Consider the following 55,994-nt stretch of genomic DNA (forward strand, 5'->3'; position numbering starts at 1 on the left):
ACACACCAGCGGCCCGCGACAACGCCCGCAAACCCTCGACCACATCAGCCGGAACGACGAAGTCCAGCACCGCACCCGCCGACGACCGCACCGGCGGCCTGGGCCGGTCGGTCGGCAACGCCAACACCGGCGCGCCATCCAGCCGCGCCCGCCAATAGTCCAGCTGTGCCTCGAGCACCTCGCCGGTCAACCACTGGCGCTGCCATGCGGCGAAGTCGGCGTACTGGACGGGTAGGGCCGGCAGCCGGTCGCCTCGATGGAGGGCTTCGAGCTCCCGCTGCAGGATCGGGCTGGACCACTGGTCGGACACGAGGTGGTGTTTGGCGATCGCGAGCAGGTGGCGTTCGGGGGCGAGCCGCAGCAGCGTCGCCCGGAAGAGCGGGCCGGCGGCCAGGTCGAACGGCACGGCCAGGTCGGCGGCCAGCCACGCCTCCGCGGCCGCGGCCGGGTCGGGTCGCCCGGCGAGGTCCACGACCGGCAGGTCGAAGGGCGACGGCGGGTCGATCACCTGGTGCGGGACCCCTTCGACGTCGGCGACCAGCCGGGTCCGCAGCACCTCGTGCCGGGCGACGAGCCGGCTCAGCGCCACGGTGAGCGCCTCGACCGACAGGGCGCCCTCGAGCGGGATGGGCGTCTGCATGTTGTACTCGACCGAGCCCGGCTCCAGCTGCGCCAGGAACCACAGCCGCTGCTGCGCGAACGACAGCGGCAGCGGGTGTGCACGGTCGGCGGGCGCGATGCGCGCTTGGCGCCGGCCGTCCCGGTCGCGCAGATGGGCGATCAGCTCCTCGCGATGCCGCTCGATGAGCTGCCGGACCTCGCCCGTCATGGCGTTCTTCGCGGTGAGCGCGAGCAGCTGTCCGTCGTCGAAGTACAGATGGACGCCGCGCCCGTCGAGCTCTTGCAACACTTCGGAGGCGGCGATCGTCATCGCGGGATCCGTCCTCGTCGGCTGGACGTGCACAGAGGGAACCGAGACGACACCGTCGCACGCCGGCCGGGTCTGGTGAAGGCGTCACCAGATCCGCGCGATCGGGTCTCCAGCGGGGCGACGGGCACGGGCGGAGCACGACACATGAACGGCGTCGGCCGGGTGTTGGGCGTCAGGCTGGCGGCCCCGGTCGTCACAGCGCGGCTCCTGCTCCGACGCGACGTCCGCACCTACGGCGGAAGGCCGACGGCCGCGCCGATCTGCCGAATGTGGGTTACCCCTCCCCCGGATCACGCACGTCGGCGGGCCATGACGGCCAGGCCTGTCACGGCGAGCAGCGCGGCCACCGCCGGGATCAGGAACACCGCAGGGAGTCCGAAGATGGCGGCGCCGATGCCTCCGGCGGCGCCGCCGAGCGCGGAGCTGACGGCGGTGGAGCTCAGGAAGACGGCCGAGGCGGTGGCCACGGCGGTGGGCAGCAGATCCTGGGCGACGACGATGCCCAGCCCGGCGAAGATGCCCCACACGCCGCCCATGAGGACCTGCCCGGCGAACAACCCGGCGGCTGTGCCGGTCGTGGCGAAGCAGACGTTGGCGGCGACGCCGAACGCCGCGCCGATCACCATCAGGCGCATCATCCCGATGCGGCGGGCCACGAGCACCGCCACGGGCATCAGGATCAGTTCGACCAGCGGTTGGATGCCGATGACGGCGCCGCTGAGCGCGGCGGGGTAGTGCAGCTGGTCGGTCATGTAGATCGGCAGGTATGCGTATTTGATCGACTCGCCGGCGTACACCAGGACGTACAGTCCCGTGAACGCGAGCAGCGGCAGCATCGCGCGCAGGCGTGGGCCGGGTGCTGACGCCGCGACCGCGGGGGCCGCGGCCGGCGAGGTCTTGAGGTTGCCGAGCGGGATGATCTGGGTGAGGGTGGCGACGGCGGTCGCGAGCAGCATGGTGCGCAGCGAGGTGTGCGCGGCCAGGAAGGCGCCGGCGGCCGGGCCGACGACCCAGCCGGCGGTCAGCGCCATCCGCACAATGGAGACCACGCCGTCGGTGTTCGGGTTCGGGTGCGCCTTCGTCTCGTCGTGGATCGCGGCGAACAGCTGCGACGTCGCGGCGCCGCCGAACCCGCCGATCACGGCGCTGAGCACGAACGGCATCCACAGCTGGGTCGAGTACGCGATGGCCGCCCAGCTGACGAACCCGGCCACGGCACAGACGCGGAACAACCCCAGGCGACGGCCGGTGCGGTCGGACCGCGCACCGACCAGGTAGCCGGCCACCGGCGCCGTCAGGTTGGTCAAGTAGAACAGCCCGGCGGCGGTCAGCGAGCCGCCCAGATCGTTGACCAGGAACCTGGCGATCTGCGGGGCCGCAGCGGAGAACCCGAGCCCGGACAGGAGCATCGCGATGGTCGCCCCGCGGTACAGCGGTGTGGCGAGCACCAGTCGGACCGCCGACCGGTGCACCGCGGGCTCGGTCAGCGGCACGTCTGTGGGAGGCGCTGTTTCGGGGAGTGCCATGGCTGTGCCCTTCCGTTCGCGTAAGGGCGCACGGTAGGGGCGAGAGCGCTCTCATGACCAGGGTCAGCCTGGTGCCGTGCTCTCCCGCACGATCAGCTCGACCGGGAAACGTTGCCGGTAGCCGGTCGGGACGGGGCCGTCCAGCAGGAGCCGCACCGCGGCGGCGGCCATGTCCTCGACCGGCATCCGCATGGTGCTCAGCGGCGGGTTCGCGCACACCGCGGCGATACTGTCGTCGAACCCGACCACGCTGACGTCCTGCGGGACGCGCCGGCCGGTCGCGGTGATCGCCTGGACGGCGCCGGCGGCCGTCAGATCGCACGCCACGAACATCGCATCGACGTCCGGGTGCCGGGCGAGCAGGTCCCGCGCGGCACTGAGGCCGACCTCCCGCCGGAAGGCGCCGCCGGTGCCCAGATCCGGCAGCCCCAGCTCCGCGACGGCCCGCATGTATCCGGCCCGGCGGCTGGTCCCGCAGGTGTCGTCGGCACCGTGGATCGCCGCGATGCGCCGCCTGCCGAGCTGATACAGGTACTGCACGGCGGCGTACGCACCGCCGACGTTGTCCGCCTCGACGGCCGGAACCGACGGCGCCGTCGCCACCAGCGATACCACCCGCCGACATTGCCGGTGCAGCCGCGACGCGAGGGCCGGCGAACCGTCGGCCAGCACCACACCGACCGACGCCCGGCGCGCGATCACGTCGACGGTGTCGGCATCCTCCGCGGCTGCGACCGAATGGATGCGCAGCTGCACGTCCCGGCCGGCGAGCACGGTCATGATCCCGGCCAGGACCCGGCTGTAGTACGGGTGCGAACCGATCCACCCCACCGCGGGCACGGGCGCGGCCACCACGACGTCGATCGCCGGCTGCTGCCGCGACGCGAGCGCCCGCGCCGTCTGGTCAGGCACGTATCCCAGCTCGGCGATGACGTCCTTGACGTGCTGCCGGACCGCCTCGGTGGCACCGGGCACGCCGTTCATCACCCGCGACACGGTCGACCGCGACACGCCGGCCGCACGCGCGACGTCCTCGATCGTCAGTTTGGAACCAGCCATCTTCGGCACCCTTCACGGACCTGTAGCGTGCTGCCAGGCCCAATGCAAACATATTCAGCCCCGTTGCCCCGATGCCGCGAGGCTCCCACCGTCATCCGCCGATCTTCGCGATCGGGGGTGTTCGCCGTGACCAGCCGGCCGATCGCACCTTTGGCGCCGCCAATCACCGCGAGCGGCCAACCCTCAGGCATTGGCGGGGCCGCAGCGGCTGCAGAGCACTCGCCGAGCCCTGGCCGACACCAGGCCGAATCGCCGCGACGACCGGCGATGACCCAGTCCTGGACAGCCTGCTGCTGCGACTGAACACGGAGACAGCGCGCCCTGCCGCCCACCTTCGCGTGCCGCTTGACAAACCACCACCAGCCGCTTCACCCTTTAACTATGATAATAGATAAGCGGCCGTCGACAGGAGGGTCCGCTATCGAGTTCCGGCTGGACCCGGGGTCCGGGGTGCCGACTTATCTGCAACTCGTCCACCAGGTCGAACACGCACTACGGCTGGGCTACCTGAACGTCGGGGACAGGCTGCCGAAGGTGAAGGACGTCGTGGCCCTGTTGGCCATCAACCCGAACACGGTCCTGAAGGCGTACCGGGACCTCGAGCACAAAGGGCTGGCCGTCGGCCGGCCCGGACAGGGCACGTTCATCCGCAGCACCCTGGGCGAGCAGCCGCAGGAGAGCGATCAGAACCGGCTGCGCACACAGCTGAGCACCTGGATGCACTCCGCCCAGGAGGCGGGCCTGGACCCTGACGCGATGGTCGCGCTGTTCACCAGCACGCTGCACGAGTTTCGCACCGGAAGGACTGGAGTGAAGACCCCATGACCGCGATCACCGAACCGGGCCTCGCGTTGCAGGCCAGTGGCCTGGGCAAGCGCTATGGTTCGACGTGGGCGCTGCGCGACGTGGAGCTGGCCGTGCCGGAAGGGCGGGTCATCGCCCTCGTCGGCCCCAACGGCGCCGGCAAAACAACGCTGCTGCACCTGGCGATGGGCCTGACCGTGCCCACCGCCGGGGAGGTCCGCGTCCAGGGCGGTCTGGCCGCGGGCAGCCTGGCCGCCCTGAGCACCGTCGGCTTCGTCGCCCAGGATGCGGCGCTGTACCCCAACCTCAGTGTGGCCGACACCATTCACCTGGCGCACAACCTCAATACCGGCTTCGACGTGAGTCGTGCGCACGAACGCATCGCCGAGCTCGACGTTCCGCTCGGCTGCAAGGTCGGCAAGCTGTCCGGCGGCCAGCGCGCCCAGGTCGCGCTGACCCTGGCGCTGGCCAAGCGTCCGCGGCTGCTGATCCTGGACGAGCCACTGTCCAGCCTGGACCCGCTCGCCCGGCACGACTTCATGGCCGCGTTGATGGCCGCGGTCGCCGAGGACGGGATCAGCGTCCTGTACTCATCCCATGTCGTCTCCGAACTCGAGCGCGTATCGGACTATCTGGTCGTGCTGTCCGGCGGCCGGGTGCAGCTCGCCGATGAGGTCGACGACGTGTTGGGCACGCACTGGCTCTACACCGGCCCGGTCGCCGAGGCCGACCGGATCGCTGCCGACCTGCCGGTGCTCCGCGACCGCCGCACCGACGTGCTGGCCTACCTGCTGGTCCGCTCCACCGGACCGCAGGCCCAGCCGCCGCACGGCTGGGAGGCGACCCGCGTCGGGCTGGAGGAGCTGGTCCTGGCGTACCTACGCAAGCCGCGTACGACGGTGACGCACGGCGCGCTCGAATTGACCGCGAAGGGGACCGCACTGTGAGCACCATGACGACCCACCGCACGGCCGGTCCGACGCCCGTAGCCCGACCCGGCCTGTCCAAGCTCGTCTGGGTGACCTGGCGTCAGCATCGAACCGCGCTGCTCGGGATGCTGTCGGTCATGGGCCTCGGCGCCTTGGTCCTGTTGCTCGACGGGCGCTCGATGCATTCCGCCTTCACGTCCAGCGGCATGATCAACTGCCTGCCCGGCCACGAGGCCGGCTACTGCGGTGCCGCCCTGGACGCGTTCCGTCCCGCGCAGGACCGGGTCAGTCAGCTGACCGGACTCTGCCTGGCGCTACCGGTGCTCTACGGACTCTTCCTCGGCGCTCCCTTGCTGGCGCGGGAGTACGAATCGGGCACCTACCGCTTCGCGTTCACGCAGGGGGCCGGACGCGTCCGATGGCTGATCGCGAAGATCGTCCTGCTGTCCTCGTTCACCATCGCGACCACCACCGCCTTCACCGCTGTGGTGATGTGGTGGTACTCGCCGCTGGTCCCACTGACCGGCCGCCTCGGCAACACCATCTTCGAGAGCTACGGTGCGGTGTTCGTGGCCCGGGCGCTGTTCGCCTTCGCCGTCGGCATCGCCGTCGGCGCGCTGCTGCGCCGGACCGTCCCGGCGATCGGTGTGACGCTGGGTGTGTGGCTCGTGGTGGTCATCTCGACCACCGTCAGCCTGCGGCAGAACTTCCTGACTCCGCTCAACACACTCAACGGCACGGTCCCGTCGACCGCCTGGACCGTCAGCAGCCAGTGGACCGGCCCCGACGGGCATGCCCTGACCGGCAACCAGGTCGCGGACCTGCAATATCGAGCCGCCGAAGGTGGCCACAAGCTGGACCTGGGGCAGTACCTGGCCGACCAGGGCTACCGGCACCTGGCCAGCTACCATCCCGAAAGCCGGTTCTGGTCCTTCCAGGCGATCGAGGCCGGCGGCCTGGCTGCGGTCTCGGTGGCGCTGCTCATCCTGGCCATCTGGCTGGTGCGCCGCCGCGCCGCCTGATCGACCGGGCGGTAAGGACACCGGCAAGTGAGTGCCCGGCCGCGAACGAGTCTGGCCGTGGACGTGCTGGGGCTGATCATCGCGGTGGTCGTGACGGCGGCGTCGGTGACCGACAACCTGATCCACCTCCAGCTGGTTCGGATCGCGTGGTGCCGGAGACCCCTACCCTGCGCGGGCGTCTCGGCTGCGAGGGCCTGCGAGCCCATCACCAAGCGGCTCGGCAGTGACCGCGATCATCAGGACGATCGGATAGTGCTTGTCGAGCTGGCCGAGGACCACGCACACCGTTCGCCTGGACCGACGCCAAACGTTGGCGTGATGCTCAGATGCAAACAGGGTGATGTCCTCAACCACCGGCCGAACCGCTTGACCTGCGATAATCCGATCGAAGTCGGGGGCGAACGAGTGGAGCTGCGAAGAACCCCAGGCCGATGTCAGTGCCTGGACCACCGCCAAGCGCCTGCGCTCGAGCCGGTCCTGGGCCTCCGTCCAGCGCTCGGCCGGCGCGTCCGCCAGAACCTCACTCGCAGCGACCGGTGCGAAATGACGGTCAGGCCCGCTCGTTGCCCGGCCGATGATCCAATCGTCAGCTGCGGTCACCGCTGGCGGAAAGGGCAGGGCCACGAGGCGTTCGGCCAGCGCGACGCAGTCGGCCGGCTCCACCGGCGGGTCCGGGAACACGGCTGGAAGGTAGCAGACCATGCAGCGCGCATTCGGTCATGCCGCGAACCGGTACCCGTAGTCGACGGGGTTGGGTGCGACGGTCAGCCGGTGTCGTCGGCACGGGCGGCCGTCTCGCGGAAGTCGAACGCTCCGGTCAGGGACGCGGCGGGCGGCGTGGATGTCGCGGTAGTACCGCTGCATCGTGATGGATAGGCCCGCTCGCGACCCCGGTGGGTAAGCTTCTTGATTCCCTACGGGCATACCTTGAGCAGCACGGAAGTAAAAGCCGGCCCGGCAGTCTGGATCTGGGCAATAGTGCCCGCCTCATCAGTGCTGTACTGCTTGAGCTGCCCCACGAAACGCGTCACCGCTGGCTTCAGCTCCGCGTCGGCGACCTGGGCCGCCAGCGGCTCGAGTTTGCCGGCCCATTCGGCGGCGAGTTTCTTGGCGTCCGCGAGCGCCGCAACGCCGCCGGCCGAGTCACCGCCTTGACTTGCCTGCACGGCCTTCTGCAGGCCGGCGATGATCTTGTCGAAGTACTGCACCTGCAATGCCTTGATCGAGTCGCATGCCGGGTCTCCGCCCGCTGCGGACGGCGACGCGGCCGCGCTCGTGCCGGCCGCGGACGCCGCAGCGTCCGTTGCCCCGCCCTCGTCCGCACACCCGGCGCCCAGCGCGAGCACCATCGCGGCAACCCCGGCAACCATGAAGACCCGCATCGTCCTGACCTCCCCGTGATGATCCAAGCGACGCGAGTATACGGGTCACAATCCAGGACGACCCAGGCGTCACGTGCACGGCCGCGACCCGACCCGCCGAACTCACCATCCCGGACGGCTGGCCACCGTCGTGGAGTGAGTGGCTCAAGATTGACGACTGGTGCCGACCACTCGACATCGCCGCCTACGTGCGTCAGCAGATCGCCTTCTATCGATGCGCGACCGGACGCCCACGGTTCAAGGAAGACGCGGACTCAATCGGCACGCCAGGACTCGCCGGGGACCAGAGCACGCAGAGCGACCAGCGGAGCCTCGAGCTCCAATTCGCCGTCACTGGCCGAAGCCGCCCGCATGTCGACGGTCCCAACAACACTTCGCCCCGGAGGTCTGCGGACCGAGCTCCACCGGCGGCAGGTCACAGGCCGAGGATCGGCGGTTGCTGGTTGGCCTCGACCGTGCCGACGTCCGCAGCTCGACTGCGCAGCTCCGCTGCGTGCTCCGTGGCGCCGCGGGCGTCGTAGATTCTGGCGGCGTACTCCATGGCATAGGGATCTCCGCGCCCGATGGCGGCATGAAACAGTCGCAACGCCGTCGACACGTCTCCGGCGTCGCGAAACGCCACACCCAATGCTGTGACCGGGTATCCGTCGTCCTAGCCGAGCACCGGCTCGATCCAGCGAGCCGCCTCCTGCCGATCGCCACGCTCCAATGCCAGCCGGGCCAGCCCCAGCATCGCATCCGCGCTGCCCCGGGCTGCGGTGTCAGCCACCTTCCGCCACACGTCCTCGGCACGATCGCTGTTGCCCTGCAGATTCGCGAACGTGCCCAGATTGAACCCGGCATCCACGTCACCCGCTGCCCAGGCGCGCTCCAACAACGGGATCCCCTCGGCGTGCCGGCCTGCCTGACACAAGGCCGCCCCCAAGATCCCCGCAGCTCCCACATGCCCGGCCGCCGCCGCCCGGCGTACCGAAGCCATCGAGGCACCACTCAGCCGACCATGCGCGTCGAACTCCACAAGCGGATCCGCTACAGCACGGCGACGGCGGTTGAACAGACCCACAACGCAGACCGTACGCGACGACCTTGCTCCAAGAGGCAGCAGCTGACCGAGTTCCGGTACTCGGCCTGCCCTGGACCGGCGCTCAACGGGTCAGGGGGTAGGACGGCACCGCTTATCATCGGTCGGTGTTCATCGAGGTCATCGGCAGACGGTTGCTCCCCGACAACGTTGACCGCGACGACGTCGAGGACCTTCTCACGGCGGTGCTTGGCGCGGACGGTGAAGTGACCGGGGCCGGGGTCGGCATGGGCGGTTGGAACCTCGATGTCGAACTGACGGTCGACGATGGTGCTGCCGCAGGCGTGGTATCGCGGTTGGCGGTCGCACTGGTGGAGCAGGGGCTCGGTTGGGTAGAGCTTCGCCCGGAGGGCGAGGGCGCTGGGATGCCGGCTCTGAGCTTCGTCGAGTGACCCGACTGCGGCGCGGCTCAGGTGTGCGCGCCTGGCTTGCGTCGGTCGGAGGATGCTGGCTGGGATCACGGTCGGTCGTCGGCGGGACTCACCCGCTTGGCGGAGGAGTGAACCCGGTCGGGGGTCCGGGCGATCGCGTCGGCCGCGTCGCCGGTGTGATTGGCACAACGGACGCCCATGGTTCCAGCGGGAGCATCGATCGCGGCGACGCGGGCAGCTGGGCTCCTCCGTGCTCGCCGCCCTCGACGGGCCGCACAGAGGCTCCCTGTCGCATGTTCTGCGGCATGGAGGGCGGCCCCGCGGCTGGAGTACGGCGCGGGTCCGGCGGGTCGTCGTAGTCCGGCATGGCCAGCATCAGCGCCGCGATACCGCCTACCAGGACGCCGACTTCACCACGCGGCGTAGTCGGCTAGGACAACTTGAACCTGGCGCAGCGGCGTCGCTGGCGACTCGACCGCCATGCCATCCACATGGGTGGGTCCTGAACTCCACCACGCCGCCGGCGGCGGAAACGACCGCGCCCGGCGTGACGACGGCGGCGGAATGAGTGCCGACACCGGGCCGATGCGGTCGGCGTCACTGGGCCTTGGTGTCGTACTGCATGGCGCCGACCACGTTGCCGGACGGGTCAGCCAGCCAGATCAGATGACCGACGCCGGCGATGGTCGTCGTCTGCATGAGCAACCGGCCGCCCGCGGCGAGCGCGGCCTGCTCGACGTGACGGACGTCGTCCACGGCGACGGTGCACTCGAAGCCGGTGGTCGGCTGGTCGGCCAGCAGCTGGCGGCGCTGCTGGAGTGCGGCGGTGACACCTGGACCGTGGGGATCCTCCGCCTCCACGCGGTAGAAGCCAGGCGGCCCCCAGGCGGAGAACTGCCAGCCGAACGCCGCCCGGTAGAAGGCACGGCTGGCGGGGATGTCGTCGGCGTTGATCGCGATGTGGGACAGCGTGTTCATGAACAGGACGGTAGGCGCGCCGAGCTGGTGCGCACTACCGATACCACGGCGTAACCTGTCGAAAATGCGTCATCCCGACGAGTCGGAGCCGGATGTCCGCTCATACGCGGTGTCCCACCCTGGCGGCCCGCTCGACCTGCCCCAACACCCGGCGTGGAGTCAGCTGGTCTACGCCGTCCACGGCGTCCTGACCGTGCACACCCCGGACGGGTCCTGGGTCGTCCCGCCGCACCGGGCGGCGTGGGTGCCGGCCGGCGTCCGCCATCGACTCGCGCTGTCCGGCCCGACCGCGCTCCGCACGCTGTACCTCGCCCGTGGGCTGGACCTGCTTCCCAGCACCTGCCGCGTCCTCGACGTGCCGCCGCTGCTGCTGCGAGCTCATCCTGCACGCCGTGCGCCTGGCGCCACTGCGCATGGCCGACCCGGTGCACCGGCGACTTATCGGCGTCCTGGCCGACCAGGTCGTCGCACTCCCCGACGCGCCACTGCAGCTTCCCGCGCCACTCGACCCACGCGCGGTCGCCCTCGCCACGATCCTGCAGGACGACCCCGGCGACACATCCTCCGTCTCCGTCCTCGCCCATCGGGTGGGCGCCAGCCGCCGCAGCCTGGAGCGCGTGTTTCGCACCGACACCGGCATGACCGTCGGGCAGTGGCGGCGCCGGCTCCGCATGCTCGAGGCGCTCCGCCTCCTCGCCGCCGGCATGACCGCCACCGCCGCCGGAGCCCGGGTCGGATATGCAACGCCCAGTGCGTTCGGTGCCGCATTCCGCGCCGAGCTCGGCGCCACCCCCGCGCACTGGTTCAGCCAGTGAACACCTGAGTTCATCGACTGCTGGCGTTGTCGCCGGTGGTCGTACCGATCCGTGGAGCTTGCCAACCGGAGAGCATCCGCGAGTCGGCCATGCGATTTTGACGTCCTCCGGTGTCGGAACTGCCGGCACCGCCTCAGTCGGCGCCGCCCGTACCGCCGTCGGTGCCGCCGTCGGTGCGGCGCCGAACGGGTGACCCCATCCGTGCCGACGTTCAGCGGAATTTCAGGTAGGTCGGCCTACGTTCCCACCGATTTCTGCGGAGTCGACGTCTGCGTCCGGTCGTGAGGGAGAGTTGTGTCCGTTACCACCAACAGGCCGGTGAGTGCGCGCGGGTGGCTGACCAAGGTGCCCGCGATCACCGCCACCTTCTGGGTCATCAAGGTCCTGTCCACCACGATCGGGGAGACGTTCGCGGACTACCTCGCCGTGAACGTCGGTCTCGGTCCGATCGTGACCGACGCGATCATGTTCGTCCTGCTGGCGACCGCGCTGGTCGTGCAGTTGCGCACCCGCCGCTACACGCCCTGGATCTACTGGCTCTGCGTGGTGCTGGTGAGCATCTTCGGCACCCAGGTCACCGACCTGTTCACCGACACCCTGGGCGTACCGCTCGCCGTCAGCACTCTCGTGTTCTCGGTCCTGCTCGCCGTGGTGTTCGCGATCTGGTACCGGCAGGAGCGCACCCTCGCTATCACCTCAATCAACACGCCGCGCCGCGAAGGCTTCTACTGGGCGGCGATCCTGACCACGTTCGCCCTCGGGACCGCCGCCGGTGACTTCGCCACCGAGGCGCTGAACCTCGGCTTCCGCAACGGTGCGCTGATCTTCGGCAGTCTGCTCGTGGCCACGTGGATCGCGTTCCGCCTCGGCGCCGGCCAGGTGCTGACGTTCTGGATCGCCTACGTCATCACCCGGCCGCTCGGCGCGTCACTCGGCGACCTGCTCACCCAGGACAAGGACCTCGGCGGTCTCGCGCTGGGCGCGAGCACCACCAGCCTGCTGTTCCTGGTTGCCATCGTGGTGCTCGTCGTCCGCGAACAGATGCTGGTCAGCCGGCACGGCGTCGTCGACAAGGGCGCCGGGCCGCACGGTGGCCACCGCCAGGACCGTGCGTGGGCCGGCGCAGCCGCTCTCGCCGTTGCCGTCGCCGGTTTCGGGCTGAGCATGGCGCACGGCTCCCGGTCGGCGACCGACACCCAGGCCGACGTCACGCAGAACACGGTCACGGCTGGCGCGTCGGGCCCGGCGGCGGCGCGTGCGGTGCACCCGACGACCAAGCTGGGCAATCTCAGCAGGTTCGCGGTCATCGTGACCGACGTCAAGACCAAGGTCACCGCCAACGACCTCGTGGCCGCCAAGACCCGCGTCAAGGACCTCGAGGTCGCCTGGGACGACGCGGAAGCGGGGCTCAAGCCGCGCGACGCCACCAGATGGCATCAGCTCGACGACGAGATCGACGCCGTGCTCACCGCCCTGCGAGCGGCGCATCCCGTCCAGGCGGACTGCGCGTCCGCTGTCGCCGGCCTGATGACAACGCTGAACACGTTCGACGGGGTGTGACACCGCGGCTGCGGCCCCGGCGGCCGGTGGGCCGGCGGCCATGACGGCCAGCGGGAGGACCGTCATGGCCGGGGCCGACCGCGGGGTGATGCCGTCGAGCGGTGGGGCTACTTGCCGCCGCCGTGGCCGGCGTTGAGGGTGAAGGTCGTGAGGTCGGCGCTGACGTCGTACATGACGTTGGCGCCGTCCTTCGTGCCCAGCACGTCGTAGGAACCGTCAGGGTCCTTCCGGACACCGGTCACCGTGACCGTGGAGTCCTTGGCCTTCATCGCGGCGGTCACCTTCGCGAGCTCGTCACCGGTCACGGCGGTGTCGTTCGAGCCACCGCCGCCGTGGCCCTTGCCACCGCCGCCGTGGCCGGCGTTGAGGGTGAAGGTCTTGAGGTCGGCGCTGACGTCGTACATGACGTTGGCGCCGTCCTTCGTACCCAGCACGTCGTAGGAACCGTCAGGATCCTTCCGGACACCGGTCACCGTGACCGTGGAGTCCTTGGCCTTCATCGCGGCGGTCACCTTCGCCAGCTCGTCACCGGTCACGGCGGTGTCGTTCGAGCCACCCTTGGCGCCGTGGTCCGAGCCCGCGCCGGCGCTGGTCGAGGCGCCCGGTGTCGGCGACGCGGTTTCGGCGCTGGCCAGCGACGCGGCTCCGAAGATCATGATGCCGGTGGCCGTGAGGCCCGCCGCTGCCAGGCCGATCCGCTTGATGTGCTTCGTCGACATGCTCATCGCTCCCGTTGCCCAGGGCGCGGGCTCTCTGCCTGCGCCTTCGGATCTACAGCGTCGGGAGCGAACCTGGGTGAATGCTGTCAAGGACCTGCCGTGGGCCTGGCACACCAGGTTCTTAGACGGCCCATACAACAGCTCTTACGGGACTCTTAACCGCCGCCTCCCGGCCCGGGTCGGCACCTACTCGAACCGCACCCGCTCCGGGACGGTGACCCGGCTCAGGATCGGCATCGTCCCGACGATGACCGCGAGAGACACCAGCAGCCCGGCGGCAAGGGTGAGGTAGTACGTGCCCCCGGGCAGGTGCACGATCTTCGCCGCCCCCGGCGGTGCGGCGGCGAACTCCGTCGGCACCGCCACCGCCAGCCCCGTGACGATCGCGACCGCCACGGCCGCGAGCAGCGGCACCAGCGACTCGATGAGCACCACGCGGCGCAGTGTCGTCACGGCCGCGCCGCTCACGCGCAACAGCGTGAACGGGCGTTTCCGCTCGACCACCCCGCCGCCCACCGCGATGGCCAGGCTCGTGCCGGCGACCAGCAGGGTGGTCGCGACCACCAGCAGGACCACGGTGCCGACCTCGGTGTAGATCGCGGCGCGTTCCTGTGCCACCTCGCCGAACGTCCTGGGCCCGTTGCCCATGCTGCTCGCCAGTTCCGGGTGCGACACGGCGAGGAACGTGCGCACGCGTTCCAGCTCGTCGGTGTCGTCGAAGCTGACGAGGAGCGCGTTCGCGCTGAGCCGGTCGAGGTCGACCGCGACCGGCGCGTTCCGCTCGGTGACGATCGGCAGCACCTTGTTCAACGCCGCCAGGTTGTCGGTGAACACCATGCCGCCGCCGTCGTTCACCTGTACCGCGGCCACGCCGGGCGCGCATCGACCGAGCGGAACGACGTACGCGAGCCGCGCGCAGCTGACCAGGTCGGGCTTCGGCTCCGGCGCGGCGGGCGGACCGCCGGGCGGACCGTTCACCTCGTCGGCCCGGTTGGCCGGATTGTCGTACAGCGGCAGCACGTGGACGCCGGCGGAACGCTCCAGCTCGCCGACCAGGCGGACCGTCGCGTCGGGGCTCAACCCGTGCGGTGAAAGGTCGCCGCGCAGCAGGACCCGCAGGACGGGATCGAGCGCACGGTCGGTCTCGGTGTGCTGGGCCGCGAGCGCCGCGGGCAGGACCGCGCCGACGAGCGTACCCACGAAGACGGCGAGCACGAGACCGCTGACGGAACGGAACGCCGTCCTCGGGTCGTCCGCCATCCACCGGGCGGCCAGCAGCGACGCCGGTCCGGTCACGTACCGGCCGAGCAGCCGCGACGCCCGCATGGTCAGCCAGGTGCCGCCGATGACCAGCCCGAGCATGATGAGGATCAGGCCGAAGACGGCGAACGTGTCGCCCGGCGGGTCCATCCCCACGGCCGAGACCGGAACGATGTAGATCGCCAGGCCGACCAGCAGCGGCACGACCCGCCAGGCCCGCGGCGGTGGCGGGGTGACCCGGCGGGACACCCCGAGCGGGGTGATCGACACCCGGCGCAGCGACAGCACCGCGGCGGCGGCCGCGGCGAGCGGCACACCGACGAGGACGGCGGCGTAGCCGAGCGCGGTCGGTGTGACGTATCCGGGGAAGAACCGGTCCCCGGTGATGGTGACCCGGGCGGCGAACGGCCGCACCAGCAGCCAGATTCCCGCTCCGAGCACGGTCCCGAGCAGCGCGCCGAGCAGCGAGTCGACGGATGCGATGACGCCGATCTGCCGGGGCGTCGCCCCGACCAGCCGCATCGCCGCATACCGCTCCTCGCGCCGGGCCGCGGCGAGCCGGGTCGCGTTGCCGATCAGGACCAGCATCGGCAGCAGCAGCGAGACTGCGCCGAGGCCGAAGCCGAACCGGTAGATGCTGGTGTCGCCGCGGCGCTGCGGGGTCAGTCGCACTTCGGTGATCCGCGTGGTGCCGGCCACGGCGGCCAGCGTCGCCGGCTCGTATCCGACGACGATCGCGAGGTCGTCGGGCCCGGACAGGCCGGGCGCCCCGATGAGCCCCGCGCGCGTGCCGGGGAACCGGTCGCCCAGCCGGTCGTGCGGCGTCGCGGCGATGAGCCGGGCCAGGGCGGGCGACAGATAGTATTCGCCGGCGTTCGGCAGCCGGGTCAGCCCGGGCACGAGGGGCGCGTGCGACCCGAGTGCCGCGACGTCGAGCCGTTCGATGACGTGGCCCCGGAAATGGTCCTCGGCGTAGTGCCACAGCGCGGCGTCGTCCTGCGGCGCCGCCGACACGGGCTGCGTCAGGTCCTCGATCGGCGGCGGGACACTGTCGGACCCCGGCAGGCCGGTGCACGGCCAGCAGGCACGGGCCACCGTCTGCTCGTATCCGTGATAGATCGCGAGGACGCTGAGCAGCAGTGCGACACCGACCGCGACGGCGGCGGCGGTGACCGCGATCCGGGCGGCAGCCTCGCGACCGCCGCGCCGGAACAGGTGGACGCCGACGCGGACCGCGACGCCCATCACCGCGCCGCCGCCCGGAAGTCGCTGACCAGGCCGTCGCGGACGACGACCTCCCGGTCCGCGTAGGCCGCGACCCGCGCATCGTGCGTCACGATGATCACGGTGGCGCCTTCCTCCCGCGCGACGTCGACCAGCAGATCCATCACCTGCTCACCGGTGAGCGTGTCGAGGGAGCCGGTCGGCTCGTCCGCGAAGATCACCTTTGGCCGGACGGCGAGCGCCCGGGCGAGCGCGACGCGCTGGGCCTGACCGCCGGACAGCTCGCCCGTGCGCCGGTGCTCCAGCTCGCTCAGGCCGAGCCGCGGGAACCAGTTCGCGGCCTGCGCGTATGCCTCGCCGCGCCGGACGCCGCCGAGCAGCAACGGCAGGGCGACGTTGTCCAGCGCGTCGAGCTCCGGCACCAACTGGCCGAACTGGAACACGAAGCCGAACGCGGTGCGCCGCAGCGCCGTGCGCCCCGCCTCGCTGAGCCGGTCGACGCGGTTGCCGTCGAACCACACCTCGCCCTCGTCGGGCGGGAAGATCCCGGCCAGGCAGTGCAGGAGGGTCGACTTGCCGGAGCCGCTCGGCCCCATCACCGCGAGGATCTCGCCGTCTCGGACCTCGAGGTCGGCACCGCGCAGGGCGTCGGTCGTGCCGAACGCCTTCCGCACGCCGCGGGCCGCCAGCAGCACGCTCATCGGACGACCTCCGCCCGCAGGTCGTTCAACCGGGCCATGGTCACTTCCATCCACCGCAGGTCGGCTTCCAGGTGGAACAGGCCGAAGTCGGCGAGCAGCGACCGGCGCAGCGGCCCCGCCTTGCGCATCGCGGTCAGCTCGCGCATCCGGTCGAGGTGCGCCGTCCGCTGCGCGTCGAGGTACGCAGAGGCCGGCCGGTCGGACAGCAACGCCAGCACCACCTTGACGTACAGGACGGCCTGCAGGTGCGGCTCGGGCTGCTCAGGTGCGGCGAGCCACTGCTCGAGCCGGGTCACCCCATCCGACGTGATCACGTATCGCCGGCGCTCCGGGCCGCCGCCGGGCGCCGAATCGTGCATCACGATCTGACCGTCGCGCTCCAGCCTGGACAGCGTGCCGTACACCTGGCCGAACGAGAGCGGCTTCCCGATGCCGAACAGCGTGTCGTACTCGTGCTTCAGCTCGTACCCGTGGCTGGGCTGCGGCTCCAGCAGACCCAGCAAGGTCGTTGAGACGTTCATGAACCCCACTATTCCCTCGACGCATACTCGCAGAGAATAGTTCGCAGCCCTGGTCTCTCTCAGGGTTTTCCACTACGGCCAGCGTCGAATTCAGGCGAACGCACCGTCACGGCCGGCGAACGGCAACACAGGCGCCGGCCGAAGGACCCGTCAGCCGAAGCGGCCGCGCACGTAGTCGGCGGTGCGTGGGTCGCGGGGGGAGCCGAACATCGCCGGGGTGGGGCCGAACTCAACGACGCCGCCGGGCTGGTTCTCCTCGGCGAGGAAGAACACGGCCTGCTGCGAGACGCGGGCCGCCTGCTGCATGTTGTGGGTGACGATCACGATCGTGACGTCCTCGACCAGCTCGGCGATGGTCTCCTCGATCACGCGCGTCGACGTGGGGTCGAGAGCCGAGCACGGCTCGTCCATCAGCAGGACCTTGGGTCGGATCGCCAGCGACCGGGCGATGCACAACCGCTGCTGCTGGCCGCCGGACAGCGCGCCACCGGGCTGGCGCAGGCGGTCCCGGACCTCCCGCCACAGCCCCGCCCGCACCAGGCACTCCTCGACGATGTCGTCCTTGACGGAGCGGCTGACCCGCTGGCCGGTCAGCTTGAGTCCGGCGACCACGTTGTCGTAGATGGACATGGCCGGAAACGGGTTGGGCTTCTGGAAGACCATGCCGATCTGCTTGCGCGCCTCGGTCAGCCGCCAGCCCGGGCCGTAGATGTCCTCGCCGTTGAGCAGCACCTCGCCGCCCATCGAGGCCGATGGGATCATCTCGTGCATCCGGTTGAGGATGCGCAGGAACGTGGACTTCCCGCAGCCGGACGGGCCGATGAGCGCGGTCACCTCGCCGGCGCGCATGTGCAGCGACACCCGGTCGAGCACCATCCGGGTGCCGAACCACGCGGTCACCTCGACCGCCTGCAGGCCCCACACCTCCCGGTGGCCGTGGTACGAGTCGGGCACGAAGACGTCCTGCGCGGTGGTGTCCATCGTTTGTCCTTGCTGTCGGCAAAGGCTGTCGGAGAAAGCTGTCAGAGGAAGTTGTCAGAGGAAGCCGTCAGAGCAGGTTGGGCAGGAGGCGCACGACGTGCTCGGCTACCAGGAGCCCGAAGACCGAGATCAGCGGCGCGAACACGATCCAGGTGCGCGCCGCGCCCCAGCGGCGCCGTGACCACGTCGCCCCGGCCGCGGCGGCGAGCAGACCCTGCAGGCCCAGGACCAGGACCCACATCGTGTTGATGGACGCGTCGACGGCCAGCGCCGTCTCGGACACGTCGATGGAGCCGGCCGGCAGCGCCCGCGGCGGGTTGGGGTACGCGGTGGAGACCAGTTCGGCGTCGACCCGCAGCACCCCGGTAGGCAGGAACGGCGTGCCCGCGGCCGTGACGAGCGTCAGCCGGCCCGATCCAGGCTCGACCGGCGGGGGGACGGCGTCGCCGGCCCGGCGGCTGCCGGTGACCCGGTAGGTCGACTCGCCCTGACCGGTCAGCACGGTGATGCGGTCCTCGGGCATGAGCCGGTCCAGGCGGCCGAAGGGCCCGCCGTATGCGGCGGCCCGGCCCTGGATGATGGCGGTGCCGGCCTGTCCGGGCAGGGCCGTGTCGCGCTGGTGCCCGGGGCCGGACATGAGGACGCCGCCCGTGGTGCCCTCGAACACCACCTCGTCCAGGCCGATGGCCGGGATTCGCAGCACCGCGACGGGCGTGCCGAGCGGCAGCAGTTTGCCGCCGCTGAGCTGGCCGACGGGCGCCGTGGCGCGGGCCAGGTCGACCCGCAACGCGTCCAGGCCCGCCTTCTGGGCCGAGCGGTGCACCGCCCAGCTGATGCCGGTGACGTTCAGCGTCAGGCCGAGCAGGATCGCGGCGACGGTGATCAGGGCCGGGCTGACGAAGTACCGCCAGGCGGCCGGCGGCACGGCACTGGCCACGACGACGGGCGTGTGGATCGGCTCGAACTCCGGCGGTTCCTGGCGTACCGGCAACAGGGCGGTCACTGCGTTGCCTCCTGGCGTTGAGGAACCGATGTGGTGTTGAAGGAACCGATGTGGTGCTGAGGAAACGGTGTGGTGTTGAAGGAACCGATGTGGTGCAGAGGAACCAATGTGGTGCTGAGGAACCGGTGCCGGAGCGACGAAACGCCTCCGGCACCGTTTGGTGCGTTGGTTTCCGTCAGGCGACGACGCGGATGGTCACCGGGGCGGACGTCCCCGGGCGGACGTTCGCGTCACCGGAGTAGACGGCGGTCAGGATGTGGTTGCCGGCCGGGTTCAGACCGCGGACGAGCGCGACGCCGACACCGGCGACGAGCGTCGCGGTGGCGACCACGGTCGAGCCGTCCTTGATCTGGACGGTTCCGGTCGGGGTCGTGCCGGAGGCCGTCACCTGGACGAGCGCGACGAGCGGCTTGTTCACCTTGACGGTGGTCGGGAAGGCGACGAAGCCGGTGTTGGAGGTGGCGCGGCCGTCCCAGCGCCACTGCAGGTTGTCGTAGAAGGTGTCGGCCGGCCAGGAGGCGGGCTTCGGGGCGCGGGTCGAGGCCGAGATGTCGACCGGCGTCACGTAGGAGCTGATGATCGCGAGGTTGGCGTCGAGGCAGGCGCCGACGATGCTGAACGCGCCGGTGGCGATGACGGTGCCCACCGGCCGCGCGGCGTCCTCCGGGGAGAGCTCGAAGTCCGAGGTGCCGGCCGGAAGGATCGTGCTGACCAGGAGCTGGGTGTTGCCGCCGGTGAAGGAGCCGGCCTGCACCGGGATGGCCCGGTCGGCGCCGAGCTCGATGGTGTCGGTGAGCAGCGCGCCGGACTCGGCCGCGGTGGCCTCGCTGCCCTGCGCGGTGAGGGCGTTGATGTAGTAGCTGGAGCCTGCGGGGCAGGAGGCGACCGGCGCGGCGAGCGTGACGGTGTCGGCGGGGTTGCCGTCGCCGAACTGCCAGCTGCCGGCCAGCGGCTTCACGCTCACGGTGCTCGCGGTGGTCGCCGCGGATGCCGGAGCGCTCAGCACGCTCACGAGCAGTGACGACGCGACGGCCGCCGTCAGTAACGCCCGCTTGGACAGGTTCACAGGGGTTGTTCCTTTCTGCCTGGCCGCACGGCGGCGGCCGGAGGGTGGTGTGGGGAATTGCGCGACCGCCGGCTCAGGGCGACGAGCCCCGCGCCGACGACGATCAAGGTGGCGGCCACGCCGAGGATCAGCGCGATCGGCTGGCCCGTCCGGGGAAGGTCGCCGGTGGAACCTTCAGGGGGCGGCGACGGGCTCGTGCTGGGCACGGAGACGGTGACCGTCACGGCGCCCTCGTCGGCGGACGCGGCGGCGGCGACCCCGACGCCGAGCAACGCGGCGAGGAACACCAGGACGATGGCGATGCCTGCACGGCGGTTCACAGCGTCTCCTCCACTCGTTCGGCGGCCGCGGTGGCGTCCGCCGCTGTCACGTGTGCGGCGTTCGCGCGGCCGGTGGCGGCGCGGCGCTCCTCCAGCCGGGCCTGCTCGACGGCCTCGGTCAGCGCGCGGGCCGTGTTGCGCCGGCGCCGGCGCAGCTCGACGATCGCCAGCCAGACGGCGGCGGTGAGCAGGAGCAGCGTCAGCAGCAGGCTCCAGGGCACGGCGAAGAGGTCGGCGCTGCGCTGGCCGGTGCCGAGCGTGGCCGCCGACAGGGACTCGGTGTACTTGTCGCCCTTCACGGCGGTGGGCGCGACGACGACCTTCGCGTTGAGCGGGCCGAAGGGGGCGACGCCCTCGACCGTGACGGTGTAGCTCAGCGACTGGCCGGGCAGGAGCTCGGCGACGCCCGGCGGCTGGGCACCCGCGAGCCGCCCCCCGGTCGCGCCGGTGACGTCGACGACCTGACCGGCCGCGAGCCTGATGTTGCCGGTGTTGCGGACCGTGTACGCGACGGTGACAGCGCCACCGGAGAACGGGTTCCACGAGTCGTGGTAGGCGGCGTCGAGTTTGGTGACGGCCAGCGACGGCACCAGTTTGCCGCGCACCCGTAGGTAGATCCGGGTGCCGATGCGGTTCTCCACGACGACCTGGCCGCCGCCCTGGGTCAGGGTGGCGACGATGCCGCCGACGTGGTCGCCGGGGGTGCCGTTGGCCGGGATGGTCAGGGTGAACGGGACGTTCAGGGTCGCCTTCGCCGGGATCGTGACGTCCCGCTGGGCCAGGGCGATCCACGCGCCGACGTCATTGGGCTTCTTGTCGGCCGCGAGCAGGTCGAAGCCGCCGGTCGGGGTGTTGACCGCGTCGCTGGCGTAGACCTTCAGCGTCACCGGGCCGGAGCTGAAGTTGGTGACCGCCACGGTGTCCTTCAGGACCTGACCTGGGTCGCCCTCGTAGGCGAACGCCGAGCGCCCGTCCGGCCCGCCCTGCGCGCCGGCGGGCGCGATCGACCAGGTGACCGACGCCTTCGGCGCGGACCCGGCGGGTGCGCCGGGGGTCGGGGTGGGCGCGGCGACGGCGGGCGCGGTCGCGAGCAGCGTCGCGACGGCGGCGGCGCAGGCGACGGCCGTCCGCGGCCCGCGGGATTGCCTCATGACAGCTTCACGTCCGTTCCGGGTCTGTGCTGGTCCGCGATGGTCGGTGCCGGGTCCGTCGCTCGCGTTCGCTTTCGGCCGAGCGACCGGGAGGGCGGCTGGCCGCCGCCCTCCCGGCTGTCGCGCGTGGTCAGATCACGGTGATCGTGACGGTGGCGCTGTAGGTGTCGGCCGCGGTCGTGGCCGGGAACGCGAGGTCCAGGTCAGCGCCGAGCTTCGCGGTGCCGACGCCGCTGCCCTCGGGGGCAGCGGCGAGCAGCGCGCCGCCGGTCAGACCGGGGCTCGTGCCCGGTGTCACGACCTGGCCGGCCGTGACGCCCTGACCGCTGGTCTGGTCGAGGATCAGCGGCTTCCAGCCGAGCGCGGTGCCGGCGAACGTGTTGGCCGGGGTGCCGCCGACGAAGTTGTCGGAGACCTTGCCGTTCACGTCCCAGCCCGGCTTGTCACCTGCGCGGGTGTCGGTGACGGTGACCAGGTTGACGCCGTCCTTGCCGGTGACCCAGTTGTCACCCTCGCGGACGGCCTCGGGCAGCGAGACCGCTCCCGTCTGGTCGACGGTGAGCGTCAGCGCCTGCGTGCCACTGGTCGGCACGGTGGTCTGCAGGGTGACGGCGCCGGACGTACCGCCGCCACCGCCCTCCTGCGTGATCGAGTAGGAGATGGTCCCGGTCGAGCCGTTGTAGGCCTCGGCGTCGTCCGGCGTGAAGACGGCCCGCACCGAGTGCGTGCCGACCGTGAGGGTGTTCGTGGCGAACGAGGCCGAGCCCGCGGTGACCGCCTCGGTGCCGAGGGAGGTCGCGCCGTCGAAGAACTCGATCTCGCCCGCCGCCGTCGACGGGGTGACGGTCGCGGTGAGGTTGACCGGGGCACCGACCGCCGCCGAACCGGCCGGGGACGCGGTCAGCGACACGCTGGTCGCCGCCGGGCCCTCGCCGCCGCCGCCGTCGAACGAGTAGTCCCACAGCAGCACGGCGTAGACGAGCCTCGGGTCCCAGGTGGCGGGCTTCGGCTCGCGCTTGCGGGCGGTGAGCGTCACCGTGGCGATGTCCGTCTGGGCCACGATCACGCCGTCGCCGTTGAAGCACAGGCCCACGACGCTGTAGTCGCCGGTGGCGATCAGCGCGCCGGTCTCCTTCGCCGCGTCGGCCGCGTTGAGCTCGACATCGCTGGTGCCCGCCGGCAGGATCGGCCTGGTCAGCTCGGACGCGCTGCCGCTCTGGAACCTGGCCTCGTGCTGGCCGACGGTCAGCACGGGGTCCGCAGGGTCCCGGAAGATCGCACCGTCGGAGATCAGCCCGGCGCCCTCGCCCGTGAGCTCGCTGCCCTGCTCGGTCAGCATGTCCTGGTAGAACTCGGCCCCGGCCGGGCAGGTGCCGGCCGGCGGCGTGATCTGCAAGGTGCCGGTGGGATCACCGTCGCCGTGGTTGAACTGGCCGGTCGCCGGCGTGATGGTGAGCGCGCCGGTGCTCGGGGCTGCCATCGCCGGGGTAGCGAGGACACCGGTGAGCACAACCGCACCCACCGACGCCGCGACAAGGCGATGGGAAAGCTTCACGATATGGATCTCCTTCCACTGCTGGGCCGCCGGACAGGGCGGCCGGCACAAACGGACGGACCGCGAACTTCGTGTGCGGGCGCGCGGCCCCCGCGACCGGGCGTGGGCACGACGAAGCGCGGCGGGCCGGGTGGCCGTGCGCACGGCACGGCCACCCGGGTCTCACCGGGAGTGCTTGGTGCGGATGACTTACCGCTTGCCCTTGAGGGTGGTGCTGCCGCAGTTCGCGGTGACCTTGAAGCCGTACTGCTTGATGGTCGTCGCCGACGCGCACACCTTCGAGCCGGTGCCGACGAACAGCTTCTCGAGGTGCTTGTCGAGGGCCGCGCCGGTGACCTTGGTGGTGCGGAACACGTTGTAGACCTCGCGGGTGTAGCCGCTGTTGGTCGTGGTCCACGTGGTGTTGATCTCCGCCGACAGGCCGGAGCCCGTGATCGGCGTGACGCTGTCGAGCACGCCCAGCTCGGCCGAGCCGCGACGGTCCGGCTGGCCGGTGACCGCGGTGTTGGTCTGGCCGATGTACTGCGCGATCGAGAACGGGATGATCTCGACGTAGTTGGTGGCGCCGACCACCGGGTCGGTCAGGACGGTGCCGTCGTGCTCCTGGACCGAAGCGCTGTTGCTGACCTTGGTGTCCCGCAGGCAGGTCGTGTTGACCCGGGAATCCGCGATGTTCAGCGCGGAGGTGCCGAGGAAGAACTTCCGGGTGCCCGAGTTGGCCTGCGGCACGTAGGGCTGGAACGTGTACGTGGTGCCGCCGATCGTGAACGTGCGCCACGCCGCGTCACAGTTGAAGATCGAGCGCAGGTCGGCCTTGCTCAGACCCGTCGGGTACTTCTGGTCGATCGGGCCGTTGGTCTTGAACGCGAAGTCCACGGCGTCCGTGCCGAACGGGATCCAGGTCAGATCCGTGTTCGACGTGTCGGACGGCTTGCTCGACGAACGCGCGAAGCTGAGCGCGTTGGCCGGCACCGAGCCGCCCGCGTCGAGGCCCAGCGAGAAACGCAGCGCGTTGATGCCCGCACCGGAGCCGTTCGGCCGGGCGAACGAGCCGGCGGCGCAGTTGGTCGTGATGTTCGCCGAGCCGGTCGCGTTCCACGACTCGAACTTGCGGTTGGCGGGCGTCGGCGTCGCCAGGCCCGAGTCCAGGGTGCCGGCGAGCTTCTGCACGACCTCCTGGGTCGTGTCCGACCCGGAGCCGCAGTAGCTGGCACCGGTGGGCGGCGGCGGGTCGGCGGCCGCGGGACCGGCGACCAGCGCGACGGCGACCAGCGAGGTCGCCATCGGGACCGCGGCGAGCGCCGCGATCGTCTTCTTGACGTTGAACACTGCGGTTTCCTCCTCGGGAACCGCCTACCGGACGTTCCGGTAGACTTCGGTCTTCCGGTCTGCCCCTCCCTCTCTGAGGGGCAGGCCGGTCGAACCACCGCCCGGTCGTGCCGGGCGGAGCTGCGGTAGCCGCCGTCGCGTGCGGCCCGATGTGCTGCCGGCTAGGGATCGATCGATCTCCGCCGGGGTCGGACGAATGGTGCGGCCACCGCCGACAGCAGACCGGCGGCGAGCCCCACGAGCAGCACCCATGGGGGCAGCACGCCCGGGTCGTCCGGGGTGCGTCCGGACTGGACGACGGCGACCGGCTCCGGCCCGCGGCTGGACCGCTGCGCGCTCGGGCCGGCCGAGGGGACGGAGCCGCGGTCCGGCACGGCCGCCGCGGTGGTGGCCGCCGCGGTGGTCGCGGGGGCGGTGGTGGTGTCGTCGTCGTCCGGCGCCTGCGTGTAGCCGGCGACGGCGCCCGACCTGATCTCCTTGGACGCGTTCCGGGCAGCCGCGCGCATCTCGACGGGCAGCGGCGCGTAGCCCGGCGGGAGCTGACCGAAGGCCAGGCCGCGGGTCTGCCCGGCGCCCGAGACGAAGTCGACGAAGTCGGCGATCTGGGTCCGGGCGGTCGGGTCGGCGGTGGTGTCGATGTCCTTCACGGCCACGGCCGCGTAGGTGACCATGGACAGCGGATAGGCGTTCGCGGTCTTCGCTGCCGGGTTGAGGACCTTGAACCGGCTGTCGTCGGTGCTGCCGGTCATCGCCTGCGCGCCCGCCTGCAGGCTGCTCTCGGTGGGGACCACGAAGTTGCCCGCCGCGTTGCGCAGGCCGGCGGTCTGCAGCCCGAACCGGGCGGCCTCAGCGGTCGACGTCACGCTGATCACGAAGCGGCGCAGGGCCGGCTGCGGCTTGTTCTTCTGCCAGCGCGCGACCGTCGGCAGGCCGGTGAGTGGGTCGCGGTTCTCCAGGTCGTCGGCCTTCATCCACCGTCCGCCGATGCCGCCGGGCCGGCCGTTGAGGGTGTTGCGGGCCGCGTCCTCGAGGTTCTCCATGTACGGCGCCCGGTCCACGACGCAGAGCGGCACGGCGTTGTTCTGCTGCTGCTCGGCGGTCAGCGCGGTGCACGTCGGGTCGGACTTCGGGAACGTCTCCAGCGGCAGCGTGAGGTTCCGGTACGCGGGGTTGACCACCGCGCCCCACGGGTCGGGCTTGCCGTCCAGGAAGTCCCGCGCCTCCTTGTCGGCGTTCAGCCATGTCCACACCGCGGCGGTGGCGTCGGAGTTCTCCAGGCTCACCAGCGCGGAGGCTCCCTCCGGCTCGTAGCCCGGCGACGTCAGCCACTTGGCCTCGGGGTTGACCGCCAGGAACTCCGGGTCCGCGAAGAGGTTCCGCGGGTTCGCGGCCAGGTAGGCCGGCATCGTTTCGACGTCGGCCGGGTCGGGCGGCGGGATCGCCCGCTGGTAGGACTCGGTCAGGAGCTTCGCGGCGAGCCGGGGCGTGAGGTTCATCCGCGGCAACCGGCTGCCGTTGGTGTCCAGTTCGGCCTGCGGCGTGCTGCCGGTCGCGACGGTCCGCTCGATGTGGAAGCCGAACACCACCCCGGACAGGGCGACCGGTGCGTAGGCGATCGGATGGTCCGGGTCGCGCACCAGCGGCCGGTTGACCAGCGCGGCGCGGCTGCTGGTGGGGATCTCGCTGGTGATCGAGCTGCGGGCGGTGGACTCCGGCATCGTGTTCAGCACGTACGGCACCCGGCCGCTCGAGCACAGGGTGGGCGCCCAGTTGGTGAAGGCGACCCGGGCGAGCTCGCTGCCGATGATCCGCCGCTGCGCCGTCCCGAGCGCGCAGTCCTCGCGGACCGGCCGGAAGTCCAGCCGGAAGGCGATCCGGTGCTGCCAGTTGGACAGGCTGAGCGGCGAGGACGTGACGTGCGAGATGAACCCGTCACCGACCTCCGCGCCGGTGCGGTACCCGTCGTCCTTCACGCCCCGCGGCACCACCACGAGCCAGCACGCACGCCCCGGCGCGTCGCTCGCGGTGCTGACCGGCGCGCCGCAGCCCAGCGAGGGCGACTCCAGCAGGGTCTGCATCTCGATCGTCGCCTCGCCGGACCCGTCCACCCGGGTCAGGTTGTAGGTCAGCTCGTTGGTGTCGGCGAAGCCGTACACCCCGCCGCCGGCCTGGTCGATCGGCTGGTTGAACGGCGCGAGGACGCCCTTGTTGCCCGCGGCGACGTTCGGCCAGTTGCTGGCGACCGGGAAGAACGGCACGGAGCCGCCGAGGCTGCTGTTGACGTTGCGGTCGTAGCCGAGCGGTTTGCCGTCCTTGCCGAGTGCCGTGCGCTCCTGTGCGTCGCCGCGCAGGACCGTGCGGCTGCGGACGTAGTTCACGCCACCGAGGCCGCCGGGGTCGTTGTCCGGGTAGTTGTTGTTGTAGGCGCCGTACTGGCAGGTCTCCCGGGCCGGGGCCGGCGTGGCCGCGGGCGCGGAAGTGTCGTCGCCCCAGCACTGCATGACCTGCAGATAGTTCGCCTTGAACGGCAGGGTCGGATCGCCCGGCGGCATCCCCTTCCAGCTGACGGTGACCGCCTGGTTGGTCAGGCCCTTCGTCTGCGCCACCGTGACCTTCAGCGCGGGGAACGCGCTGTCCCCGCTGAGTGTCACGGCGGAGTCGGTCATCGGCGTCCCGGTGTATTCGACCTTGCCGATGCTCGGGTCGTCGGCCGCGCCCGCGACCGCGATGTATCCGACCTCGGCCAGCAGGGTGGCCACCAGTCCCGCGACGACCCCGGCGGTCGCCCGTCGGCGCCATGACATGCCTTGCGCGCCTCGCGTGCCGTGCGTGATCCACAGGTGCAGGTTCATTGCCGCCTCCGCAGCATCCACGAGACGATGCCCGGGCCCAGCACCAGCGCGAGGGTGATGAGACCGGCGATGAGCATCAACGTCTGGCTGCCGCTCCAGCCGGTGCCGCTGGGCATGGCGATCGGCACCGCCGCCACGTTCGGGTCGCCGCCGCCGCGGCCGTTGCCGGCGCCGACGTACTGGTCGGTGAGTGGGTCATAGCTCAGCGATGGTGCCGGTCCGGCGCTCGCGCCGCCCGAGGGGTTGGCGGTTCCGGTCCCGGCGCCGGAGTTGTTGGCGGCGGCCGCGGCCTGATTCACCGGGGTGTCCTGGTTCTGTTTGCCGCCGGTGCCCTTCGTGCACTGCGCCGGGCCCTTCTTGTCGCAGGCCTGAGGCTGCGGCGCGATGTCGGCGAGCCGGTTGTGCCCGTCCGCGGTGAAGGTCGGGTTGTTGCAGCTCTCCAGCGGCGGCCTACCGCCCTTCGGCGCGCCGGGGATCTTCTCGATCTGCTTGAAGCTCGCCTCGACGAGGTTCCTCGGCAGCGGCGAATACCCGAGGTCGGGCGCCTGCTGCTGGCCCTCGCACTCGAAGTAGGTGCTGAACGCGGCGAGTGTCGCGCCCTTGGCCTCGGAGAAGTTTCCGCTGACGACCGTGGGCAGGATGAAGTACGAGTACGACGACATGGGGTACACCCGCGGGTCGGTGTACGTGTACACGTTGCGCAGGTTCTGCGTGAGGTACACCGCCGGGTCGGGGTTGCTCTCGATCTCCGCCTTCTGCAGCGCGACCGCGACGTTCAGCGGCGTCGGCTCGACGTAGTAGCCGGCCGCGTTGAGCATCTTGACGACCGGGAAGCTCGCGTTCTTGGCGTAGGAGTACTGGACGTAGCCGATGGCGCCCTCGGAATAGGTCTGCGCCACGTGGCTGGCCACGCCGAGGTCGCCCGACTTGGAGATGGCGCCGCTGAAGCTCGGCCAGAACGAGGCGGCGCCGTTGCCGCAGCCACGCGAGGAGCAGAAGGAGCTCCAGATCTGCGGGTACGCCGCCTGCATCCACAGGCTGAACTGCGCGCTGCTGCCCGATCCGTCGGAGCGGATGACCGGCACGACCTTGACGGCCGGCATGGTGAGGCCGGGGTTGTCGGCCTTGATCGCCGCGTCGTCCCAGCGGGTGATGCCCCCGGTGAAGATCTTCGCGAGGACCTCGCCGGAGAGCCGCAGGTTCGTCACCTGCCGGCCGGCGATCTTCAGGTTGTACATGAAGCTGGTGCCGCCGGCGACGATCGGCATGTAGGCGTAGCTGCCCGGTGCCGGGTTCTCCGGCGAGCTGCCGTCGGTGGGCCGTTGCTGGAACGGGATGTCGGACGCCGCGAAGTCGACGGTCTTCTGCAGGAACCGCTGCCGGCCGTCGGAGGAGCCGCCGGCGCTGTAGTCCACGCGGATGCTGTTCTGGTGCACGGCGCTGATCCACTGGTTGATCGCGTTGGCGGCCCAGGTGGAGCCGGCCCCGTTGATCGGCACGTAGTTCGGCGCGTAGACCGCCATCGCCGGCGCGGGCAGTCCGAGGGCGATCAGCAGGCTGCTCATCGCGAGCAGTGCGCGACGCCAGGGCGACAGCTTCATGGCAGGTCTCCAAGGTGTACCGATTGCTGGTCGGGTTGCTGGTCACGGCCGGGCGCCGGGCCGGGCAGCCCGTACCGGCCGCCGCGGCGCATGCGTTCCTCGTCGCGCGCCGACTGGCGGGCGAGGCGCCGGGCCTGCCTGGCGGTGACCCGGCCGGGCGCGCGGCCGGCGAAGATCCGCGCCAGCACGAACAGCGCCAGGACGATGGCCATCAGCAGCGCCGCGGCGCCGAAACCCCGCTGGATGTAGGCCGGCTGACCGGATCGCACGAGCATGAACGTCAGCAGTGGGAGCGAGACCTGGTTGCCGTCGATCGGGTTGGCGTTGAGGTAGGTGGTGTAGCCGGCGGTGAGCAGCACCGGGCTCGTCTCGCCGATGCCCCTGGCGGCGCCGAGGATGACGCTGGTGACCAGCCCGGAGCGTGCGGTCGGCAGCACGACGTACCAGACGGTGCGCCAGCGCGGGGCACCCAGCGCCTCGGCCGCTTCCCGCAGGCCGCCGGGGACCAGCCGCAGCACCACGTCCGCGGCCCGGATGACGATCGGCAGCATCATCACGCTCAACGCGGTCGCCGCGGCGAACCCGGACTGCGGAAACCCGAGGATCAGGATCAGCGTCGCGTAGATGAACAGACCGGCGACGATCGAGGGCAGCGCGGTCATCGCCTCGACGATCGTGCGCACCAGCGTGGAGCCGCGCCCGCCGACCTGGGTGAGGTACACGGCGCAGGCCAGGCCGAGCGGGATGGTGATGAGCAACGAGATCGTCATCATCTCGAGGGTGCCGACCACGGCGTGCAGCACGCCGCCCTTGGACAGCGGGTCCAGCGGGCCCGCGGTGGTGAGGTCCTCGGTGAAGAAGTTCAGGTGCCACATCGCGGGGAGGCCGCGCCAGATCGTGAAGCCGACGACGTGGAAGAGCCCGAGGAACAGCGCCGCCGCCGCGCTCCACAGCACCGTGGTCCAGATCCGGTCCCGCACCGTCGGGCCGTCCGCGGACAGCGCGGTCAGCAGCGCGTAGGCCGCGAGGAAGACCACGTAGGCCACGACGACGAACCCGATGAGGCCGCTGAACGGGGCGAGCCAGGCGAAGAGCAGGATCGTCACGCACAGGCCGGTCGAGGCGGCCCCCAGCAGGTTGAACAGCTCGTCGCGGTGGACGCCGCCGAGCTGCCGGCGCGGCGGGACCGGCCCGAGCTCGCGCGGCAGGACGGTGCCGCCGCCCGTGGCCGGCCGCACGGACGGCACCACGTCGATCTGGGTGGACACCTTCGGGCGGACGGCGACCGGCTCGCGCTCGTGCTCCCCGAACTGGTGCTTCGTCTCGATCGCCATGTCACACCTCGCTCTGCGCGCCGGAGCGCGACCGGTTGGCGATGGTGGAGGCGGTGAAGTTCACGACCAGCGTGATGACGAACAGGGCCAGCCCGGCCGCCATCAGCGCGGACAGGCCGAACCCGGAGGCGTCGCCGTAGCGCAGCGCGATGAGGCTGGAGACCGAGTTCGTGCCGACCCGCAGGATGTGCCACTGGATCTCGAAGACCTGCGAGATCACCATGTACACCGCGATCGTCTCGCCCAGTGCCCGGCCCAGGCCGAGCATGGTGCCGCCGATCATGCCGCCCCGGCCGAAGGGCAGCACGACGGAGCTGATCATGCCCCAGCGGGTCGCTCCCAGCGCGTAGGCGCCCTCCCGCTCCCCCGCCGGCGCCTGGCTGAACGCCTCGCGCATCACCGAGCACTGGATCGGGGCGACCATCAGGGCGACCGTCAGGCCCGCGACGAAGGCACTCGCCGTGAAGACACTGGCGCTGGCGAGCGGGTCGGTCGGGTCCGCGCCCTCCACCCGGAAGATCGGGATCCAGCCGAACCAGGTCGCCAGCCAGCGGGCCAGTCCGATGACGCTGCCCTCGAGGAACACCAGGCCCCACAGGCCGTACACCACGCTCGGCACGGCCGCCATCAGGTCGACCAGGCTGACCAACCACTGCCGCAGCCAGGTGGGGGCGATCTCCGAGATGAACAGGGCGGTGCCGGTGGCGAGCGGCACCGACACGCTCACGGCCACCAGCGCGATCAGGACCGTCCCGGTGAGCACCGCGGCGATGCCGAACCGGTGCACGTCAGGTTGCCATTCCGCGGTGGTCAGGAAGTCGAGACCGACGGCACGCAGCGCCTCGGTGGCCCGCAGCGCGAGGAACAGCCCGATCGCACCCATGATCGAGAAGACGAGCAGGCCGGTGAGCCGCGACCCACCACGGAAGATCCGGTCGGCGAGGGCTGACGAGGCGCGGATGACCCGCGGACGGGGGTCGACGGGCGCGTCGGTGCCCTGCGCCGCGGGCTCCGGCGCGATGTTGGTCGCGTGCACGTTACCGGTACCCCCCGGCTTCGACAACGGCGAACGACGGCGCCGGACGCGCGGCGCTCCGGCCATGCGTCTGACAGCCGCCGTCCACCTCGACCGGCGGGGAGATCACGATCGGCATCGTCGGGAACTGCATGATGGATCCCTCCCTCGGTCGCTGAAAGGTGCGAATCGCTCATCTCGAGGTCGTGCGGGCATGCGGCGGCCTTGGGCACCGTCGCGTGGATGGTCGGGTCGGAGGAAGCGCCTGGCGGTCACTCCGCTGTCGGGCGCCAGAAGCGACCCCGACGGCCGAGCGTCTCGTCGATCACCGCCGAGGTGGCGCTCTCCATGAAGCGCTGGACCGCGGCCTCGCAGGTGATCCGCAGCTCGTAGCCGTGGGAGGCTACGGCCAGCACGCCGAACTCAGCGTCAACGATTGACCAACGCCATCGGCGAGTCGCATCGCGAGCCACCGCTACGGAGCCGGCGGATGCGCGGTCGCGGACGTTCTGCACGGCCTCGGCCGCCGCCTGCACACCGGCAAAACTCCCCGGCGAAACGCCGAGAATCCGGTTGTTGAGGCCAACCAACCGCCAGATCACCTGGCCGCCACGCGTCCGATGGAATTGGTATCGCACTAATCAGCTCGCACCTCCGTGGTAGTCGCACGCCAATGTCGAATGCACGTGCGCTGCTCTCGCGAACGCCTCGATGCTGCTTCACTACGGCGTATCGGCGAAACGCGGTTCGGGTGAACAGGGCGGTAATGCGAATGCTCCGCCCGGTAAAACCGATGATCTTGATGTCGCCACAGATTCACTAAAGAAGCCATTGACCTGCACATACGTCAGACCAAACCAGGACCCGGCCCCCGAATCGCATCGAGCCGCCGCCCGGATAGCCCGGCAGTCGCGTCGATCGGCCAACTTCGGGGCTGCCGAGTGAATTATCGCTGATCGATTGGCACAGCCATTTACAGTTGGTAAGCTGCCCTGCCCACACCCCTTGCGGGGGGCCACCTTCGCCGGCATGGATCGCTCCGGCTCGATCAGTTTGCATTGATGAGTATCGACTATATGCTCGGCGAAGGGATGCACATCGAATTTCAACGAAAAGGCGCCGAGTGGGTCGCGCCCATTATCATGCGCTCGCCCAATTCGTCCAACCCGTCCGCGACTTTTGCGGCCAGCACACAATTGTGCCCGCGCGCGTGCGCCCTCCGCGGGGCCCGGTTCGAGCTCCCACGCCAGTTTGGTTCGGCCTCCCGCACTACCCTGCGGCGACGAGGCTCTTGCGGTCCTGGTGCAGGGGTAAGATCATCGGCGACGCGGAGATACCTGCGCTTGTCCAGGGAGAGCACGACGTGGCCGAGCCGGCAAAGGATGGCGAGCAGGAAGGCCCGGTCCCGCAGCACTGGCGGGCGACGCTGACAGCGATCGTCGAATCGTTGGTGCGCCGGGATGACGTCCTCGCCGCCGGCGTGGATCCGGTCGATCCGGTGTCGCCCGACGCAACGGCTGCGTGCCTCGATGCCGTTGATGCCTATGGTGCGGTGACCCTGCTGCCCTTGCCCGACGAGACCTGGAAGACGTCCGTCGCGATGTGGCACGGCGATCACTGGAACTGCCTGGTAGACCTCTGGACGGCCGAGGAAGGCCGGAGCGACCTGGTGCTGGACGTGGACGTTTTCGAGCACGAAGGCGGGTATCGCTTCCGGGTCCACTTGGTCTACGTCCCGTGACCCACGCTGCGCCTACTCCCTCGTGGCCACCTGACGAGGGCGGGCCGGGTCGGGACCGGTCGGCGCCACGGGCTGGGTCAGGTGCTGTTCGAGGGCGTCGATGGCCGCCCGCAGTGACGCGAGCTGCGCCGTGACGGAAGCGCCGGCCGGCTCCTGCGGCGGCGTGCTGCGCCGCTCCTCCTGATGGGCGTCCTGCAGGGCGTTGAGCACGACACCGACGAGGAGGTTGGTCAGCAGGAAGCAGGCGGCGACCATGTAGGAGACGTAATACAGCACGGCCCATTCGGTGATCTGGCGGCCGGCCTGCAGGGTGTCGGTGATGCCGTCCAGGGACAGCAGCAGGAACAGGCTCAGCATCGCCTGCCCGACGGTGCCGTACCGGTCGGGGTTGGCGTCGCCGAACATCATCCAGCCGAGCATGGCGTAGGCGTACAGCAGCAGCACGGTGACGAGCAGGAAGCTGCCCAGCCCGGGCAGGCTGCGCCGGATGCCGACGAGGATGACGCGCAGGCTCGGGAAGAGCCGGAACGTCCGCACGATCCGGGCGAGCCGCAGCATCCGCAGCACGGTCACGTTCTCGCGCACCCCGGGCAGCAGCGGCGAGAGCAGGATGAACAGGTCGAAGAGATTCCAGCCGTCGCGGAAGAAGACCCGCGGCGCCGGCAACTGGGCACCGAACCGCACGAGCAGCTCGGCGGCGAAGCACACCACGCAGCCGTACTCCACGGCTCGCAGCACCCCGGCGGCGGCGCGGTGCGCGTCGTCGTAGGTCTCCAGGCCGAGCACGGCCGCGTTGATGACGATCACCGCGAAGGACGCGACGCTGAACCAGGGCGCGTCGATCAGGGCGCGGCAGGCAGCGGCGACCCGGGTCGCCGGCGACGCAGTGGTGTTCATGGACGGGCCGGTCTCCCCAGACGGTGATCGTCGAACCGGCCGTAGCCTACGACATGATCGATGCCGACCGTCAGCCGCGGACCCCGAACAGCAGCCGGGTCGGTCGGGTGCGCCGGACCCCGAACTCGTACACCACGAACATGATCGCGAACGAGGCGGCGACGATCACCACGTACTTGAGCGGCGCCGGAATCTGCCACTGCACCACCACGTAGGCCATCGCCACGACGATCGGCTGGTGCAGCACGTACAGCGGGAGCGCGGCGAGACCGAGGTAGGCGTACACCCCTGGGCTGTCCGAGGCAGGCGGCGCCGCCGGACGCGGCCGGTCGAGCAGGCCGAGGATCGCCACGAGCCAGCACCAGCCCGCCGTCGCGAACAGCACCCGCGCGACGGCCGCGGGCAGCGTCAGGTCCGTGAACGGATCGCCGCCGGCCGTGTCCAGCGCGACCCCGGCGGCCGCGAAGAGCGCGATCCCGGCGATCGCCGCCGGCACGGCGTCGCGGCGCATCGCCGCCCGGAACCGGTCGTCGGCGGCGAGAGCGAACCCGTAGAGGAAGAACACCAGGTACGCCCACCGGCTCCAACCCGCGAACGACTCCTCCATGCCGAGCAGCGCGCCGATCACCGCGAGCGGCAGCGCCGGCAGGAGCACCACGCCCCGCCGCGCCATCGCCCCGGCGGCGGCGTCGAGCACCCTCGCCATCCGGTCCGCCGGCAGCCACGCGACGAGCGGGGCGAGCACCAGCGAAAACGCCAGCAGCAGCACCACGAACCACAGGTGGCCGCTCTCGAAGTGCTCGCCGCGCACGACGAACGGCAGGTCCGTCAGGCTCAGGTGGACGTCGAAGAACCGCAGCAGGAACCGCGGATAGGACTCGTCGTAGCCGGGATCCGCGGCCTTCAGCCGAAGCCACGGCGGCAGCGGCAGGATGGTCAGCGTCGCGACCACCAGCGGCACACCGAGCCGCAGCAGCCGCTCGCGGGCGAAGCCGCCCGCGCCGCGGCTGCGGATCGAGTGCCACGAGCCGAGGCCGGCGATGAGGAACAGCGCGGGCATCGCCCAGACCACGCACAGCCCGGCGATCCAGGTGGTCGCCTCGGTCGTGGTCGCGTTCTTGACGTAGTAGTCGTCGCGGGTGTCGAAGACCAGCGCCGCGTGGAAGAACACCAGCCCGATGACCACGACCAGCCGGATGACGTCGAGCTCCGGCCGCCGCGCGGTCCTTGCCGTCCCGGCCTGCGGCTGCGGTACGGACTCCTGCGGTGCCGCCATATTGCCTCCCCGTGCGGTGCCGGCCAGCATCAGGATGCCAGCCGGCCGCACGGAGTCAACACCGCTGTCCGCGCGCTACCGCGGATGCACCGCGTAGGTCAGGTGCGTCGCCCGCGGAGACGGCTCCGAACGGACCGGCTTCAGCGCGACCCTCGCCGCGTCCACGCCCTCGAAGAGGCGGACCCCGGCGCCGAACAGCACCGGCGACACCGCGACCGAGAACTCGTCGATCAGGCCGGCGTTGAGGTACTGCAGGATCGTCTCGCCGCCGCCGGCGATGCGGACGTCGCGGTCGTCGGCGGCCTCGCGGGCCTGGTCGAGCGCGGCTTTGATGCCGTCGTTGACGAAGGTGAACGTCGTGCCGCCGGGGCGCTCCCACGGGTCACGCTTCTCGTGCGTCACCACGACGACCGGTGTGTGGAACGGCGCCTCCTCCGGCCACATCTGCTCGCCGGCGTCGAACATGCGCTTGCCCATGACGCTCGCGCCGGTGCGTTCGAACGTCTCCCGCAGGATGTCGTTGTCGCGGCCTTCCTCGCCGCCCTCGCCGAACTTCAGGTTCTCCCGGAAGAACCGCTGCGGGAACACCCACGCCTGCAGTTCCATCCACTGCGGCCCCATCAGCTCCCCGAGGGAGTCGGGCGCGATGAACCCGTCCAACGACATCGACACACTGAAGAACACCTTGCCGGCCATCAGCCCTCCGCTCCGTTCCGGATGATCTCGGCGACGTACGCCGCCAGGTTGTTCAGGGTCTGCCGGCCGCCCTCGACCGCGTGATACTTCTCGACCGCCTCGTCGCGCAGCTCCCTGGTGGGGAACACCGTGCGCATGACGAGCCGGGTCGCCGCGCCGTCCGGCGCGAAGGTCAGCACCGACTCGAAGGCATTCGGGTCGTCGCGGTGCTCACCGTGCAGCAGCGCGATCCGCTCCGGCGGGGTGATCTCGGTCCAGGTGATCCACTCTGAATAGTCCGTCCCGTCCGGCCCGTGCATCACGAAGTCCCAGACCTCCCCGACGCGGAACCCGAAGGCCCGCGTCGTGGTGGTGAACCCCTCCGGGCCCCACCACTGCGACAGGTGCCGGACCTCGGTGAACGCCTCGAACACCAGCTCCCGTGGGGCGTCGATGACCCTGGAGACCACCACCTCCCGGTCCGCCCCCGCCTCCTGCTCAACCCCTGCCATGGGTCACTCCCCCTGCCGTGTCTGTTTGAGGTCCTGCACGTAGGTGTCGAGCCGGTCGAAACTCTCGTTCCAGAACTGCTCGAACCCGCCGATCCACTCGTGGATGGGCCGCAGCCCGCGGGCGTCCAGGCCGTAGAGGCGCTGCTTGCCCGCCCCGCGGACCCGCACCAGCCCCACCTCCCGGAGCACCCGCAGGTGCTTGGACGCCCCGGGCTGGGTCATCCCCAGCTCCTGGGCCAGGGCCGTCACCGGCCGCTCACCCGCCCGCAGCAGCGCCAGGATCTCCCGGCGCTGCGGCTCGGCGATCGCGTTGAACGCGTCGGACGTCGTCGCTGCTCGTGCCACGGCAGCCATCATATTCCGATAACGGTATGCGTCAAGCCGGTACCGCTACATTGCCCCGGCAGCGGCGCTGTTCAGCGACTGACCCCACGGGCCGACGGCCCCGATCGAGAGATACATAAAGGATTCATATAAATCGGCTATGCTTCTGGCATGAGTCGCCGAGACGCCGCGCACGGTGCTTCCGATGCCATCGGGTCAGCCCTCTACGGTCTGGCCACCAGGGCCGTGAGACGCCTCCCCCGCGACATGAGCCTGACGTCCGCCGCCACCCTGGCCACCCTGGACAAGACCGGCCCGCGACGGATCACCGATCTGGCGGTGGCCGAGGGCGTCACCCAGCCCGCGATGACCGTCCTGGTCCGGGTGATGGAGGAAGCCGGGCTGGTCGAGCGGAAGGGCGATCCGTCCGACAGGCGGGTCACGCTGGTGTGCCTGACCGAGGCCGGCGCGTCGTACGTCCGGACGCGACGCCAGGCGGGCATCGACGCGTACGCGCGGATGATCGACGAACTCACCGGTGACGAGGTCGAGGCCCTGGCAGCAGCCCTTCCGGCGCTGCTGCGTCTGGCCGAGCTCGAAAGCCACGCCCGAGAGGAGTCGGACCGGTGACCGCGCCCGTGAGCACCGCACCGATACGTTCCGAGGCACGTCTGCTGGTCCCCGCCCTGCTGTTCATCGCCCTGGTCGTGGCGGCGGTCGCCAGCCTCGGGACGCCGCTCATCACCAGCGTGGCGACCACGTTTCACGTCTCCCTCGACAGCGCGCAGTGGACGCTGACCATCGCCCTGCTCAGCGGCGCCGTCGCCACACCCGTCCTCGGCCGGCTCGGCGCCGGTCCGCACCGGCGGGCCACGATTCTCGCCACGCTGGCGATCGTCGTCGTCGGCAGCGCGCTCACCGTGCTGCCGCTGCCGTTCGCCTGGCTGCTCGTGGGCAGAGCGGCCCAAGGCGTCGGACTCGGGCTCACGGCGCTGATGATGGGCGTGGCCCGCGACCATCTTCCCGAGGAGCGCAGCGCGGCCACAATCGCCCTGATCTCAGTGGTCTCCATCATCGGCGCCGGCGTCGGCTACCCGCTGGCCGCGCTGCTCGCCGAGCTCGGCGGACTGCGGGCCGCCTACGGCCTCGGCCTGCTCGTCACCGCCATCGCCTTCGTGACCGCGTGGCGCTCCATGCCCGCAGCTCCCGAAGGCCGCTCCGCTCACCTGAACGTGGCCGGAGCGCTCGTCCTGGCGGGTGGACTGTTCCTCGTCCTGTTCCTGGCCGGCGAGCGGAGCCTGTGGAGCCGACACCTCGCCGTGGCGGTGCCCCTTGCCGTCGCCGCCGTGCTCCTGCTCTGCGTCTGGACCGTTTCCGAACTGCGAACCGGGACGCCCCTGATCGACGTCCGGGCGGTGCGGCACCCGGCGGTCGCCGGAGCGAACATCGCCATGTTCGTCGGCGGGATCGGCATGTACCTCCTGCTCACGCTCATCACCCGCTACGCGCAGACACCGCACAGCGCCGGCTACGGCTTCGGACTGACCACCTTCGTGGCGGGGCTGGTCCTCATCCCGTTCTCCGTGCTGGGGTTCGTCGCCGGCAAGCTCACGCCGCGGGTCCGCCGACGGGTCGACGGCCCCCTGCTCCTGGCCGGCAGCGCCGCCATCGTCGGCGGCGGGTTCGTCCTGTTCGCCACCGCCCGGTCCAACCTGGCCGAACTGCTCGCGGCCATGAGCGTGCTGGGCTTCGGCGTCGGCAGCTTCTCGGCCGCCATGCCCGGCGTCATCCTGGCCGTCACCCCCAAGAGCGAGACGTCGAGCGCCATGAGCTTCAACTACGTCGTCCGCAGCGTCGGGTACTCCCTGGGCAGCGCCATCGGCGGTCTGGTCCTGGCCGCCGGCACCGCCACGGGCCACCTCTTCCCGGACGACGACGCCTACACGACCGCGGCGCTGGTCGGCGTCGCCGCGATGGCGATCACGACGATGGTCAGCCTCGCCCTCGCCCGCCGACGCTCACCCGGGACCGATCCGATCACAGCCCCGGGCCGGTCGAGTCGAACCGGAAACTGAGGATCGGAGCCGTCCGACCTTGACGCCGGCCCACGGCCGCGGCTCAGAGCCCGCGGCCGCCGTCGACGGCCTCGCGGATGATGTCGGCGTGGCCCGCGTGCCGCGCCGTCTCCTGGAGCAGGTGCAGCACCACCCCACGCAGGTTCTCGTCGACCAGGTCCGCCCGGGCGCATCGCGCGTCGAGGTCGCCGCCGGCGAGGATCTCCCGGGAGACCGCGATCTGCTCCAGGTAGTACGCCGCGACGCTCTCCACCGTGTCCTCATCGCTGAGCGCGAAGGTGGGGTCCCGCCCTTCGTCCGGCACCGCCGGCCACTCGTCCGGGAAGCTCCGCCCCGCGAAGATGATCTGAAACCACCTGCGCTCCCAGACGGCCGAGTGTTTCAGCAGGCTCAGCAACGACAGCGAGCTCACGGTCGCGGCCGTGCGCGCGTCCTTGTCGGACAGGCCCTCGACCTTGCGGATCAACGCATCCCGCGCCTGGTCGAGAAAGCCGCACAGCGCATCCCGCTCGGTCGCGGTCGAGAACATGTCGGTCGCCACGTCGCACACAGTATCGAAGCTGCCCGCTACCCCCCACCCGTCCCGGACCCGGCCGAGACAAGCGGGAACGGCTCAGCGGCGGCGTCCGCATCCGGCTCGGCGAGCGGGATCTCCGCGGTCAAAGTCGTGCCCGCCGCCACCGGGCTGGTGACGCCGAACCGGCCGCCCAACGCCTCGACGCGGTCGCGCAGACCGACCAGCCCCGTCCCGTCACCCGGTTTGGCCCCGCCGATCCCGTCGTCGTGGACCGACAGCCACACGCTGCGCTCGTCCGACTCCACCGCGACGCAGGCGACGGATGCCCGCGAGTGCTTGGTGATGTTGGTCAGCGCCTCCGAGACCACGTAGTACACGGCCACCTCCACCCGCTCGGGAAGCCGCTTCGGGACCTTCAGCCGCAGCTCGACGGGCACGATGCTGCGCCGGGCCAGCTTGCGCAGCATCGGGCCGATCCCGCCCTGGGTCAGCAGCGCCGGATGGATGCCGCGGGCGAGGTCGGTCATGCTCTCGTGGATCTCGGTGAGATTCCGGACGGTCTCGGCCAGCAGCTGCCGCGCCGCCGGCAGGTCGTTCAACGCCGACTCCTCCGCCATGCGCAGTCGCAGGGCGAGTGAGACGATGCGCTGCTGCGGCCCGTCGTGCAGGTCCCGTTCGATGCGGCGCCGGGCGTCGTCCGCCGCGGTGACCAGCCGCACGCGGGAGGAGATGAGCCGGGCGCGGTTCTCGGTGTTCGCGATCGTCGTGGCGACGAGCTCGGTGAAGGCCAACAGGCGCTTCTCCGCGGCGTCGGGGATCGGCTGCGGCTGGTAGGACATGACGAGCGTGACGCCCCAGAGCTCACCGTCGACGACGATCGGCACGCCGAGGCCGAGGTGGATGCCGCGGGAGCGCAGTTCCCTGGCGATCGGCCCGGTGGCGGTGTCGTAGTCGACCCGTGCCGTGCGGCGGGTACGCAGGATCGTGCTGACGATGTTCTGGCCCTCAATGGGCAGGTTCGGGTGGTCGGACAGCAGGTCCCCGCGCTCGTCGCGCTCGGAGATCGCCGTGACGGTGCGGTCCGACTCATACCGCATCAGTGCGGTGTGGAACCCCGGGAACAGGCCGTGGAGCTCGGCCGTCACCGCCGCGAACACCGCTGCGGGCGATCCGCCCGTGGCGACCATCGTCGCCACCCGCTGCAGTGCCGCCTGCTCCGCCAGCAACGCCTGGGTCGCCTGTTGGCTGGTCCGTAGGGTATCGATGAGCTCCTGGCGCTCGATGGCGGTGCGAACGATCGAACCCAGTGCCGGGCCGAGCCGGTCCCGGAGGCGCTCCAGCGTCTTCGGCGGGGTGGTGGCGGGCACGACGAGCCGCACCGCGGGCCGCCCCCCGTCACCGAGTTTCAGCACGGTCGCACCGCCCATGCTGTCCAGGACCGTAGCGTCGCCGACCTCGATCGACACGCGCGGGAGACCGAACCGGGCCGCCAGGCGACGCGACCCGGCCCGTAGCCCGGACGCCAGATCGTCCTCGCCGAGGATCTGGCGGGCGACCTCGACGGAGATTTCGGCCTCGTCCGCCCGCTGGTGGGCCTCCTCGGACCGCTCCCGGGCGAGGTCGGCCAGCCAGCCGCTGATGACGGCCACGATCCCGAAGATCAGGGCCCGCTGCCCATCCTGCACCAGGCTCAGGTGCAGGCCGCCCGGAGGCACGTGAACGACGTTGAACACCACCGTGCTGGCCAGCGCGACGGCGATGCCGAGCCGGGTGCCCCATACGGTCGTCACCGCCACCACGCCGAGGATGTAGACGCCGGCACTCGGCTGGACATGCGGGTGGGCGACCTGCAGCATCGCGAGTATGGCCGTCTCGGCGGCGATGACCATCGCCGCGACGGCCACACCGACGAGGAGCGGTGGTCGCGTCGGCAGCGTCCACGACGTGAGCCGACGCCGAACCCCGTTGGTCACCGTCATTCGGCCTCCCGGTCGGCGAGGTCGCGGGTGTGGGACCAGGCCTGCCGGGACCGGTCCGGCATACACACGTCGACCGTTCGCCCTCCCGCCGACCGCCAGCACCACCCGATTCGGGTGACATCGCGCCGCCGTCGGTACCGCTGCCAGCGGCGCGGAAACCCGGTTCCGGGTGTGAACGCCTCCGCCGGGGGAAGGGCCGTAGCTACGGCGATCTGAACGCACGGCTGCTGGGCCCGGCGGTGCCGTCGCACCCGGTCCTGCGGGCCGGCGCCGAATCCGCCGCCGTCGCACCGCCACAGGAGGTTGCCATGTCAACAGCCAAACACTGGAGCGTCGACGTCTACATCGGGGAGGACGACGGACGCACGTCCGCCGAGGCTCGCCTGCAGACCGACGACGCCGGCCAGCTCCGCGGGTACGGCGAGGCACGCCTGCATCCCATGGACCACGACGTACCGGAGATCGGCGACGAAGTGGCCGTGGCGCGGGCGCTGTCCGACCTGGGCCACCGCGTGCTGCTCGCCGCCGCGGCGGACATCCAGGCCTTTTCCGACGTGCCGGTGCGCCTGGCCCGCTAACAGCGGGACGAGCGGTGCCGGCCGCCCGGCGGCCGCATCGCGAGGCTCATGCCGGCCAGTTCGCCGACCCGCCTGTTGCCCGGTCTCCGCGTCCTCGCCGGGTACCAGCGCGGCTGGCTGCGTGCCGACCTGATCGCCGGCGTCACCGTCGCGGCGTACCTGATCCCGCAGGTCATGGCCTACGCCGGCCTCGCCGGGCTACCACCGGTCGTCGGGCTGTGGGCGATCCTGCCGGCCCTGGCCCTGTACGCCGTGTTCGGTTCCTCCCGGCAGCTGTCCGTCGGACCGGAGTCCACGACCGCCATCATGACCGCCGTCGTCGTGGGCCCGCTCGCCGCCGGCGATCCGGCCCGCTACGCACGGCTGGCCGCCGGCCTGGCAGTCGTCGTCGGGCTGCTCTGCCTCGGGTGCTGGGCACTGCGGTTCGGGTTCGTGGCCGACCTGCTGTCCAGACCCATCCTCGTCGGCTACCTGACCGGCGTGGCGCTCATCATGATGGTCGGACAACTGGGAAGGCTCACCGGCGTGCCGGTCACCGGCGACACCTTCCCGGCGCGGCTGCTGTCCTTCCTCCGGAACCTGTCCCACCTCCACGTCGGCACGCTGCTGTTCGCCGGCGCCGTGCTCGCGTTTCTGTTCCTCGCGCAACGGCGCTTCCCGGCGCTACCGGTGCCGCTGCTGGCGGTCCTGCTCGCCACCGTCGCCGTCGCGGTCTTCGGGCTGGAACGCCACGGCATCAGCGTCGTCGGCCAGATCCCGGCCGGCCTGCCCACCCCGTCCCTGCCGCACCTCGAGGACCTCCAGCACCTGCTGCTGCCCGCGGTCGGCGTGCTGCTCGTCGGCTACACCGACAACATGCTCACCGCCCGCGCGTTCGCCGCGCGCCAGGACAGCACCATCGACGCCAACCAGGAACTGCTCGCCCTCGGCACCGCGAACATCGGCGCGGGCCTGTTCCGCGGGTTCCCGGTCAGCAGCAGCGGCAGCCGCACCGCACTCGGCCACGCCGCCGGCAGCCGCACCCAGCTGTACTCGATCGTCGCCCTGCTCTCGGTGCTGGCCGTGCTGCTGTCCCTCGGCCCGCTCCTGGCCCGCTTCCCCACCGCGGCACTCGGCGCGATCGTCGTCTACGCGGCGGCGCAGCTGATCGACGTCGCCGGTTTCCGGCGGCTCGCCGCGTTCCGCCGCAGCGAACTGCTCCTCGCCCTCGCCGCCCTGACCGGCGTCCTCATCCTCGACATTCTCCACGGGGTGCTGCTCGCGGTCGCCCTGTCCGTGACCGAGATGCTCGCCCGCATCGCCCGCCCCCACGACGCGATCCTCGGCATCGTGCCCGGCCTGGCCGGCATGCACGACGTCGACGACTACCCCGCCGCACACACCATCCCCGGACTGGTCGTGTACCGCTACGACTCGCCCCTCTTCTTCGCCAACGCCGAGGACTTCCGCCGCCGCGCCCTCGCCGCGGTCGACGACCATCCCGGACCGGTCGCCTGGTTCGTCCTCAACGCCGAGGCCAACATCGAGGTCGACATCACCGCACTCGACGCCCTCGAGGCGCTGCGGCGCAAACTGGAAGGCCGGGGCATCGTCTTCGCGCTGGCCCGGATCAAACGGGACCTCCTCGACGACCTCGACGCGTTCGGCCTCACCACGTCCGTCGGCCCCGATCGCATCTTCCCTACCTTGCCGACCGCCCTGGCCGCGTATCACGACTGGCGCCGCCGGCATCCCCCGACCGAGCCCACCAGGCATTGATGCGGCACGCTGTATTTGGGCCGGCCCGACAGCGGCCGTGCTGCGGGGGGCGATGACTCCGGCGGAGGTCACCTGCGGTAGGACCGACCCACCTTCAATCAACCACGCCGCGATGTCGCCGTCGTCGGCCTGGCCGCTCGCCGTAGGTCGATGATCGGACACTTCCCTGCCGCCGATCACTCGACCCCGGTCGAGTGAACGGCTGGGATGACCCGCGCGCTGCTACCGTCCAGCAGCATGATCCGCCCGAAACCGCGCCCGGCCCGGCGACGCATCACGGCGCGCGACTTCAACCACCGGCTCGGCCACGTCCACGTCCGCACCTCCATCCTGCGCCGGGACCTGCCGTGACCACGCTGCTGTTCGTCCGGCACGGCGAGTCCGTGCACTCCGTGGAGGACTTCGTCGGCGGGCCGCGCGCCTGCCGGGGACTCACCGACCGCGGCCACGACCAGGCCCGCGCCCTCGCGCTCTCCCCGCAACTGCGCGACGCCCGGCCGGTGGCCGTCTACTCCTCCACGCTGCGCCGCGCGACAGAAACCGCGACCGCGATCGCCACGGCGCTGGGGGTACCGTCCGAAGAGGACTGTCGACTGTGCACGTGGCACCTCCCTGACTACGCCGACGGGCTGCCGAAGGCGCAGCTGCGTGAGCACGCGGTGCCCGGCGGCGGGGTGTTCCGGCCGTTCCAACGGGACAACGAGACCTGGGCGGAGCTGGTGGTGCGCGGCAGCCGGGCCGTCCTCGACATCGCCGAGCGGCACGAGGGCTCCACCGTCGTCATCGTCGGGCACTCCGAGACCGTCGAGGTGTCGTTCCACGCGCTCGGGCTGCTGCCGCTGTTCCGCCCGTTCGACCTCGCCGTTGCGCCCGCCTCGATCACCGAATGGCACACCGACCAGCCGCCGACCGCGTGGCCGCCGCCGCGATGGACGCTGACCCGGTTCAACCACACGGTGGCACAGCTCCAGCCGCCGACCGACGCAGGTCAGGCGAACAGCGCCTGACGTCCCGGCGCGGCCGGCCCGGGACGCTCTCGCGGCTTCACCTGCCCCGTGAACGGGCGCCGTGGCAGGCCGTGAACGGGCGCCGTGGCAGGCCGTGGCCGGTCTCGCGTGCGCCGCGTCGGGCGCCGGGTCCGCGCTCAGCCCACCGGGCCGTCCGCGGTCGCGACGGCCTCGGCCTGCGCCGCGGCGTGCCGTGCCTGCCGCACCGCCTCGAGCTCGGCCTCCAGCTCGGCGATCCGGGCGGACTGCTCGTTGATCAGGCCGATGACGTCCGAAGAGCGCGCGTTGACGGCGGCGATGATGGCGGCCGTGTCGATGTTGGTGCCACCGACGGCGAGCGCGCCCAGCGCGGCCAGCATGTCCTGCTCCCGCAGCGCCGACGCGGCCAGCGCCCCCTCGATCGTGCTGAGCCGGTTGGCAAGGGCCTTGAACGGCGGCGGGAAGTGGAACCGGTCCGTGCCGCGGCCGTTCGCCGGAGTGCCCGGGTCGACGAGCAGGGCGACCCACTCCCACAGGTCCGCCTGCTGCTGTTCGGTGAGCGCCATGAACGGGTCTCCTTCGCTGAGCGGGTCGTAGGAGTCGGCCCGGCTGTCGTCGTCGCAGTCCGACCGGCCCGAGATGTGGACGTGCCCCTTGTCCGTCGAGGATCTGGTGGTGCGGTTCGGCATCCACCGCTCCTGGCGGCAGACCCCCTGCTCGTCGGTCCAGTTGATGTACTTGATCCACAGCACGCCGGACCGGCCGGCGTCACGGTCCTTGATGAGCTGCCGGGCGATCGCCGCGTTCTCCGCCCGGCCCTTGGCGGAGTCGGTGCGCGGCATGACATCCAGCGCGTGCCCGAACCCGGCCGCCGACTTCCCCGGCCAGCCGGTCGCCGAGAACGGCGTGTGGTCCTCGGGCGTCGACGCGCGCAGGTGATCGTCATCCGGGAAGTCATACACGGTCAGTCCGTGCCCGCGCAGGATCCGCTGCAACGCGGCCGCGGGGCGTATCAATGTGTACTTCCGGCCACTGGCGAGCCAGACGAAGTAGGCCAACGAAGGCGCCATCGCTCCTCCTCACTAGGCGCCAGAATACGGAGCGTCGCCGTCAACACACGCGACCGTGTCGTGAACCCGTCGTTGATCGCAAAACGGTTGATGGCCACCGACCCGCCGAGCCGATTGACGACGCGCGCCCACACGACTTCCGCGACGCGTCCTCCTCGACGAGGCAGGCCCAGTGCGGCAGTTCACGGCACTTGTGGCCACATGCTTATCGCGCTACCTTTGCCAGCGTGCAGCCCTCCGACGAACCCCTCTACCTCGCACTGGCCAGCGTCTTACGAGATCGCATCAGGCAAGGCCTCTACCCAGCCGGCTACGCGTTGCCGATCGAGGCCGCGATCTGCGACGAGCACAGCGTCAGCCGCATGACCGTCCGACGCGCCCTCGCGGTGCTCCGCGAGGAAGGCCTGGTCAGCAGCAGGCGCGGCGCACCCTCCAGCGTCCGGGCAACCTCAGCACGCCGAACCCTTGTCCTACGGCACGACGACCGCCTCATCAGCCGCATGCCGAGCCGCCATGAGCGAATGAAGCTCGGTATGGATGTCGGCGTTCCGGTGCTGGAAGTCGACCGCGGCGACGGCACCAGCGAACTCCACCCCGCGGACCAGGTGACGGTCACGTGCCACGCGTCATCGTCGCCGCCCCTACCGCGTTGATCAGTCCGCCAGCAGCACCTCAACGCGCTTGCTCAGGTCGAACTGCCGCATCCGGTCTTGGTCCGAGTGCCGGGTGGGCTGTCTGGTCGGTGGTTTCCGGCGGCCGGGCCGGTGGAATCCGTCCGGGTGCGACCAGTCCGCTGAGGGCGCCGGCCAGTGACAGCACCGCGCAGGCGACCATCGCGGCGATGAATCCGCTGTTGAAGGTCTGGCTGGACGCGTAGCCGCCGGCGGAGGCGAACGCCGCCACGACGACGGCGACACCGAATGCTCCACCGAGTTGGCGCATGGTGCTGTAGATCAGGACCGCGGCGATCGGAATGTTGATCCAGAAGATCCACGGCCAGGAGACACTGGTGACGATCGCACCGCCCAACAGCGGTCCCACCGGAACCGCCAACCCGGTCACGCCGGCGAAGACACCGATCGCCTTGGACCGCCGGTCGGCCGGGACGGCGGCACCGAGCAGGGCCAGCGCCAGCGGCATCAGCAGTGCGGCCCCGGCGCCCTGGACCGCACGCGCCGCGATCAGCGCGCCCACATCCGGTGCGAGCGCGCAGGCGGCCGACGCCACCGCGAACACCGCCAGTCCGGTGATGAACATGCGTCGCCGGCCGAACCGGTCGCCCAGCGCGGCCGCCGTCATCAGCAGCACCGCAAAGGTCAGCACATAGGCGGTGACCGTCCACTCCAGCTCCTCGATCGAGGCGTGCAGCGCAGTGCGGATGGCGCCCAGCGCGGACGTGACGACCAACGAGTCCAGGGTCACCGTCATCGCCGCGAGCGCAGTCACCACAACCACCCACCACTGCGCAGCCGTCAACGCGGGTGATGTGCTGTTCGATGGCATGCTTCCCTCCGTCTTCGCCGGCGGTACGCGCGATTCCGAGACCTGGTCCAGCCGCGTGCCGTGCACGCTCAGCGCGATGTCGCGTTGCCGCACCACTACACCGCCGCCTGCTCGCTCGCCGGTTCGGTCCGGCGGGAAAGCGGCCGCAGAATGCCGTCCGGAAATCCGACCAGGCCGTGCGCGAGCATTCGGCGGTGGGCGATACGCCAGCCGGTCGGGGTGCGGTCGAAGCTGTCGACATAGCGGGCCAGAATGATCGGGTCAGCCACCGCGCCCGGCGGCCGGTGCCATGCGTAGACGTAGGACGTCGTCGCGGCGTGATCCGCGTCGGGGAAACTGATCTGCACGTTCGAGATGTGATGACTGGTCGCCGTGCCGTCGAGGAGCTGGCGCGTGAGCCAGTCGACCAACGCCGCTGACGAATGCAGGATCTCGGCCTCGCGAACGCCGTATTCGGCCAGGCAGTCGTCGGTGAACACCCCGGCCACGGCGGTGAAGTCCCGCTCGTCGACGAGCCGGGCATAGGTATGCAGGACCTCGGTGATGGCGGCTCGGTCGGTGAGCTCGCGGACGGCGATGTCGATGTCGATGGACACGGTTCCTCCTGCTGGCATCGGACGCGACAGCGCGTTGTCGCTCCAATCAGGTAGACACCGCGACATCGGGAAAAGGGGCGCCGGCCGACCGGCGCGTTCGCCCTGCCGCCCATGGCAGCGTGAAGCCGCCTGACACCCCGGTCAGACCGCAGCGCCGGGCCCGTTCACACCAGCCGGTTGCCGTTCTCCAGATACGCCGTCACGCCGTCCACGGCCGCCCGCAACGCGGCTGCGGTCCGGCGGGCCAGCAACGGCGACAGCCGCTCGTGGGCCTCTGCTGCCGTACACCACGCCCAGCTGCGTAACTCGTCGGCCGGCAGGCGAATCTCCCGCTCGGTGACCGCCGGGAGCACCCCTCCGTCGAAGAGGAACATCACGCCCTCGGTGCGGCCGGGTTGCGGTGGCACCCAGTCGACCACCAACAGCCGGCCCGGCGACACCACCAGGCCCAGCTCCTCGTGCAGCTCCCGCACCGCGGCGTCGTACGGCGACTCGTCGCCTTCGACCGCGCCTCCCGGCAGCTCCCAATGGTCCTTGTACGTCGGCTCGACCAGCAGCACCCGGCCCGCCGCGTCACGGAGGCACACGCCGGCACCCATCCGCTTGCGTGGCAACGTCGCCGTGTAGTCGTCAGTCGATGTCGTCACCCTCGGAGGCTACCGCCGCACTCCCGCCGTCGAGGTCGGCGAAAGCCTGGCGGCGGCCGTAGCAACCACAGCCGTCCACGAGGGCGACGGGTCAGGCCGACCTCGGCCAGCAGCGCATCGGTCTGTGTGGGCGCTGGACGCCCTCAGAGGTTCCTGTAACGTTCGGTGATGTCTGGCGCTGTTCGGCGATTGTTCGGCACTGTTGCCAGCACATGTCAGCAGCTACCTCATCAGCAAGGAGCCCACGCTGATGTCGTCCACAGCAGGCGAGCTCGTTACCGAGGTGTTGGAGTACGACGGTGGACGTCAGGTCACCGCCTACGTCCCGGCGGCTGCGCCCGAGGCAATCGTCTTTGCCGGAGACGGCCAGTTGATCACGTCGTGGGGACCGGCTCTCGAGGCCGCCGATCTACCGCCCACGATGATCATCGGCGCGCACCGGCTGGAGGACGAGACGCTGCGGCTGCACGAGTACTCACCGGGCCGCAGCACGGACGCGTTCACCTTCGACCCGCGACGGTTCGCGGCACACGAGAAGTTCTTCGTCGAGGACGTGCGCCGATGGGCGGCGACCCGCCTGGGCGCCGAGCTGCCGGCCGACCGGACGGCGGCGTTCGGTGTCTCCGCCAGTGCGGAACTCGCACTGGCCATGGGGCTTCGGCATCCCGACATCTACGGCGCGGTCTTCTGTGCCTCGCCCGGTGCGGGCTACCGGCCACCCGCCGTGCTGTCCGGCAGGTTTCCACGCACCTATCTCGTCGCCGGCACCGACGAACCGTTCTTCCGCGACAACGCGACCCGGTGGGCGAACGCGCTGCGCGATGCGGGTGGCGACGTTGTCCTGACCGAACGGGCCGGCTCGCACGGCGACCCATTCTGGGAACAAGAGTTTCCGCTGATGGTGGCGTGGGCGTTCGGACACTGACCGGCCCGACGCCCGCCGAAGGCCAACGACGATCGCGTTACCGTCGTTCGTTGATCAACTCGTGCGACTCACCACAGCAAAGAGCAGCTACGTGATCTACCTCTGCCTCGGCGGGGTTGGCCTCGATCTGCCCACAGGAACCCGAGGAGTCGGACGCACGTTCGATTTCAGTCGGCGTGGGTACCAACGCCGCGACTGCCAGACCCATAGCCTACGGAGACGTCGTCGGCCGGCAGGTGGTCGGCAGCGATCAAACGGGGGTTTGTCCATGGCGGAGATTGCGGTGCCGGTGCAGCGGGAGCGGCGGACGTTCGGCTGCAGCGTGGACGTCACGGTCGGCGGCGAGCCGGGTGTGCTGACGGTCGGGCGGGCCTCCGACGGCGCCCCGCGTCGCATGGAGTTGCGGGCGGGCGTGCACGGCTCGACGCTGGCCGGGCTCGCCGACGCGCTGGCCACGGCGATCACCGTCGGTCTGCAGCACGGTGTCCCTGCCGATGTGCTCGCGGACGCGCTGCGCCGCGCCGCGCTCGACTCCCCTGGCGACGGGCACGCAGCGCTGCTGGCCGAGACGTTCGCCGTGGCACCGCCGCCCGCCCTCGTGGTGCCGACGTGACCGACGAACCGACGCGACTCCGGCACGCGCTCGTCAGCACGTTGGTCGACGCGGGCTGGCTGACCGATCCGCGGGTGGCGGCCGCGTTGCGGGCGGTGCCGCGGCACCGGTTCGTGCCGGGAGTTCCGGTGCGGCAGGCGTACGCGAACGACGTGGTCCACACGAAGTTCGACGTCGACGGGCGCCCGATCAGTGCGGCGTCGCAGCCGCGGATCGTGGCGACGATGCTGCAACAGGCCGGAATCCGGGCCGGGGACCAGGTGCTGGAGATCGGCCTGGGCACGGGCTACAACGCGGCGTTGCTCGCCGAACTGACCGGGCCCGACGGCCGGGTGACGAGCGTCGACGTGGACGCCGACATCGTCGAGGCAGCGGCTGCGAACCTCGCCGCGACCGGGTACGCGTCGGTGCGGGTGGTGTGCGGCGACGGCGCGTTGGGCCATCCGCCGACGGCGCCGTTCGACGTGGTGATCGCGACCGTCGGCGCGTGGGACGTGCCGTCGGCGTGGCTGGACCAGATCGCCGAGGGTGGACGGCTGGTGGTGCCGCAGCGGATCCGCGGTGCCATCACCCGGTCTGTCGTGTACCAGCGTGACGCCGCCGGCCGGTGGGTGAGCGTGGACCACGAGATGTGTGGGTTCATGCCGCTGCGCGGCGGTGCCGCCGACGACCCGCACCACAGCCACGATCTGACCGGCGACGGCCGGGCCCGGCTGGACGTGTACCAGGAGCAGCACGTCGACACCGCCGCACTTACCGGCGTGCTGGACCAGCCACGGTCCCAGATCCGCACCGGTGTGCGGCTCCGCGGCGACGAGAGCCTGGAATGGCTGTGGTTGTGGCTTGCCTGCGCGTTGCCGGGCGGCCTGGGCACACTGCACGCCGGCCGGGCGGCCCGTGACGCGGGGCTGGTCGTCGCGCCCTACGGGGTGTGGCTGATGGCGACCACCGATCACGGCACGCTGGCGTACGCCACGGCGGTCGATCCGGGCACCGGCGGGGACGGCGTCGAGATCGCCGTCGTCGGTCACGGCCAACAGGGGCTCGCTGAACGGTTGGCGGCGGAGGTCGTCCGCTGGGACCGCCGTGGCCGCGACCGCGCCGTGCGACTGATCCTCGAACCGGACGCGGCACCGGACACCGTGGGAGACGCGGACCAGGGCCGGTTCGTGTTCGCGATGCCGAGCGGACTGCTCACGGTGCGGTGGATCGATGACGCCGCCTGACACCGTCCGGTCAACGCCGGCTGGTGGCGCGGTGCGACGACTCGGCTGCCGGTACGCGTCGCCGCCCGAACCAGGCCCCGACGCGAAGACCGGAACGGTCGGCCGGCCTTGAGCAAGGATCAGGCTTGGGACGTACGGAATGCGCGCCTTGCGCCGCGGTCGGCAAGCGTGGTCACCACCGTGAACCGGTCGGGCGGCGGATCACGGCGGGCGCCGAGGCGTTGCAGCACATCCTGGGAGGTCCGGACGGCCCACGAGCACGACCCCTGAAAGATCTTTTGGTCTGGAGACCTGAAAGATCATCAGAGGTCGTGCTCGCTCGCAACTCGCCCCAGAAGGCACTTTTTCTATCTACTCAGAAGCGAAAGCACTCAAGACCCTGAAACGCCTGGGTCATAGTTGCGCCGTTACCTCATCGAGCGCGTCGTTGTAGGTTTTGACCGTGAGGCCGCTGGTTTGCAGGGCGTTGAGCTGCTGCGCGAAGTCGGCCTGGTTGGTGTCGTACTGGCCGCCGTCGGTGTCGCCAGTCGGCACGACCCGGTGGTAGACGAGCACCAGCCAGGTGTTGGTGGCCTTGGCCTGGTCGAGCCAGCTCTGGAGCTCGGCCACGGTGGTGTCGATCTCCATGTTCTGCACCCGGATGCGATAGATGTCGAAGTTGTCCTTGCTGTTGAAGCCCTCATCCACCGAGCGGTGCGATCGGTAGGACTTCTTCACTTCGTCGATCACGGTCGCGTTGTAGTCGCCGTAGGGCGATGCAAAGTTTCGCACGGCCTGACCGGAGACTTGCTGAAGATATTGCTGCGAATGGGTCAACTCATTGCGGAGCTGGGCCACGGGAATCTGCGAGAGGAATGGATGCGTGATGGTGTGCGAGCAGATCTCGTGCCCGGCGTTGACGAAGGCCTGGACATTCTGGGGGGCGCCCGGCACGCCCTCGATGGCCTCGGTCATGTAGCACTGGGTGCTCTTGAAGTTCCGGGCCTGAAGCAGTGGCAAGGCCGAGGTGGCATTACTTTCGTGGCCGTCGTCGAACGTCAGCGAGACGAGTGGCCGGCTGAAGCCGGTGGGCGTATACGGCTCGAGGCTGTAGTCGTCGGTCTGCACCCAACCGTTGCCGGTGAGGAAAACGAAGACCGAGACGGAGGCGGCGTCACTCGGCACGGTGAAGGTGTCAGTGTATTTCTGCCAGGTCGTCGCGGCGTTCGCGGGCGGCAGGGGCTGCGGCATGCCGAAGTACGCCGCCGTGCCGTTGCTGCGATTGAACTGGGCGACGACGTGCGGTTGCGTGTTGGTCTTGTACCACACGCTGAACCGGTACTGCTTGTTGGGTTCGAGCGGTAGCGCCTGGTGCATCCATTTGGCGTCGCCGTCCGTGTAGTTGCTGACGGTCACCTTGACGCTGTGGCTGCCCGTGTGGCCCTCGGCGACGTAGCCGAAGCTAGCGGTGTTGCTTCCCCAGTTGCCGGTGCTCCAGGACGTCGGGACACTACCGTTCGCCGTTTCGACCGAGGGGTTTGCGATGGGGTTGTTGGGGATCGGTGTGCCACCGGCAACCGTCAGGCTGGCATCGTCGAGCGTGAGCGAACCGTTGGCGGCAATGACGTGGAAGACGCTGAGCTTGCTGACGCCGGCCGGGATCGACACGGTAAAGCTTGCCTTTTTCCAGGTGCTGCTCGCCGCCGCGACGGCCAATGACTCGTAGAAGACAGTGTTGTCCGGCCTGGTGAATTGAACGATGAGCTCGGTCTGCACGCTGGACTGGTACCAGTCACTGAAGGCATAGGAGAGGCCTGGCGTGACCGCCACGGGGGTGAAATACCATTTGGCGTCACCGTCGGTGTAGTTGGTGACCGTAACCTTCACGCTCCGGGACCCACTGTGGCCGGTCGTGAGATAGCTGAACGCCGCGGTATTGCCGCCCCAGTTGTTACTGGTCCAGCCATCGGGCTGGTTGGCGTTGCCGGCGGACGCCACCTCTACAGATGGGTTGGCAACGAGCTCGGTCGGCGGCGGGGGCGTCGTGGCTCCGGCCGTCAGGCTGGCATCGTCGATGGTCAGCGAGCCGACGTTGGCGAGCAGATGGAAGACGGTCACACTCTGGGCATTCGCCGGCGCGGTGAAGGTCTGCGTGGTCTGGCCCCAGGCGGTGCCTGTCGTGGCTGGCGCGGGGGCCAACTCGACGTAGCTGAAGCCGCCGCCGGTAGTCGTGAACTGCACGACCAGGCTGGTGCTCACGGTCGCCTGGTAGTAATCGCTGAAGGTGTAGGTGGTGTTCGGCGTGACCGCTACGGGCGTGAAGTACCATTTGGCATCGCCGCTCGTATAGCTTGTGGTCTGAACCTTGACGCTGCGCGTGCCGCTGTGACCGGTGTTGAGGTAGCTGAAGGTGGTCGCGTTCGTCCCCCACACCCCTGTTTGCCAGGCCGTCGGCGTCGTCGCGTTGGCTGCGGTTTCGACCGACGGGTTGGCGATGAGATTGGTGGCCGCCCACCCGCTCGGTACGTTGAAGAACAGAGCACCCATTCCTATGAGTGCGGCTGATGTGACTGTGAGCAGTTTTCGCATGGTGCCACCTTGTCAAGTGCTTCTGGCGTATCGACCCTCAGACCCGACGCTGTGCATGTAGTGCGAATCTGACATAGCGTCTGTTTTGCTGGCGATCGTCCATGGCTGGAGTGAACTGCGACTACTGAAAGAAATGCCATCTGCACACGAAGTGAGACCGCCTTGAACCCTGGGACAAGTCAGTAAAGGTTTCCTCCACCGGAAGATCAGACGGCTGCCCATGGTACAACGGCCTCTACGTCGTTGTATGTCCGGCTCGATCGCCGGCCGACCGGATCGCGGTCCTCGACTACGGACGGGTGGTCGCCGAGGGAACCGCAAAGAAAGACTCAAGCGCCGCATCCCCAGGGCATTTGCAAGAACGCTGTTGGTTGACTCGCTGCGATTGCTTGCCTTATGTCCTTTATGGGTAGCGTGCCGAAATGTCGATGCAGCCGAGGGCGTCGGTGGAGATCCCGGCGGCGCCGTTGCATTGAGCGTTGGCAATATGCCCAGTGAGCCGGCGCCCGGCGGCGTGTGCCGCGCCGCCGGGCGTCAGTCATCGCCCTCGTCGTCCGGCCAGCTGGGCGTGTCCGACAGCTGCCAGCAGGTGAGCCGGTACCGCTCGACGCCCTCCAACGCGACCCTCACGCCCGCGACCGCGTCGGGTCCGGCCCGCATCGCCTCCTGCCACAGCCGGCCGGCCTGGGCCCTGCCGTGGCCCTCGATCCGCGCCGCGTAGGTCCCAGGGCCGGGCGGTAGTTCGATCCCGAGCCGGAACCGGGGCTCGGTCGAGTGCGGCACGGACAGCCGGCCGCCGGGCAGCTCCAGGGTCCCCTCGCTGACGAGTTCGGCGGTCCCGTCCCGCGCCGCCGGGCCGTCGTGGACCTCGACCGTGAGCGCGATCCGCGCCAGATCCGAGATGACCTCAACCATCACCGCGTTGGGCGCCCAGCCGACGGCGTCCGCACCGGCGCCCTGCCGCGCCACGGCAAGGTTCGGCAGGTCCTCGCAGGTCGGATCGATCGCCGCGAAGAGCCCGTAGTCGGCGCTGACGGAGGTCTGCTCGGACATGACTCGGATGGGTCCATCGCCGTCGACCATGCCGCCGTTGTACCAGAAGGCGACCGGCCCCTCCGTCCAGCCGGCCCGATCTCCTCGACGACGGTCAATGATCAGTCAGGGTCAAGAGCCAAGTTCGTGGCGCCGACGGCCGAGCTGGTGCAGCAGGAAACCGATCCGTTCCGCGAGCTCGGCCGCCGTGCGGCGGAACGCGGCCACGCCGTCGGGCTGGCCGGCGGGGTCCACGGTCGACCAGTGCACGGCCTCGGGATCGCCCGGCAGCGCCGGGCAGACCTCCCGGACCTTGTCGCACAACGTGATGACGTAGTCGAACCGGTCCCCGTCGAACTCGTCCAGGTGCTTGCTCCGCGCGCCGGTGAGGTCCACCCCGTGCTCGCCCATCACCTTGACCGCGTTGCGGTGCACCGGCTTGGGATGACTGCCGGCACTGCGCGCCAGCACCCGATCGCCGCCCCGGCTGCGCAGCAGTCCCTCGGCCATCTGCGACCGGGCGCTGTTGCCCGTGCACAGGAACAGCACCGACACATCGGCGCCGTCCGGCTGCGGCGGCGGCGGTGCGAGCATCAGCGCCGGATGCAGCGCGCCGCCGGCCTGCGCCAGCAGGCCCGCGCAGCGAGCCAGGTCAACGGCGTAGTAGGTGTCCCGGCCATCGAAGGAGCTGCGCCGGCCGTGCACCAGCCCGCCCTTGCGCATGAGGCCGAGGTGGTAGGACACCAGGTTCTGCGGCTTGCCGGTCAGCTCGGTCAGCTCGGTCACCTGGCGGTCGCTGCGCGCGAGCTCGCCGAGCAGCCGCCACCGCAGCGGATGCCCGGCAAGGCGCAGAAACTCCGGCGGATCGAAGCCACCGCCGGCCGGAGACTGTCGATGCCGCACCCCCGGATAATACATCAAAGCAGTAGGATGCATTTTGTCACGGTGGTGTGCGGTACCGCCATCGAGATGTTCACCGACGCGCCGCCGAGCGGTCATGATCGCCCCGGCCCGTCCGCATACGCTCCGACGCACCACGGCGGACTCCCAGGGAGTGGAACACGGTGACGGCATCCCAGCCATCCGACCCGGACGACCCGGACGGCCTCACGACCGGGGACCACTCGCCGCGCGTATCGCTGCGCACGATCGTGGCGCAGTGGACGCGGATCGGGATCACCGGGTTCGGCGGGCCGCCGGCGCACATCAGCCTCCTGCGGCAGCTGTGCGTCACGAAGCGGGGCTGGATCGACGCCCACGAGTTCGAGGACGGCATCGCCGCCACCAACCTGTTGCCCGGTCCGGCCTCCACCCAGCTGGCGATCTTCTGCGCCTGGCGGCTGCGCGGCTGGGTCGGCGGGCTGCTCGGCGGCGTCTGCTTCATCGCCCCGGGCCTCATCGTCATC

57 protein-coding genes and 1 pseudogene (1 of these 58 running past the window's edge) are annotated in these 55,994 nt (G+C 70.6%); 18 read left to right on the forward strand and 40 right to left on the reverse strand.

Annotated elements, in window-relative coordinates:
- The 3 genes from Dsi01nite_RS50915 to Dsi01nite_RS50925 all read right to left on the reverse strand — a co-directional run.
- Positions 1-931 (reverse strand): condensation domain-containing protein (locus Dsi01nite_RS50915; protein WP_239137012.1); only part of this gene is annotated, 931 nt, incomplete at its 3' end.
- A gap of 290 nt (positions 932-1,221) precedes the next feature.
- Complete coding sequence (locus Dsi01nite_RS50920; RefSeq protein WP_203853738.1) at positions 1,222-2,457, reverse strand: MFS transporter; 1,236 nt, start codon at positions 2,455-2,457, stop codon at positions 1,222-1,224.
- Between the two features lie 63 nt (positions 2,458-2,520).
- Positions 2,521-3,516: a LacI family DNA-binding transcriptional regulator gene (locus Dsi01nite_RS50925; protein WP_203853739.1), complete on the reverse strand. Its 996-nt coding sequence runs from the start codon at positions 3,514-3,516 to the stop codon at positions 2,521-2,523.
- Between the two features lie 381 nt (positions 3,517-3,897).
- Between Dsi01nite_RS50925 and Dsi01nite_RS50930 the strand changes: the two genes are divergently transcribed.
- The 4 genes and pseudogenes from Dsi01nite_RS50930 to Dsi01nite_RS59060 all read left to right on the forward strand — a co-directional run.
- Positions 3,898-4,341 (forward strand): GntR family transcriptional regulator, encoded by a 444-nt coding sequence (locus tag Dsi01nite_RS50930; protein ID WP_203853740.1) that lies wholly within the window; start codon positions 3,898-3,900, stop codon positions 4,339-4,341.
- Positions 4,338-5,267 carry an ABC transporter ATP-binding protein gene (locus tag Dsi01nite_RS50935; protein WP_239137014.1) on the forward strand — a complete coding sequence of 310 codons (930 nt, stop codon included), beginning with the start codon at positions 4,338-4,340 and terminating at the stop codon, positions 5,265-5,267. Before Dsi01nite_RS50930 ends, Dsi01nite_RS50935 begins: the two co-directional genes overlap by 4 nt.
- Before the next feature lie 5 nt (positions 5,268-5,272).
- Entirely contained in the window at positions 5,273-6,271 is a 999-nt protein-coding gene (locus Dsi01nite_RS50940; RefSeq protein ID WP_203853741.1) for an ABC transporter permease, read from the forward strand.
- Between the two features lie 31 nt (positions 6,272-6,302).
- Positions 6,303-6,441: pseudogene (locus Dsi01nite_RS59060) on the forward strand (IS5 family transposase); the annotation flags it as partial.
- On the opposite strand, the gene Dsi01nite_RS50945 reads toward Dsi01nite_RS59060, so the two are convergent.
- The 4 genes from Dsi01nite_RS50945 to Dsi01nite_RS50960 form a co-directional block, all read right to left on the reverse strand.
- Positions 6,434-6,952 (reverse strand): hypothetical protein, encoded by a 519-nt coding sequence (locus tag Dsi01nite_RS50945; protein WP_203853742.1) that lies wholly within the window; start codon positions 6,950-6,952, stop codon positions 6,434-6,436. The pseudogene Dsi01nite_RS59060 and the gene Dsi01nite_RS50945 overlap by 8 nt on opposite strands.
- Positions 6,953-7,185: 233 nt before the next feature.
- A complete protein-coding gene (locus Dsi01nite_RS50950) occupies positions 7,186-7,653 on the reverse strand; it encodes a hypothetical protein (protein ID WP_203853743.1) in 468 nt (155 codons plus the stop codon).
- A 415-nt stretch (positions 7,654-8,068) separates the two neighbouring features.
- Entirely contained in the window at positions 8,069-8,275 is a 207-nt protein-coding gene (locus Dsi01nite_RS50955) for a hypothetical protein (protein ID WP_203853744.1), read from the reverse strand.
- 30 nt (positions 8,276-8,305) lie between these two features.
- Positions 8,306-8,716, reverse strand: coding sequence for a hypothetical protein (locus Dsi01nite_RS50960; protein WP_203853745.1), 411 nt, complete (start codon positions 8,714-8,716; stop codon positions 8,306-8,308).
- Positions 8,717-8,841: 125 nt separating this feature from the next.
- Here Dsi01nite_RS50960 and Dsi01nite_RS50965 point away from each other — a divergent pair, with 125 nt between their 5' ends.
- Complete coding sequence (locus Dsi01nite_RS50965; protein WP_203853746.1) at positions 8,842-9,126, forward strand: hypothetical protein; 285 nt, start codon at positions 8,842-8,844, stop codon at positions 9,124-9,126.
- Between the two features lie 576 nt (positions 9,127-9,702).
- Here Dsi01nite_RS50965 and Dsi01nite_RS50970 read toward each other — a convergent pair.
- Positions 9,703-10,083: a VOC family protein gene (locus tag Dsi01nite_RS50970; protein ID WP_203853747.1), complete on the reverse strand. Its 381-nt coding sequence runs from the start codon at positions 10,081-10,083 to the stop codon at positions 9,703-9,705.
- A gap of 392 nt (positions 10,084-10,475) precedes the next feature.
- On the opposite strand from Dsi01nite_RS50970, the gene Dsi01nite_RS50975 reads away from it, so the two are divergent.
- Together Dsi01nite_RS50975 and Dsi01nite_RS50980 are read left to right on the forward strand one after the other, a co-directional pair.
- Entirely contained in the window at positions 10,476-10,898 is a 423-nt protein-coding gene (locus Dsi01nite_RS50975) for a helix-turn-helix domain-containing protein (protein ID WP_203853748.1), read from the forward strand.
- A 318-nt stretch (positions 10,899-11,216) separates the two neighbouring features.
- Positions 11,217-12,458, forward strand: coding sequence for a COG4705 family protein (locus Dsi01nite_RS50980; protein ID WP_239137015.1), 1,242 nt, complete (start codon positions 11,217-11,219; stop codon positions 12,456-12,458).
- 107 nt (positions 12,459-12,565) lie between these two features.
- Here Dsi01nite_RS50980 and Dsi01nite_RS50985 read toward each other — a convergent pair whose 3' ends face one another.
- From Dsi01nite_RS50985 to Dsi01nite_RS51060, 17 genes are all read right to left on the reverse strand, one after another.
- Positions 12,566-13,177: a hypothetical protein gene (locus tag Dsi01nite_RS50985; RefSeq protein ID WP_203853749.1), complete on the reverse strand. Its 612-nt coding sequence runs from the start codon at positions 13,175-13,177 to the stop codon at positions 12,566-12,568.
- A 186-nt stretch (positions 13,178-13,363) separates the two neighbouring features.
- Positions 13,364-15,682 carry an FtsX-like permease family protein gene (locus Dsi01nite_RS50990; protein WP_203853750.1) on the reverse strand — a complete coding sequence of 773 codons (2,319 nt, stop codon included), beginning with the start codon at positions 15,680-15,682 and terminating at the stop codon, positions 13,364-13,366.
- On the reverse strand, positions 15,682-16,362 hold the full coding sequence (locus Dsi01nite_RS50995; protein ID WP_203853751.1) for an ABC transporter ATP-binding protein: 681 nt from the start codon (positions 16,360-16,362) through the stop codon (positions 15,682-15,684). Before Dsi01nite_RS50995 ends, Dsi01nite_RS50990 begins: the two co-directional genes overlap by 1 nt.
- Entirely contained in the window at positions 16,359-16,883 is a 525-nt protein-coding gene (locus Dsi01nite_RS51000) for a PadR family transcriptional regulator (protein ID WP_203853752.1), read from the reverse strand. The genes Dsi01nite_RS50995 and Dsi01nite_RS51000 overlap by 4 nt, the downstream gene beginning before the upstream one ends.
- A gap of 150 nt (positions 16,884-17,033) precedes the next feature.
- Entirely contained in the window at positions 17,034-17,864 is an 831-nt protein-coding gene (locus Dsi01nite_RS51005) for a phosphate ABC transporter ATP-binding protein (protein ID WP_203853753.1), read from the reverse strand.
- Positions 17,865-17,931: 67 nt separating this feature from the next.
- Positions 17,932-18,867 (reverse strand): sortase, encoded by a 936-nt coding sequence (locus Dsi01nite_RS51010; protein WP_203853754.1) that lies wholly within the window; start codon positions 18,865-18,867, stop codon positions 17,932-17,934.
- A 175-nt stretch (positions 18,868-19,042) separates the two neighbouring features.
- On the reverse strand, positions 19,043-19,933 hold the full coding sequence (locus Dsi01nite_RS51015) for an Ig-like domain-containing protein (RefSeq protein ID WP_203853755.1): 891 nt from the start codon (positions 19,931-19,933) through the stop codon (positions 19,043-19,045).
- On the reverse strand, positions 19,930-20,253 hold the full coding sequence (locus Dsi01nite_RS51020; protein ID WP_203853756.1) for an LPXTG cell wall anchor domain-containing protein: 324 nt from the start codon (positions 20,251-20,253) through the stop codon (positions 19,930-19,932). Before Dsi01nite_RS51020 ends, Dsi01nite_RS51015 begins: the two co-directional genes overlap by 4 nt.
- Complete coding sequence (locus Dsi01nite_RS51025) at positions 20,250-21,404, reverse strand: CLIPPER-2 domain-containing protein (RefSeq protein WP_203853757.1); 1,155 nt, start codon at positions 21,402-21,404, stop codon at positions 20,250-20,252. Before Dsi01nite_RS51025 ends, Dsi01nite_RS51020 begins: the two co-directional genes overlap by 4 nt.
- A gap of 130 nt (positions 21,405-21,534) precedes the next feature.
- Positions 21,535-22,959: an Ig-like domain-containing protein gene (locus Dsi01nite_RS51030; RefSeq protein ID WP_203853758.1), complete on the reverse strand. Its 1,425-nt coding sequence runs from the start codon at positions 22,957-22,959 to the stop codon at positions 21,535-21,537.
- Positions 22,960-23,148: 189 nt separating this feature from the next.
- Positions 23,149-24,288, reverse strand: coding sequence for a hypothetical protein (locus Dsi01nite_RS51035; RefSeq protein ID WP_203853759.1), 1,140 nt, complete (start codon positions 24,286-24,288; stop codon positions 23,149-23,151).
- A gap of 161 nt (positions 24,289-24,449) precedes the next feature.
- Positions 24,450-27,140: a hypothetical protein gene (locus Dsi01nite_RS51040; RefSeq protein WP_203853760.1), complete on the reverse strand. Its 2,691-nt coding sequence runs from the start codon at positions 27,138-27,140 to the stop codon at positions 24,450-24,452.
- Positions 27,137-28,741 (reverse strand): phosphate ABC transporter substrate-binding protein PstS, encoded by a 1,605-nt coding sequence (pstS, locus tag Dsi01nite_RS51045; RefSeq protein WP_203853761.1) that lies wholly within the window; start codon positions 28,739-28,741, stop codon positions 27,137-27,139. Before pstS ends, Dsi01nite_RS51040 begins: the two co-directional genes overlap by 4 nt.
- Positions 28,738-30,075: a phosphate ABC transporter permease PstA gene (pstA, locus tag Dsi01nite_RS51050; RefSeq protein WP_203853762.1), complete on the reverse strand. Its 1,338-nt coding sequence runs from the start codon at positions 30,073-30,075 to the stop codon at positions 28,738-28,740. Before pstA ends, pstS begins: the two co-directional genes overlap by 4 nt.
- Position 30,076: 1 nt before the next feature.
- Positions 30,077-31,111, reverse strand: a complete 1,035-nt coding sequence (pstC, locus tag Dsi01nite_RS51055) for a phosphate ABC transporter permease subunit PstC (RefSeq protein ID WP_239137017.1) — start codon at positions 31,109-31,111, stop codon at positions 30,077-30,079.
- A 1-nt stretch (position 31,112) separates the two neighbouring features.
- Complete coding sequence (locus Dsi01nite_RS58600) at positions 31,113-31,244, reverse strand: hypothetical protein (protein WP_275423497.1); 132 nt, start codon at positions 31,242-31,244, stop codon at positions 31,113-31,115.
- Between the two features lie 118 nt (positions 31,245-31,362).
- On the reverse strand, positions 31,363-31,692 hold the full coding sequence (locus tag Dsi01nite_RS51060) for a DUF1508 domain-containing protein (protein ID WP_203853764.1): 330 nt from the start codon (positions 31,690-31,692) through the stop codon (positions 31,363-31,365).
- A gap of 761 nt (positions 31,693-32,453) precedes the next feature.
- On the opposite strand from Dsi01nite_RS51060, the gene Dsi01nite_RS51065 reads away from it, so the two are divergent.
- Positions 32,454-32,831 (forward strand): DUF7668 domain-containing protein, encoded by a 378-nt coding sequence (locus Dsi01nite_RS51065; RefSeq protein WP_203853765.1) that lies wholly within the window; start codon positions 32,454-32,456, stop codon positions 32,829-32,831.
- 12 nt (positions 32,832-32,843) lie between these two features.
- Here the strand turns inward: Dsi01nite_RS51065 and Dsi01nite_RS51070 are convergent, their stop codons facing one another.
- The 5 genes from Dsi01nite_RS51070 to Dsi01nite_RS51090 form a co-directional block, all read right to left on the reverse strand.
- Positions 32,844-33,728, reverse strand: a complete 885-nt coding sequence (locus Dsi01nite_RS51070) for an ion transporter (protein WP_203853766.1) — start codon at positions 33,726-33,728, stop codon at positions 32,844-32,846.
- A gap of 70 nt (positions 33,729-33,798) precedes the next feature.
- Positions 33,799-35,004, reverse strand: a complete 1,206-nt coding sequence (locus tag Dsi01nite_RS51075) for an acyltransferase family protein (RefSeq protein WP_203853767.1) — start codon at positions 35,002-35,004, stop codon at positions 33,799-33,801.
- Between the two features lie 75 nt (positions 35,005-35,079).
- Positions 35,080-35,700 carry a dihydrofolate reductase family protein gene (locus tag Dsi01nite_RS51080; RefSeq protein WP_203853768.1) on the reverse strand — a complete coding sequence of 207 codons (621 nt, stop codon included), beginning with the start codon at positions 35,698-35,700 and terminating at the stop codon, positions 35,080-35,082.
- On the reverse strand, positions 35,700-36,191 hold the full coding sequence (locus Dsi01nite_RS51085) for an SRPBCC family protein (RefSeq protein ID WP_203853769.1): 492 nt from the start codon (positions 36,189-36,191) through the stop codon (positions 35,700-35,702). The genes Dsi01nite_RS51080 and Dsi01nite_RS51085 overlap by 1 nt, the downstream gene beginning before the upstream one ends.
- A gap of 3 nt (positions 36,192-36,194) precedes the next feature.
- Complete coding sequence (locus tag Dsi01nite_RS51090) at positions 36,195-36,536, reverse strand: ArsR/SmtB family transcription factor (RefSeq protein ID WP_203853770.1); 342 nt, start codon at positions 36,534-36,536, stop codon at positions 36,195-36,197.
- Between the two features lie 150 nt (positions 36,537-36,686).
- Here Dsi01nite_RS51090 and Dsi01nite_RS51095 point away from each other — a divergent pair, with 150 nt between their 5' ends.
- A complete protein-coding gene (locus Dsi01nite_RS51095) occupies positions 36,687-37,145 on the forward strand; it encodes a MarR family winged helix-turn-helix transcriptional regulator (protein WP_239137019.1) in 459 nt (152 codons plus the stop codon).
- Positions 37,142-38,590 carry an MFS transporter gene (locus Dsi01nite_RS51100; protein WP_203853771.1) on the forward strand — a complete coding sequence of 483 codons (1,449 nt, stop codon included), beginning with the start codon at positions 37,142-37,144 and terminating at the stop codon, positions 38,588-38,590. Before Dsi01nite_RS51095 ends, Dsi01nite_RS51100 begins: the two co-directional genes overlap by 4 nt.
- Before the next feature lie 43 nt (positions 38,591-38,633).
- Here the strand turns inward: Dsi01nite_RS51100 and Dsi01nite_RS51105 are convergent, their stop codons facing one another.
- Positions 38,634-39,131 (reverse strand): DinB family protein, encoded by a 498-nt coding sequence (locus Dsi01nite_RS51105; RefSeq protein WP_203853772.1) that lies wholly within the window; start codon positions 39,129-39,131, stop codon positions 38,634-38,636.
- Between the two features lie 26 nt (positions 39,132-39,157).
- Positions 39,158-41,086: a sensor histidine kinase gene (locus Dsi01nite_RS51110; protein ID WP_203853773.1), complete on the reverse strand. Its 1,929-nt coding sequence runs from the start codon at positions 41,084-41,086 to the stop codon at positions 39,158-39,160.
- Positions 41,087-41,394: 308 nt separating this feature from the next.
- Here Dsi01nite_RS51110 and Dsi01nite_RS51115 point away from each other — a divergent pair, with 308 nt between their 5' ends.
- The 3 genes from Dsi01nite_RS51115 to Dsi01nite_RS51125 all read left to right on the forward strand — a co-directional run bounded on the left by Dsi01nite_RS51115 (position 41,395) and on the right by Dsi01nite_RS51125 (position 44,429).
- Positions 41,395-41,664, forward strand: a complete 270-nt coding sequence (locus Dsi01nite_RS51115; protein ID WP_203853774.1) for a DUF1876 domain-containing protein — start codon at positions 41,395-41,397, stop codon at positions 41,662-41,664.
- Between the two features lie 48 nt (positions 41,665-41,712).
- Positions 41,713-43,422 (forward strand): SulP family inorganic anion transporter, encoded by a 1,710-nt coding sequence (locus Dsi01nite_RS51120; RefSeq protein ID WP_203853775.1) that lies wholly within the window; start codon positions 41,713-41,715, stop codon positions 43,420-43,422.
- A 347-nt stretch (positions 43,423-43,769) separates the two neighbouring features.
- Positions 43,770-44,429: a histidine phosphatase family protein gene (locus Dsi01nite_RS51125; protein WP_203853776.1), complete on the forward strand. Its 660-nt coding sequence runs from the start codon at positions 43,770-43,772 to the stop codon at positions 44,427-44,429.
- A gap of 137 nt (positions 44,430-44,566) precedes the next feature.
- Here Dsi01nite_RS51125 and Dsi01nite_RS51130 read toward each other — a convergent pair whose 3' ends face one another.
- The gene (locus tag Dsi01nite_RS51130; RefSeq protein WP_203853777.1) at positions 44,567-45,478 is read right to left on the reverse strand and encodes a hypothetical protein; all 912 of its coding nucleotides are present in this window, start codon (positions 45,476-45,478) and stop codon (positions 44,567-44,569) included.
- A 227-nt stretch (positions 45,479-45,705) separates the two neighbouring features.
- Between Dsi01nite_RS51130 and Dsi01nite_RS51135 the strand changes: the two genes are divergently transcribed.
- Positions 45,706-46,131 (forward strand): GntR family transcriptional regulator, encoded by a 426-nt coding sequence (locus tag Dsi01nite_RS51135; protein ID WP_203853778.1) that lies wholly within the window; start codon positions 45,706-45,708, stop codon positions 46,129-46,131.
- Positions 46,132-46,150: 19 nt separating this feature from the next.
- Here the strand turns inward: Dsi01nite_RS51135 and Dsi01nite_RS51140 are convergent, their stop codons facing one another.
- From Dsi01nite_RS51140 to Dsi01nite_RS59065, 4 genes are all read right to left on the reverse strand, one after another.
- Complete coding sequence (locus Dsi01nite_RS51140; protein ID WP_203853779.1) at positions 46,151-47,074, reverse strand: MFS transporter; 924 nt, start codon at positions 47,072-47,074, stop codon at positions 46,151-46,153.
- Positions 47,075-47,076: 2 nt separating this feature from the next.
- The gene (locus Dsi01nite_RS51145) at positions 47,077-47,577 is read right to left on the reverse strand and encodes a nuclear transport factor 2 family protein (protein WP_203853780.1); all 501 of its coding nucleotides are present in this window, start codon (positions 47,575-47,577) and stop codon (positions 47,077-47,079) included.
- Positions 47,578-47,741: 164 nt separating this feature from the next.
- Positions 47,742-48,224 (reverse strand): NUDIX domain-containing protein, encoded by a 483-nt coding sequence (locus Dsi01nite_RS51150; RefSeq protein ID WP_308442149.1) that lies wholly within the window; start codon positions 48,222-48,224, stop codon positions 47,742-47,744.
- Positions 48,221-48,337, reverse strand: coding sequence for a DUF5956 family protein (locus tag Dsi01nite_RS59065; protein ID WP_373318953.1), 117 nt, complete (start codon positions 48,335-48,337; stop codon positions 48,221-48,223). Before Dsi01nite_RS59065 ends, Dsi01nite_RS51150 begins: the two co-directional genes overlap by 4 nt.
- Before the next feature lie 137 nt (positions 48,338-48,474).
- Here Dsi01nite_RS59065 and Dsi01nite_RS51155 point away from each other — a divergent pair, with 137 nt between their 5' ends.
- From Dsi01nite_RS51155 to fxlM, 3 genes are all read left to right on the forward strand, one after another.
- Positions 48,475-49,149 carry an alpha/beta hydrolase gene (locus Dsi01nite_RS51155; protein WP_239137021.1) on the forward strand — a complete coding sequence of 225 codons (675 nt, stop codon included), beginning with the start codon at positions 48,475-48,477 and terminating at the stop codon, positions 49,147-49,149.
- A gap of 268 nt (positions 49,150-49,417) precedes the next feature.
- Positions 49,418-49,762, forward strand: a complete 345-nt coding sequence (locus Dsi01nite_RS51160) for a TSCPD domain-containing protein (RefSeq protein ID WP_203853781.1) — start codon at positions 49,418-49,420, stop codon at positions 49,760-49,762.
- Entirely contained in the window at positions 49,759-50,988 is a 1,230-nt protein-coding gene (fxlM, locus tag Dsi01nite_RS51165; RefSeq protein WP_203853782.1) for a methyltransferase, FxLD system, read from the forward strand. The genes Dsi01nite_RS51160 and fxlM overlap by 4 nt, the downstream gene beginning before the upstream one ends.
- A gap of 393 nt (positions 50,989-51,381) precedes the next feature.
- Here the strand turns inward: fxlM and Dsi01nite_RS51170 are convergent, their stop codons facing one another.
- The 3 genes from Dsi01nite_RS51170 to Dsi01nite_RS51180 all read right to left on the reverse strand — a co-directional run bounded on the left by Dsi01nite_RS51170 (position 51,382) and on the right by Dsi01nite_RS51180 (position 55,587).
- A complete protein-coding gene (locus tag Dsi01nite_RS51170; RefSeq protein ID WP_203853783.1) occupies positions 51,382-53,556 on the reverse strand; it encodes a polysaccharide deacetylase family protein in 2,175 nt (724 codons plus the stop codon).
- A 534-nt stretch (positions 53,557-54,090) separates the two neighbouring features.
- Positions 54,091-54,609: a hypothetical protein gene (locus tag Dsi01nite_RS51175; RefSeq protein ID WP_203853784.1), complete on the reverse strand. Its 519-nt coding sequence runs from the start codon at positions 54,607-54,609 to the stop codon at positions 54,091-54,093.
- Positions 54,610-54,720: 111 nt separating this feature from the next.
- On the reverse strand, positions 54,721-55,587 hold the full coding sequence (locus tag Dsi01nite_RS51180; RefSeq protein WP_239137022.1) for an arsenate reductase/protein-tyrosine-phosphatase family protein: 867 nt from the start codon (positions 55,585-55,587) through the stop codon (positions 54,721-54,723).
- Positions 55,588-55,652: 65 nt separating this feature from the next.
- Between Dsi01nite_RS51180 and chrA the strand changes: the two genes are divergently transcribed.
- Positions 55,653-55,994, forward strand: the start of a protein-coding gene (gene chrA / locus Dsi01nite_RS51185) for a chromate efflux transporter (protein ID WP_203853785.1). Its footprint extends 867 nt past the window's final position; 342 of the gene's 1,209 nt are visible here — the first part of the coding sequence; its start codon is at positions 55,653-55,655; the stop codon falls past the right edge of the window.

The organism is Dactylosporangium siamense, from assembly GCF_016862795.1.
GTDB classification, from domain to species: Bacteria; Actinomycetota; Actinomycetes; order Mycobacteriales; family Micromonosporaceae; genus Dactylosporangium; species Dactylosporangium siamense.

Excerpts from the sequence above, each read along its gene's own strand:
- Dsi01nite_RS50920 (WP_203853738.1), bottom strand. The coding sequence starts at position 2,457 with ATGGCACTCCCCGAAACAGCGCCTCCCACAGACGTGCCGCTGACCGAG.
- Dsi01nite_RS50925 (WP_203853739.1), bottom strand. The coding sequence starts at position 3,516 with ATGGCTGGTTCCAAACTGACGATCGAGGACGTCGCGCGTGCGGCCGGC.
- Dsi01nite_RS50930 (WP_203853740.1), top strand. The coding sequence starts at position 3,898 with ATGATAATAGATAAGCGGCCGTCGACAGGAGGGTCCGCTATCGAGTTC.
- Dsi01nite_RS50935 (WP_239137014.1), top strand. The coding sequence starts at position 4,338 with ATGACCGCGATCACCGAACCGGGCCTCGCGTTGCAGGCCAGTGGCCTG.
- Dsi01nite_RS50940 (WP_203853741.1), top strand. The coding sequence starts at position 5,273 with ATGACGACCCACCGCACGGCCGGTCCGACGCCCGTAGCCCGACCCGGC.
- Dsi01nite_RS50950 (WP_203853743.1), bottom strand. The coding sequence starts at position 7,653 with ATGCGGGTCTTCATGGTTGCCGGGGTTGCCGCGATGGTGCTCGCGCTG.
- Dsi01nite_RS50970 (WP_203853747.1), bottom strand. The coding sequence starts at position 10,083 with ATGAACACGCTGTCCCACATCGCGATCAACGCCGACGACATCCCCGCC.
- Dsi01nite_RS50985 (WP_203853749.1), bottom strand. The coding sequence starts at position 13,177 with ATGTCGACGAAGCACATCAAGCGGATCGGCCTGGCAGCGGCGGGCCTC.
- Dsi01nite_RS50990 (WP_203853750.1), bottom strand. The coding sequence starts at position 15,682 with ATGGGCGTCGCGGTCCGCGTCGGCGTCCACCTGTTCCGGCGCGGCGGT.
- Dsi01nite_RS50995 (WP_203853751.1), bottom strand. The coding sequence starts at position 16,362 with ATGAGCGTGCTGCTGGCGGCCCGCGGCGTGCGGAAGGCGTTCGGCACG.
- Dsi01nite_RS51000 (WP_203853752.1), bottom strand. The coding sequence starts at position 16,883 with ATGAACGTCTCAACGACCTTGCTGGGTCTGCTGGAGCCGCAGCCCAGC.
- Dsi01nite_RS51005 (WP_203853753.1), bottom strand. The coding sequence starts at position 17,864 with ATGGACACCACCGCGCAGGACGTCTTCGTGCCCGACTCGTACCACGGC.
- Dsi01nite_RS51025 (WP_203853757.1), bottom strand. The coding sequence starts at position 21,404 with ATGAGGCAATCCCGCGGGCCGCGGACGGCCGTCGCCTGCGCCGCCGCC.
- Dsi01nite_RS51040 (WP_203853760.1), bottom strand. The coding sequence starts at position 27,140 with ATGAACCTGCACCTGTGGATCACGCACGGCACGCGAGGCGCGCAAGGC.
- pstS (WP_203853761.1), bottom strand. The coding sequence starts at position 28,741 with ATGAAGCTGTCGCCCTGGCGTCGCGCACTGCTCGCGATGAGCAGCCTG.
- pstA (WP_203853762.1), bottom strand. The coding sequence starts at position 30,075 with ATGGCGATCGAGACGAAGCACCAGTTCGGGGAGCACGAGCGCGAGCCG.
- Dsi01nite_RS58600 (WP_275423497.1), bottom strand. The coding sequence starts at position 31,244 with ATGCAGTTCCCGACGATGCCGATCGTGATCTCCCCGCCGGTCGAGGTG.
- Dsi01nite_RS51070 (WP_203853766.1), bottom strand. The coding sequence starts at position 33,728 with ATGAACACCACTGCGTCGCCGGCGACCCGGGTCGCCGCTGCCTGCCGC.
- Dsi01nite_RS51075 (WP_203853767.1), bottom strand. The coding sequence starts at position 35,004 with ATGGCGGCACCGCAGGAGTCCGTACCGCAGCCGCAGGCCGGGACGGCA.
- Dsi01nite_RS51080 (WP_203853768.1), bottom strand. The coding sequence starts at position 35,700 with ATGGCCGGCAAGGTGTTCTTCAGTGTGTCGATGTCGTTGGACGGGTTC.
- Dsi01nite_RS51085 (WP_203853769.1), bottom strand. The coding sequence starts at position 36,191 with ATGGCAGGGGTTGAGCAGGAGGCGGGGGCGGACCGGGAGGTGGTGGTC.
- Dsi01nite_RS51095 (WP_239137019.1), top strand. The coding sequence starts at position 36,687 with ATGAGTCGCCGAGACGCCGCGCACGGTGCTTCCGATGCCATCGGGTCA.
- Dsi01nite_RS51110 (WP_203853773.1), bottom strand. The coding sequence starts at position 41,086 with ATGACGGTGACCAACGGGGTTCGGCGTCGGCTCACGTCGTGGACGCTG.
- Dsi01nite_RS51115 (WP_203853774.1), top strand. The coding sequence starts at position 41,395 with ATGTCAACAGCCAAACACTGGAGCGTCGACGTCTACATCGGGGAGGAC.
- Dsi01nite_RS51120 (WP_203853775.1), top strand. The coding sequence starts at position 41,713 with ATGCCGGCCAGTTCGCCGACCCGCCTGTTGCCCGGTCTCCGCGTCCTC.
- Dsi01nite_RS51130 (WP_203853777.1), bottom strand. The coding sequence starts at position 45,478 with ATGGCGCCTTCGTTGGCCTACTTCGTCTGGCTCGCCAGTGGCCGGAAG.
- Dsi01nite_RS51155 (WP_239137021.1), top strand. The coding sequence starts at position 48,475 with ATGTCGTCCACAGCAGGCGAGCTCGTTACCGAGGTGTTGGAGTACGAC.
- Dsi01nite_RS51160 (WP_203853781.1), top strand. The coding sequence starts at position 49,418 with ATGGCGGAGATTGCGGTGCCGGTGCAGCGGGAGCGGCGGACGTTCGGC.
- Dsi01nite_RS51170 (WP_203853783.1), bottom strand. The coding sequence starts at position 53,556 with ATGCGAAAACTGCTCACAGTCACATCAGCCGCACTCATAGGAATGGGT.
- Dsi01nite_RS51175 (WP_203853784.1), bottom strand. The coding sequence starts at position 54,609 with ATGTCCGAGCAGACCTCCGTCAGCGCCGACTACGGGCTCTTCGCGGCG.
- Dsi01nite_RS51180 (WP_239137022.1), bottom strand. The coding sequence starts at position 55,587 with ATGACCGCTCGGCGGCGCGTCGGTGAACATCTCGATGGCGGTACCGCA.